General features: G+C 62.6%; 37 protein-coding genes (1 of these 37 running past the window's edge). 17 read left to right on the plus strand and 20 right to left on the minus strand.

All coding sequences use genetic code 11. From position 1 onward, the window contains the following. Positions 1-128: the 5' portion of a formimidoylglutamate deiminase gene (locus EGJ09_RS09165; RefSeq protein WP_125923657.1), read on the minus strand. Its footprint begins 1,237 nt before the window's first position; only the first 128 of its 1,365 coding nucleotides appear in the window; it begins with the start codon at positions 126-128; its stop codon lies off the left edge, out of view. 143 nt (positions 129-271) lie between these two features. Here EGJ09_RS09165 and hutC point away from each other — a divergent pair, with 143 nt between their 5' ends. The 7 genes from hutC (at position 272) to hutG (ending at position 8,584) form a co-directional block, all read left to right on the plus strand. Beyond that, on the plus strand, positions 272-982 hold the full coding sequence (gene hutC, locus EGJ09_RS09170) for a histidine utilization repressor (RefSeq protein ID WP_174141112.1): 711 nt from the start codon (positions 272-274) through the stop codon (positions 980-982). Next, a complete protein-coding gene (locus EGJ09_RS09175) occupies positions 979-1,551 on the plus strand; it encodes a HutD family protein (protein ID WP_046784999.1) in 573 nt (190 codons plus the stop codon). The genes hutC and EGJ09_RS09175 overlap by 4 nt, the downstream gene beginning before the upstream one ends. Positions 1,552-1,804: 253 nt before the next feature. Then, positions 1,805-3,478 (plus strand): urocanate hydratase, encoded by a 1,674-nt coding sequence (hutU, locus tag EGJ09_RS09180; protein ID WP_046785000.1) that lies wholly within the window; start codon positions 1,805-1,807, stop codon positions 3,476-3,478. Positions 3,479-3,547: 69 nt separating this feature from the next. Continuing rightward, entirely contained in the window at positions 3,548-5,080 is a 1,533-nt protein-coding gene (gene hutH, locus EGJ09_RS09185; protein WP_125923658.1) for a histidine ammonia-lyase, read from the plus strand. Between the two features lie 65 nt (positions 5,081-5,145). After that, complete coding sequence (locus tag EGJ09_RS09190; RefSeq protein WP_115273400.1) at positions 5,146-6,549, plus strand: amino acid permease; 1,404 nt, start codon at positions 5,146-5,148, stop codon at positions 6,547-6,549. Between the two features lie 15 nt (positions 6,550-6,564). Beyond that, on the plus strand, positions 6,565-7,770 hold the full coding sequence (gene hutI / locus EGJ09_RS09195; protein WP_125923659.1) for an imidazolonepropionase: 1,206 nt from the start codon (positions 6,565-6,567) through the stop codon (positions 7,768-7,770). A 10-nt stretch (positions 7,771-7,780) separates the two neighbouring features. Beyond that, positions 7,781-8,584: an N-formylglutamate deformylase gene (gene hutG / locus EGJ09_RS09200; RefSeq protein ID WP_125923666.1), complete on the plus strand. Its 804-nt coding sequence runs from the start codon at positions 7,781-7,783 to the stop codon at positions 8,582-8,584. 54 nt (positions 8,585-8,638) lie between these two features. Here hutG and EGJ09_RS09205 read toward each other — a convergent pair whose 3' ends face one another. Continuing rightward, positions 8,639-14,170 (minus strand): dermonecrotic toxin domain-containing protein, encoded by a 5,532-nt coding sequence (locus EGJ09_RS09205; RefSeq protein WP_256658420.1) that lies wholly within the window; start codon positions 14,168-14,170, stop codon positions 8,639-8,641. Between the two features lie 203 nt (positions 14,171-14,373). Between EGJ09_RS09205 and pip the strand changes: the two genes are divergently transcribed. From pip to EGJ09_RS09240, 7 genes are all read left to right on the plus strand, one after another. Then, the gene (pip, locus tag EGJ09_RS09210; RefSeq protein ID WP_012312379.1) at positions 14,374-15,345 is read left to right on the plus strand and encodes a prolyl aminopeptidase; all 972 of its coding nucleotides are present in this window, start codon (positions 14,374-14,376) and stop codon (positions 15,343-15,345) included. Then, positions 15,342-15,779: a D-aminoacyl-tRNA deacylase gene (dtd, locus tag EGJ09_RS09215; protein WP_012312380.1), complete on the plus strand. Its 438-nt coding sequence runs from the start codon at positions 15,342-15,344 to the stop codon at positions 15,777-15,779. The genes pip and dtd overlap by 4 nt, the downstream gene beginning before the upstream one ends. Before the next feature lie 322 nt (positions 15,780-16,101). Then, entirely contained in the window at positions 16,102-17,799 is a 1,698-nt protein-coding gene (locus tag EGJ09_RS09220; protein WP_125923661.1) for a glucan biosynthesis protein G, read from the plus strand. Further along, the gene (gene mdoH, locus EGJ09_RS09225) at positions 17,792-20,365 is read left to right on the plus strand and encodes a glucans biosynthesis glucosyltransferase MdoH (RefSeq protein WP_046785006.1); all 2,574 of its coding nucleotides are present in this window, start codon (positions 17,792-17,794) and stop codon (positions 20,363-20,365) included. Before EGJ09_RS09220 ends, mdoH begins: the two co-directional genes overlap by 8 nt. Positions 20,366-20,584: 219 nt before the next feature. Continuing rightward, positions 20,585-21,382 (plus strand): transporter substrate-binding domain-containing protein, encoded by a 798-nt coding sequence (locus EGJ09_RS09230; RefSeq protein WP_046785173.1) that lies wholly within the window; start codon positions 20,585-20,587, stop codon positions 21,380-21,382. A 111-nt stretch (positions 21,383-21,493) separates the two neighbouring features. Next, positions 21,494-22,456: an amino acid ABC transporter permease gene (locus tag EGJ09_RS09235; protein WP_012312384.1), complete on the plus strand. Its 963-nt coding sequence runs from the start codon at positions 21,494-21,496 to the stop codon at positions 22,454-22,456. Beyond that, on the plus strand, positions 22,449-23,183 hold the full coding sequence (locus EGJ09_RS09240; protein WP_012312385.1) for an amino acid ABC transporter ATP-binding protein: 735 nt from the start codon (positions 22,449-22,451) through the stop codon (positions 23,181-23,183). Before EGJ09_RS09235 ends, EGJ09_RS09240 begins: the two co-directional genes overlap by 8 nt. Before the next feature lie 74 nt (positions 23,184-23,257). Here the strand turns inward: EGJ09_RS09240 and EGJ09_RS09245 are convergent, their stop codons facing one another. From EGJ09_RS09245 to ubiE, 11 genes are all read right to left on the minus strand, one after another. After that, the gene (locus tag EGJ09_RS09245; protein ID WP_125923662.1) at positions 23,258-25,201 is read right to left on the minus strand and encodes a methyl-accepting chemotaxis protein; all 1,944 of its coding nucleotides are present in this window, start codon (positions 25,199-25,201) and stop codon (positions 23,258-23,260) included. Positions 25,202-25,383: 182 nt separating this feature from the next. Further along, entirely contained in the window at positions 25,384-27,300 is a 1,917-nt protein-coding gene (locus EGJ09_RS09250; RefSeq protein ID WP_119688151.1) for a methyl-accepting chemotaxis protein, read from the minus strand. A gap of 100 nt (positions 27,301-27,400) precedes the next feature. Continuing rightward, entirely contained in the window at positions 27,401-28,108 is a 708-nt protein-coding gene (locus EGJ09_RS09255; RefSeq protein ID WP_115273408.1) for a 16S rRNA (uracil(1498)-N(3))-methyltransferase, read from the minus strand. Further along, the gene (tatC, locus tag EGJ09_RS09260; RefSeq protein ID WP_012312389.1) at positions 28,105-28,896 is read right to left on the minus strand and encodes a twin-arginine translocase subunit TatC; all 792 of its coding nucleotides are present in this window, start codon (positions 28,894-28,896) and stop codon (positions 28,105-28,107) included. The genes EGJ09_RS09255 and tatC overlap by 4 nt, the downstream gene beginning before the upstream one ends. Beyond that, positions 28,893-29,267: a Sec-independent protein translocase protein TatB gene (gene tatB, locus EGJ09_RS09265; protein ID WP_115273409.1), complete on the minus strand. Its 375-nt coding sequence runs from the start codon at positions 29,265-29,267 to the stop codon at positions 28,893-28,895. Before tatB ends, tatC begins: the two co-directional genes overlap by 4 nt. Before the next feature lie 3 nt (positions 29,268-29,270). Then, positions 29,271-29,543 (minus strand): twin-arginine translocase TatA/TatE family subunit, encoded by a 273-nt coding sequence (locus EGJ09_RS09270; protein WP_012312391.1) that lies wholly within the window; start codon positions 29,541-29,543, stop codon positions 29,271-29,273. Positions 29,544-29,568: 25 nt separating this feature from the next. Continuing rightward, a complete protein-coding gene (locus tag EGJ09_RS09275) occupies positions 29,569-29,904 on the minus strand; it encodes a phosphoribosyl-ATP diphosphatase (RefSeq protein WP_046785010.1) in 336 nt (111 codons plus the stop codon). Between the two features lies 1 nt (position 29,905). Continuing rightward, positions 29,906-30,298, minus strand: coding sequence for a phosphoribosyl-AMP cyclohydrolase (gene hisI / locus EGJ09_RS09280; protein ID WP_046785011.1), 393 nt, complete (start codon positions 30,296-30,298; stop codon positions 29,906-29,908). 73 nt (positions 30,299-30,371) lie between these two features. Further along, the gene (gene ubiB / locus EGJ09_RS09285) at positions 30,372-31,991 is read right to left on the minus strand and encodes a ubiquinone biosynthesis regulatory protein kinase UbiB (RefSeq protein WP_115273412.1); all 1,620 of its coding nucleotides are present in this window, start codon (positions 31,989-31,991) and stop codon (positions 30,372-30,374) included. Then, the gene (locus tag EGJ09_RS09290; RefSeq protein WP_046785013.1) at positions 31,988-32,611 is read right to left on the minus strand and encodes an SCP2 domain-containing protein; all 624 of its coding nucleotides are present in this window, start codon (positions 32,609-32,611) and stop codon (positions 31,988-31,990) included. The genes ubiB and EGJ09_RS09290 overlap by 4 nt, the downstream gene beginning before the upstream one ends. Beyond that, entirely contained in the window at positions 32,611-33,381 is a 771-nt protein-coding gene (gene ubiE, locus EGJ09_RS09295; protein ID WP_012312396.1) for a bifunctional demethylmenaquinone methyltransferase/2-methoxy-6-polyprenyl-1,4-benzoquinol methylase UbiE, read from the minus strand. Before ubiE ends, EGJ09_RS09290 begins: the two co-directional genes overlap by 1 nt. A 124-nt stretch (positions 33,382-33,505) precedes the next feature. Here ubiE and EGJ09_RS09300 point away from each other — a divergent pair, with 124 nt between their 5' ends. The 3 genes from EGJ09_RS09300 to EGJ09_RS09310 all read left to right on the plus strand — a co-directional run bounded on the left by EGJ09_RS09300 (position 33,506) and on the right by EGJ09_RS09310 (position 35,087). After that, on the plus strand, positions 33,506-33,781 hold the full coding sequence (locus EGJ09_RS09300) for a polyhydroxyalkanoic acid system family protein (protein WP_046785014.1): 276 nt from the start codon (positions 33,506-33,508) through the stop codon (positions 33,779-33,781). A 111-nt stretch (positions 33,782-33,892) separates the two neighbouring features. Then, a complete protein-coding gene (locus EGJ09_RS09305) occupies positions 33,893-34,312 on the plus strand; it encodes a phasin family protein (protein ID WP_046785015.1) in 420 nt (139 codons plus the stop codon). Between the two features lie 10 nt (positions 34,313-34,322). Further along, positions 34,323-35,087 (plus strand): phasin family protein, encoded by a 765-nt coding sequence (locus EGJ09_RS09310; protein ID WP_125923663.1) that lies wholly within the window; start codon positions 34,323-34,325, stop codon positions 35,085-35,087. 121 nt (positions 35,088-35,208) lie between these two features. On the opposite strand, the gene EGJ09_RS09315 is transcribed toward EGJ09_RS09310, so the two are convergent. The 7 genes from EGJ09_RS09315 to hslV form a co-directional block, all read right to left on the minus strand. Beyond that, positions 35,209-35,823 carry a TetR/AcrR family transcriptional regulator gene (locus EGJ09_RS09315; RefSeq protein ID WP_115273414.1) on the minus strand — a complete coding sequence of 205 codons (615 nt, stop codon included), beginning with the start codon at positions 35,821-35,823 and terminating at the stop codon, positions 35,209-35,211. A 13-nt stretch (positions 35,824-35,836) separates the two neighbouring features. Next, positions 35,837-37,519, minus strand: coding sequence for a class II poly(R)-hydroxyalkanoic acid synthase (phaC, locus tag EGJ09_RS09320; protein ID WP_125923664.1), 1,683 nt, complete (start codon positions 37,517-37,519; stop codon positions 35,837-35,839). 54 nt (positions 37,520-37,573) lie between these two features. Continuing rightward, positions 37,574-38,425, minus strand: a complete 852-nt coding sequence (gene phaZ, locus EGJ09_RS09325; RefSeq protein ID WP_046785019.1) for a poly(3-hydroxyalkanoate) depolymerase — start codon at positions 38,423-38,425, stop codon at positions 37,574-37,576. Between the two features lie 63 nt (positions 38,426-38,488). Next, on the minus strand, positions 38,489-40,168 hold the full coding sequence (gene phaC / locus EGJ09_RS09330; RefSeq protein ID WP_046785020.1) for a class II poly(R)-hydroxyalkanoic acid synthase: 1,680 nt from the start codon (positions 40,166-40,168) through the stop codon (positions 38,489-38,491). A gap of 352 nt (positions 40,169-40,520) precedes the next feature. Further along, entirely contained in the window at positions 40,521-40,898 is a 378-nt protein-coding gene (locus EGJ09_RS09335; protein WP_046785021.1) for a gamma-butyrobetaine hydroxylase-like domain-containing protein, read from the minus strand. Between the two features lie 176 nt (positions 40,899-41,074). After that, positions 41,075-42,418, minus strand: a complete 1,344-nt coding sequence (gene hslU / locus EGJ09_RS09340) for an ATP-dependent protease ATPase subunit HslU (RefSeq protein ID WP_046785022.1) — start codon at positions 42,416-42,418, stop codon at positions 41,075-41,077. A gap of 76 nt (positions 42,419-42,494) precedes the next feature. Beyond that, entirely contained in the window at positions 42,495-43,025 is a 531-nt protein-coding gene (gene hslV / locus EGJ09_RS09345; protein ID WP_012312406.1) for an ATP-dependent protease subunit HslV, read from the minus strand. Positions 43,026-43,174: the final 149 nt, after the last annotated feature.

The raw sequence follows: 43,174 nt of genomic DNA on the forward strand, positions 1-43,174 counted from the left end.
CGTTCGGCGCCGTCGGCCGAAGCGCCGGACTCGATGTGGGTCATTGTGCCATCGCTGGCGACCTCGATTCGGACATCGCTGGCCCAACCATCGGGCAGCAGGGCGCATTCGGCGAAGTAGGCGGACATCTGTGAAATCCTGTTATGGCTGACTTGTATATACATATACAGTTGTTTGCCTGCCGGGTAAACTGCGGCAAGCTACCGCCCATTCAATCGCACAAGGATCCAACGCCGTGCCGACACCTCCTGTCTCCGCGCTGGTTGCCCAGATGGGCGAGGGCCCGGCGCCGCTGTACGCGCGGGTCAAACAGATGATCATCCAGCAGATCGACAACGGCAGCTGGCCGCCCCATCACCGGGTCCCTTCGGAGAGCGAACTGGTCAGCCAGCTGGGATTCAGCCGCATGACCATCAACCGCGCCCTGCGTGAGCTCACTGCCGAAGGCCTGCTGGTGCGCATGCAGGGGGTAGGGACATTCGTGGCCGAACCCAAGAGCCGCTCGGCGTTGTTCGAAGTCAACAACATCGCCGACGAGATTGCCGCGCGTGGCCACCAGCATAGCTGCCAGGTGATCACCCTTGCTGAAGAAGCGGCCGGTTCCGAGCGCGCTTTGGCACTGGACATGCGCGAAGGCCAGCGGGTGTTCCATTCGCTTATCGTGCATTACGAAAACGGCATCCCGGTGCAAATCGAGGACCGCTACGTCAACGCGGCGATCGCGCCCGACTACCTCAAGCAGGATTTCACTCGGCAGACGCCTTACGCCTACTTGTCCCAGGTCGCACCGCTGACCGAGGGTGAGCACGTGGTCGAGGCGATCCTGGCCGAGCCCCACGAGTGCCAACTGCTGCAGATCGAGCGGGGCGAGCCTTGCCTGCTGATTCGCCGCCGTACCTGGTCCGGTCGCCAGCCGGTGACGGCCGCGCGGTTGATCCACCCCGGCTCCCGTCATCGCCTGGAAGGACGTTTCAGCAAATGAACCCGTTGCAGTTGTTGCGTGCGCAGGACTACCCGCGGATGCCGTGGAAGAACGGCGGCGGCTTCACCGAGGAAATCACCCGCGACAGTGGCGAGGGCCTGGAGGGGTTCGGCTGGCGCCTGTCGATTGCGGATATCGAAGCGTCTGGTGGTTTCTCGATGTTTGCGGGCTACCAGCGGATCATCACGGTCTTGCAGGGGGATGGCATGCGCCTGCTGGTCGACGGGCAGGCCAGCCGGCCGCTGTTACCGTTCGACGCCTTCGCTTTCGCTGGCGAGAGCCAGGTCAGTTGCAAGCTGCTGGGTGAGAGGATTCGTGATTTCAACCTGATCTACTCGCCGCAGCGCTATCGCGCGCGCTTGCAGTGGTTCGATGGTACCAGCCGGTTGTTCAGTTCGGCGTCGACTGTGCTGCTGTTTTCGGGCAGTAACCAGGTTGAGGTGCAGTTGGCCGGGCATGGTTTGGAGCGGTTGGGCTTGTATGACTGCCTGCGGCTCGAGGGGAACGACACGCTGCTGGAGTTGCAGGTTCAGGGGCGGTTCTGCCTGATCGAGCTGATTCCAACCTGAGCTGGCTGAGGCTGCTGTGCAGCCCTTTCGCGACACAAGGCCGCTCCGGAAACCGCGCCCGTCTGGGCAAACGCGATCTGTGTAGGAGCGGCCTTGTGTCGCGAAAGGGCCGCGCAGCGGCCCCGGTTTTCTCCAGGCTGTTCAAAAGCGCTCCCACTATTTTGGTTGTCCATGCTTGTACATACAAGTAAAGGTGTGTTTGTATATCCAACACGACACACCTGCCCGCGGACGACCGCAGAGGACCCTTCCCGTGACCGACAACAATAAATACCGTGACGTTGAAATCCGTGCCCCACGTGGCAACACGCTGACCGCCAAAAGCTGGCTGACCGAAGCGCCACTGCGCATGCTGATGAACAACCTCGACCCGCAGGTCGCAGAAAACCCCAAGGAACTGGTGGTTTACGGTGGTATCGGTCGCGCCGCCCGCAACTGGGCCTGCTACGACAAGATCGTCGAAACCCTGACCCGCCTGGAAGATGACGAAACCCTGCTGGTGCAGTCGGGCAAACCGGTCGGGGTATTCAAAACCCACAGCAACGCTCCACGCGTTCTGATCGCCAACTCCAACCTGGTGCCGCACTGGGCCAACTGGGAACACTTCAACGAACTGGACGCCAAGGGCCTGGCCATGTACGGCCAGATGACCGCCGGCAGCTGGATCTACATCGGCAGCCAAGGCATCGTCCAAGGCACCTATGAAACCTTCGTCGAGGCCGGCCGCCAGCACTACGGTGGCAGCCTCAAAGGCAAGTGGGTACTGACTGCAGGCCTTGGCGGCATGGGCGGCGCCCAGCCCCTGGCCGCGACCTTGGCCGGCGCCTGCTCGCTGAACATCGAATGCCAGCAGAGCCGTATCGATTTCCGCCTCCAAACCCGCTACGTCGACGAGCAGGCCAAAGACCTCGATGACGCCCTGGCGCGCATCGCCAAGTACACCGCCGAAGGCAAGGCCATCTCCATTGCCCTGCATGGCAACGCCGCAGAAGTCCTGCCGGAGCTGGTCAAGCGTGGCGTGCGCCCGGACATGGTCACCGACCAGACCAGCGCCCACGACCCGCTCAACGGCTACCTGCCGGCCGGCTGGACCTGGGAGCAGTACCGTGACCGCGCGCAGACCGAGCCGGCTGCCGTGGTCAAGGCTGCCAAGCAGTCCATGGCCGTGCACGTACAAGCCATGCTCGACTTCCAGAAGCAGGGCATTCCGACCTTCGACTACGGTAACAACATCCGCCAGATGGCCAAGGAAGAGGGCGTAGCCAACGCGTTCGATTTCCCAGGCTTCGTACCGGCATACATCCGCCCGCTGTTCTGCCGCGGTGTGGGGCCGTTCCGCTGGGCTGCGCTGTCCGGCGAAGCCGAGGATATCTACAAGACCGATGCCAAGGTCAAGGAACTGATCCCCGACGACGCCCACTTGCACCGCTGGCTGGACATGGCCCGTGAGCGCATCAGCTTCCAGGGCCTGCCAGCGCGCATCTGCTGGGTTGGCCTGGGCCTTCGCGCCAAGCTGGGCCTGGCCTTCAACGAAATGGTACGCAGCGGCGAGCTGTCGGCGCCGATCGTCATCGGCCGTGACCACCTGGACTCAGGCTCCGTATCGAGCCCCAACCGTGAAACCGAATCGATGCGTGACGGTTCTGACGCCGTCTCCGACTGGCCGTTGCTCAACGCCCTGCTCAACACTGCCAGCGGCGCTACCTGGGTTTCGCTGCATCACGGTGGTGGGGTAGGCATGGGCTTCTCGCAGCACTCGGGCATGGTCATCGTCTGCGATGGTACCGATGAAGCCGCCGCACGCATCGCCCGCGTGCTGACCAACGACCCGGGCACCGGTGTCATGCGCCACGCCGACGCCGGCTACGACATCGCCGTGGACTGCGCCAAGGAACAAGGCCTCGACCTGCCAATGATCACAGGCTGATCGCTGCACTTTGACCGATACTGAACAACAAGAAAGGGCCTGCGGGCCCTGACAGAATGGAGTAGCGAAGTGACCGAACTGACCCTCAAGCCTGGCACCCTGACCCTGGCCCAGCTGCGCGCAATCCACGCCGCACCCGTGCGCCTGCGCCTGGACGCCAGCGCTGATCAGCCGATCAACGACAGCGTCGCCTGCGTCGAACAGATCCTTGCCGAAGACCGCACGGCCTACGGTATCAACACCGGCTTCGGCCTGCTGGCTTCGACCCGTATTGCCAGCCATGACCTGGAAAACCTGCAGCGCTCGCTGGTGCTGTCCCACGCCGCCGGTATCGGAGCGCCGCTGGACGACGACCTGGTGCGGCTGATCATGGTGCTCAAGATCAACAGCCTCAGCCGTGGTTTCTCCGGCATCCGGCGCAAAGTGATCGATGCGCTGATCGCCTTGGTCAACGCCGAAGTCTATCCGCATATACCGCTTAAAGGCTCTGTCGGCGCCTCCGGCGACCTGGCACCGCTGGCGCACATGTCGCTGGTGCTGCTCGGCGAAGGCAAGGCACGGTACAAGGGCCAGTGGCTGTCGGCCACTGAAGCCCTGGCCGTCGCTGGCCTGGAGCCACTGACCCTGGCCGCCAAAGAGGGCCTGGCGCTGCTCAATGGCACCCAGGCGTCCTCGGCTTACGCCTTGCGCGGCCTGTTCTACGCCGAAGACCTGTACGCCGCCGCCATCGCCTGCGGTGGTCTGACCGTGGAAGCGGCACTGGGCTCGCGTTCGCCATTCGATGCACGGGTGCATGCCGTGCGTGGCCAGCGGGGCCAGATCGATACCGCCGCCTGTTTCCGCGACCTGCTGGGTGATACCAGCGAGATTTCCCAATCGCACAAGAACTGCGACAAGGTTCAGGACCCGTACTCGCTGCGTTGCCAGCCGCAGGTCATGGGCGCCTGCCTCACCCAGTTGCGCCAGGCCGCCGAAGTGCTCGGCATCGAGGCCAACGCGGTGTCGGACAACCCGCTGGTGTTCGCTGCCGAGGGCGATGTGATCTCGGGTGGCAACTTCCACGCAGAGCCTGTAGCCATGGCCGCTGACAACCTGGCCCTGGCCATCGCCGAAATCGGTTCGCTGAGCGAGCGCCGCATTTCGCTGATGATGGATAAGCACATGTCGCAGCTGCCGCCGTTCCTGGTGGAAAACGGTGGGGTCAACTCCGGCTTCATGATCGCTCAGGTCACGGCTGCGGCCCTGGCCAGCGAGAACAAGGCCCTGTCGCACCCCCACAGCGTCGACAGCCTGCCCACCTCGGCCAACCAGGAAGACCACGTGTCGATGGCCCCAGCTGCGGGCAAGCGCCTGTGGGAAATGGCCGAGAACACCCGCGGCGTGCTGGCCATCGAATGGCTGGGCGCCTGCCAGGGGCTGGATCTGCGCAAGGGGCTCAAGACCTCGGCCAAGCTGGAGCAGGCGCGCCAGGCGCTGCGCAGCGAAGTGCCGCACTACGACCGTGACCGTTTCTTTGCGCCGGATATCGAAAAGGCCGTCGAGCTGTTGGCCAAGGGCAGCCTGACCGGCCTGCTGCCGGCAGGCGTTCTGCCCAGCCTGTGATGCCTTTGGGGCCGCCATGCGGCCCATTCGATCTCACGACCACAAAAACAAGATCAGGACGTGACATGCAACAAGCTCAAGGTCTCAAGCGTGGGCTATCGGCCCGCCACATCCGTTTCATGGCGCTCGGTTCCGCAATCGGTACCGGGCTTTTCTACGGTTCGGCCTCTGCCATCCAGATGGCCGGGCCGGCCGTGCTGCTGGCCTACCTGATTGGCGGCGCAGCCGTGTTCATGGTCATGCGCGCCCTCGGCGAGATGGCCGTGCACAACCCGGTCGCCGGCTCCTTCGGCCATTACGCCACCACCTACCTCGGCCCCATGGCCGGCTTCATCCTCGGTTGGACCTACGCCTTCGAAATGGTCATCGTCGCCATCGCCGATGTCACCGCCTTTGGTATCTACATGGGCTTCTGGTTTCCTGAAGTGGCCCGCTGGATCTGGGTGCTGGGCATCGTCTTCCTGATCGGTGGCCTGAACCTGTGCAACGTCAAGGTGTTCGGCGAGATGGAGTTCTGGCTGTCGCTGCTCAAGGTCGGTGCCATCGTCGCGATGATCCTTGCCGGCCTTGGCATCATGGCTTTCGGCTTAAGCCAGGTTGGCACCGGGCATGCGGTCGGTTTGAGTAACCTGGTCGAGCACGGCGGCTTCATGCCCAATGGCGTCGGCGGCTTGATCGCGTCCTTCGCGGTGGTCATGTTCGCCTTCGGCGGCATCGAAATCATCGGCGTCACTGCCGGTGAGGCCAAGGACCCGCAACGGGTCATCCCCAGGGCCATCAATGCCGTGCCGTTGCGTATCCTGCTGTTCTACGTACTGACCCTGTTCGTGCTGATGTGCCTTTACCCGTGGCCGCAGATCGGCAGCGAAGGTAGCCCCTTCGTGCAGATATTCAGCAACCTGGGCATCGGATCGGCGGCGGCAGTGCTCAACGTCGTGGTGATTTCCGCTGCGGTTTCTGCCATCAACAGTGACATCTTCGGCGCGGGTCGCATGATGTACGGCCTGGCCCAGCAAGGCCATGCGCCACGCGGCTTCAGCCAGCTGTCCAGGCACGGAGTGCCGTGGATGACCGTGGTGGTGATGGGGGCTGCGCTGTTGATTGGCGTGGTGCTCAACTACCTGATCCCCGAGAACGTGTTTCTGCTGATCGCGTCCATCGCCACGTTCGCCACCGTGTGGGTGTGGTTGATGATCCTGGTTACCCAGGTTGCCATGCGCCGCAGCATGAGCCGCGAGGAAGCGGCTCGGCTCAAGTTCCCGGTACCGTTCTGGCCCTACGGCCCGGCCATGGCCATTGCGTTCATGGTGTTCATCTTTGGCGTGCTCGGTTACTTCCCCGATACACAGGCAGCGTTGCTTGTCGGTGTGATCTGGGTGGTGTTCCTGGTTGCGTCCTACCTGTTGTGGTGCAAGCCGCGAGCAGGGCAGGGCGAGGTGGCCCAGGCAGCGGCCGAGCTGCATCGCTAGTTCAGGAGATTGCATATGAGAACCCTCTGGCAGCACTGCCATGTGGCAACCCTGGTGGACGGCCGTTACTCGATCATCGAGGACGCAGCGATCGTTACCAGCGGCGGCGTGATCGAATGGCTCGGCCCACGTAGCGAAATGCGGCCGGTCGAGGCGCAACGTACGGTTGACCTGGGCAATGCCTGGGTCACCCCCGGGCTGATCGACTGCCACACCCACGCCGTGTTCGGTGGCAACCGCAGTGGCGAGTTCGAGCAGCGCTTGCAGGGTGTGAGTTATGCCCAAATCGCTGCGCAAGGCGGGGGCATCGCCAGTACCGTGCGGGCCACCCGCGCGGCCAGCGAGGATGAGCTGTTCGCCAGTGCCCGCCAGCGGGTACAGGCGCTGATGCGCGATGGTGTAACCACAATCGAAATCAAGTCCGGCTACGGCCTGGACCTGGCCAACGAGCGCAAGATGCTCCGTGTGGCCAGGCGCCTGGCCGACGAATTGCCGGTTGCTGTGCGCGCTACCTGCCTGGCCGCCCACGCCTTGCCGCCGGAATATGCCGGTCGCGCCGACGACTACATTGCGCATATCTGCGACCAGATGCTGCCTGCACTCGCCGCCGAGGGGTTGGTGGACGCTGTGGACGCGTTTTGCGAGCACCTGGCGTTTTCCCCGGCGCAGGTCGAGCGGGTGTTCATCAAGGCCCGCGAACTGGGCCTGCCGGTCAAGCTGCACGCCGAGCAGCTCTCGTCGCTGCACGGCTCCAGCCTGGCAGCGCGCTACCAGGCGCTGTCGGCCGACCACCTGGAATTCATGACCGAGGAAGACGCCGTGGCCATGGCCGAGGCCGGCACTGTCGCCGTGCTGCTGCCCGGCGCGTTCTACTTCCTGCGCGAAACCCAACTGCCTCCAATGGACGCCTTGCGCCGCCACGGCGTGAGGATTGCCCTTGCCAGCGACCTCAATCCTGGCACATCGCCAGGTCTGTCGCTGCGGCTGATGCTGAACATGGGGTGCACGCTGTTTCGCATGACGCCGGAAGAAGCCCTGGCTGGCGTTACCATCCATGCCGCCACGGCGCTGGGCATGGGCGACACCCATGGTTCGCTGGAGGTCGGCAAGGTGGCGGACTTTGTCGCCTGGCAGATCGAGCGCCCCGCCGACCTGGCCTATTGGCTGGGCGGCGACCTGCCCAAGCGCGTGGTGCGCAAAGGCCATGAAATATCCCACTGAGCGAGGCGAGATGGACAAGGTACTGAGCTTCCACCAGGGCCGTTTGCCCCTGCTGATCAGCATGCCCCATGCGGGGCTCAAGCTGACCCCGGCCGTGCGCGACGGCCTGGTCGACGAGGCGCGCAGCCTGCCGGACACCGACTGGCATATCCCGCGCCTCTACGATTTCGCCCATGAGCTGGGGGCCAGTGTGGTGGCGGCAGAGTATTCGCGCTTCGTCATCGACCTTAACCGGCCGGATGACGACACGCCTTTGTACGCAGGTGCAACCACGGGCCTGTATCCGTCGGTGTTGTTCGAAGGGCAGCCGCTGTTCAAGGAAGGCTGCGAGCCTTCTGCCAATGAGCGTAAGGTTTATCTCGAGCGAATCTGGCGGCCGTATCACCAGCTCATCGAGCACGAGCTGGCACGCTTGCGCAGCGAGTTCGGCTACGCACTGCTATGGGATGCCCACTCGATCCGCTCTTTCATCCCCCACCTGTTCGAAGGCAGCTTGCCAGACTTCAATCTGGGCACCTTCAATGGTGCCAGTTGTGCTCCGGCACTGGCCGAACGGTTGCAAAGCGCATGCGCACAAGCGCAAGGCTATAGCCATGTGCTCAATGGCCGCTTCAAGGGCGGGCACATCACCCGGCATTATGGCGACCCTGGCGGACATATCCATGCTGTGCAACTGGAGCTGGCGCAAAGTACCTACATGGAAGAGAGCATACCGTTCGATTATCGCGAAGATTTGGCACAACCGACGCAAGCCGTCCTGCACCAGCTTTTGACGGCCATGTTGGCGTGGGGGCGGGAGCACTATGCACAGTGACTGGCGAAGGCCTGGCCGGTTGGGAAGGCCCTCGCAGTTCGTTTCAGGGTGTGATCATTCGTGCCGGCCCTGCATACGGGTCAGTTCCTGAAGCAGCTCCAGCTCTTGATGGTCTTTGTCGTTTTGCAGGTTTTGCTGCAATACCAGCTCCTCCGTCAGCGGCAGGTCGAGCGCAGCCAGTTCGAGCACGTGCTCGCCAAAGCGTTGCTCTATCTCGGCAAACTGGCCGGGATATTCAGCGCGCAATCGGCGGGTCCAGTCATCGTTTGCCAGCATGTACTGGATGAACGCATCACTGTTTTCCTTTTGCCTGACGCGTTCCAGAACACTGGAAATCTCGCCCGGTGCCAGCATGGCCGCGCCGCGAAAACGCATACTGTCAGCAATCGGCAGGTCCAGCTCCCGGGCCAGCTCCCGGCGGTAAGCCAGGCGTACCGAGACAAGGTCACCCTGGCCTGTCCGGCTGTTGGCCAGCAGTTCCAGCTGACCGATCCGGTACAGTTGAAGCAGGCGCCGATAAAAGGCCGGCAAGGAATCGCCCGCGTCAGTGAGGATGCGGTTCGACATCAGGTAAAGCTCGATATTGTTGAACTCCTGCAGCGCGCCATCGTGGCAGGTCTGTGAGCCGGTCACCGGGTCGGGCAGGGCCGCCGCGGCGATGCTGCTCATGGTTGGCAGCTCATGCTCATGGGTTGCCGCTATCACCAGCATCATGCGCACGCGCTCGCAGAATGCGGCTTGCGAGGTAGGGTCGAGGTAGGGCGCCGCATTGCGCAAGCGGCCAGCGAGGGCCAGCAGGTTATGGCCCCCTTCGAGGGTCTGCAGCCTTTGCCAGCAGTCGCTCAGTGCTTCGTTCTGCGCTTCGTTGCCAAGCGCCCAATCCTCCAGCCTTGGTGAGTCGTCGCCAGCGAAGGGCACTGGGAAGTGAGGATGATCGAGCAGTGAACCCTCATCAGAAGATTCAAGCAGGACAAGGTTATCGGGGATGTCGAGGGCGAAGGAGAGGCTGTGCTGACTGTCAGAGAACGTGCGCACTCGTTGGATCGTATCCTCTGACAGAGGGTTGTCGAACATCGAAATCGACGAGATCGGCATCGGGTTGTGGATGTTTTCCAGAATATGGTCGGGCAGCTCCGAGATATGGTTGGAACTCAAATCCAACAATTCCAATGGCAGCAGGGCATCGCACCAGGCTGGCCAGGCGTGCAGGTTCATGTTGGTCAGGCTCAGTGATGTCAGGTTCGACGAGAGGTTTGCTGGTATCCGGGTAATGGCACCGACCTGGTTACCCGACAGATCCAGCGACGAAAGTTGCGGCAAACGGCTGAAGGTTTCGATCATGGCCTGGTCGATCTCCAGGCCCATGCTGCGAAATTCCAGATGCGCGAGCCGCTGCAACCGTGCCAGGGCCGATGGCAGCGATGGCATTGGCGCTAAGTGCGCTTCGAGGGTCAGCCGGGTGATATTGGGGAAGCGGCCCAGCAATTCGTCGAGCTGAGCGGTTGAGCCGCTGACGCGCGTCAGCGTCAAGGCGGTTACGCGCTCACCGAAGAAGCCCGGCAGCCGTCTCGGGAAGTGCTCAAGCGCCACATCTTCAAGCTGCAGCCTAAGGTATTGCAGGCCCTGCTCCTGCCTGGACCAGAACTCGGTGATCGCCACTTCGATGCGTTGCCTGTCTTCAAGCACCGCTTGGGTCAGCGGGGCATTGGAGCTTGAGGCTTGCGCCCAGCCCTCGATCGCCTCGCGCAGTTGTTGGCGCTCATTCTGGATCCGCTCGAGTCGTTGGGTCAGTTCAGGCGGGTGATCCACATTGACCTGCACATTCATCCGGCTCTCGCTCAGTAGCAGGCGCTGCAGATGGCTTTCATTGATGTCGTTACCCTCCAGCGAAATACTCGATGGACGTTGGATCGCTTCTGCTTCGTTGAACAGGAACGAGGGCAGCGACCGGAGGTTGTTGTTACGCAGCGAGAGGTGAGCAATTCGCTCCAGGGCGTCGCTGCCCAGCCCGATAGGCCATTGATGCAGTTGCATGGTGTTCAGGCCGAGGTAGTCCAGAGAAAGCTCATGGAAGCTGGGGCTTTCGCGCTGGGCGAAGCGATTGCCGCTCAGGTCCAGGTGCCTGAGCTGAGGCATCTGGGCCAGTTGGCTCAAGTCATTGGAGGTGAGTGCGACGTTCTGGTTGATGAACCTCAGTGCTCGCAACCCAGGCAAGTGTTCGGTGATCGTAGGGATGCTGAAAATGAAAGAGGACGGTGTAGCGGTGGGGTCGTAGGCTCGGCTGATCTCCAAAGATTCAAGTTGCGGCACCTGCCTGAGCAGGCGTTGCAGCAGGCGTTCGTTCTGCGCCCAACCGGCGAGGGTGCCTGATGGCAGGTCGTAAATCCGCAACCTGCGAATGTTTGAGGTGAAGAACGCCGGCAGCGTCATGGGGATATCGGCCAGGGGCACGTGCTCCAGGCTCAACTCGTTGGTGTGGCTGTCACCCTCGATCAATGCCGTGTCGTACCAGTGCTGCATGATTGCTTGCCGCAGGGCGCTGTATTGCTGCGCTGCCTGATCGGACTCTGACGAAATGCCCTCGTTCCAGTCGTCCAGCCGGCTTTGCATCTCCAGGCGTTGATCCACCAGTTGCTCCAGCCGTCCAAGCACTTGCTGCGGGTTGCGTCCATTGCGGGCGATGATCATCAGAATCTGATCCGCCGATCTGGGTGTGTGTTCGGTGAGCCCTGTTGCGTTGACGGCATCAAGCAAGATATGGCGGCTGATACCTGGCGCTGTCGGCAGGCCACCACTCAAGGGATACCCAATGCGCCCGTCGGCGAGCCGCATGGGGGAGCGGTAACCTGGCCGCACAGGTCGCATGCCCAGCACCTGCCTGAGTGAGGCACGTGACAACAGTGGGCCTTCCTGCAACCGCAGGCGCAAGTTAGCCCCTTTTACAATGCCCAGTTGGGCCATTGCCTGGGGCAGCGCTGAATATAGAGCCGTACACAGATCGCCATGTACGGTGACCGGGGTTTGCTCCCCTGCCTCGGCGTGGACGATATACCCTGCCTCAGCGCTGGTAATGACCCTGAAATGCCGTGCATCCGTTGGCCCCACGTTTTCGCGATGAGCAGGCCAGAAACGGTGCTGGCGAAGCTCGAGCCTGATCTCACTTGGCCAGCCAGGCAGCTGTTCGAGTGAGTGCATGATCAGCCGATCGGTGTCGCCGTTACGAACGCTGCTCAGGAATAACCCTTCATAGGCCCGGGCGAGGCGTACCTGCTGCTGGAAGACGCGTATCTCTTCATTCAGGCGCATAGGCAGCTTGCCCGTGCCGAGTGCCGCAAGTTCGGCGCTGGCGGCGTTGCGTAACAACTCATCGGTGATTGCTGCGGGCAGGTTCGGATATACCCGCTGAGTGACTGCCGCGCCGGTAGCCTGGCTTGCTGGCAGGCGCGCGTAGGCACGTTCGAGCTCAGCGGGCCATTGGCTCCTGTCAGGCAACTGGCGGACGGCCTGGTCCAGCCTGAATCGGGCCAAGGTGTCTTCAAGCAGGGCAGGCAGCCTCAGGTTCTCGGTCAGGGCATGGCGCAGAACGTCTTCATGTACGTCGCAGACACGCAGTATCTGCAAGGCTGTTTCTTCTGAGAATTGCCGGCCCGCAAGGCCCATGCGTTGCACCAGGGTGGTTATTGGCCATTGCAGAGGGTGCTCCAGCGGCAACAACCAGGCGCCGGCGCCGTTATGGCGAAGCGCTGGCTCATGTGCCACAGGCCTGGACGGGTGCACGAGGCGGTACTCGCCAGTTTGCGCGGCTGGCCTGACGATGTACTGGTTACCCTGCAGGACAAGCCAGCGCTTGCCTTGATAGTGAAGCAGGCCGTGTTCATCGGGCTCCAGGTTTACGGGCAGCACCTGGGGGCTGCGGTACGGCGTCAGGTCGGGCTTCCACAGGCGAGCCTCGCCATCGGGCAATTCGACATTTTCCAGCTCTTCGATAAAGGAGGGTGTTTCCACGGGAATACGTTCCACCTCCTGTTCCACTGCCGGTGCACCTCCAGCACCTTCCCCTTGGTTCTTCAATGCCTTGGCTGCGGCAGAGAGCGCCACCATGAGCGCCACGTTCTCGACAACATCGACCAGATACCCGTAGGCCGTCTCGCGTTCGTCGTTGTTCCACGCTTCGATTCCTTCATAGACTTCACAGGCCAGCTGCGTCAGGCATATAGCCATCATGACCTCGCCCAGGCCCGGCACGAAAAAGCCTGCGATGTTCAAGCCCGTCAGTACCCTGCCGGCAATCAACTGTCGGTGGGCGAAGGCGGCACGTCGGTCGACGATCTCTGTCGGTACAGCGTGGAAAAGCACATCTTTTTCGTGGCGCTCGGCTTTCTGGAAGGCCATGACACCCTGAAATGCATGACGGAACGGCTGGGCGAGCGGGTACAGCGTTGCATGCGGATCCGGCACCCGCTCATGCAGGCCGCGCACACTCCAGCCGATGGGGGTCAGGCGGTTCTTGAGGCGGGCGGTCACCGAGGCCTTGTCGCGGTCGGCAACATGCCTGTCCAGGTAAGCGATGTTCGCCCGTAGCCGACTGCTCAGATCGGCCTGCAAGGCTTTCAGGGAGGGGAATTCCTTGAGCGGTGCCTCGCTGTCATCAGGTATGTAGAGCGCCACGGTGTCTTGAGCCGATGTCCGCAAGGTGATGAGCGCAACACCGGTGAGTTCGGTTTCCCAGAGTGTGAGCAGGCTGAAGGCTACCGCTGGTCTTGCCGATTCGGCTGGCAGTTGGTCGAGGGGGGTGGCAAGGGCGGTGGTGTACAGCACCTCGCTTATGTCGCCCTTGAGGCGGGCGAAATGCAGGGATTGCCTAAATGCCGAGACCTCGGCGCGGCCCAAGGCTTGATACACGTTCAGCGCAGCTTCATCGGCGCTCAGCTGTGCTGTGGCTTCGGGATAGTAGATGGCGTGAACCTTGTCGTGGTATTTGCGGCCCAGGTCCAGCTCACGGCACAGCTCGGCAAACGCCTCGGCTGTGATGTCCAGGGTGTTGGTGATGGGCACCGTGCCCATGAAACGTCGGTGATCGAGGATGACGGATTTCTTCAGTGGCCCGCCATCGGCATCCATCCCACCCTCGACTGCGGCTGCAGCATCGAAGTTGTGCAGGGCGCAGTGCAGCAGCGAGCGGGTGGCGCGGTCGATGGCCTGACGGCTGTCGATGGCATTGACCATGTCGATAAGGCGTGCATCCATCAGGTAGCAGTTGTCCACATCGACAGTCAGGCCAAACCGCTCGGTGATTGCGTCTGTCAGTTGCTGCCTGGCGTAGCTCTGCAGGTCGGGAAGTGCTTCAAACAGCCTGCGCACCTGTGCCGCGTGGTCGCGGTGGCGCGCATGCTCGTCACGCCAGGCTTTGGCGATGTCCGGCATTTGCAGGATTGCCGTGGCCAGCCAGGCGGGGGCCTGCTTCCAGTTGCGCATTGGGCGCAGGGTGTCAGGGGAAGCTGTTTTCAGCCAGGCAGGGATTTTTTGCTCGATGGTGGCGTATGGGGTATCTGGCGAGGTGTGGGGCTTGCCGGTTGGGCTAGGCATGGTGAGGTCCATTGCGGGAAACGGGGCAAAGGACTATGGAGAGTGGCCAAGCGTCGGTGGGGTAGATAAATCTGGCGTGGTGTCAGCGCAGCGGCAGAGGCATGGCAGGCTTGTGCGGGAGAGATGTCTTCTGACACATGCTCAAAGCGCAATTCAGGTTTATGATGCCCAACGGCAGACTAAATCCTCACACGGAGTGCGCAATGCAGACCCTCTACCCGCAGATCAAACCCTACGCCCGGCACGATCTGGCCGTGGAAGCGCCGCATGTGCTGTATGTCGATGAAAGCGGCTCGCCTGAAGGTCTGCCGGTGGTGTTCATTCACGGTGGCCCGGGCGCGGGTTGCGATGCCCAGAGCCGTTGCTATTTCGACCCCAACCTGTACCGCATCATCACGTTCGATCAGCGCGGTTGCGGCCGTTCCACCCCGCACGCAAGCCTGGAGAACAACACCACCTGGCACCTGGTCGAGGATCTGGAGCGCATTCGCGAGCACCTGGGCATCGACAAGTGGGTGCTATTCGGCGGCTCCTGGGGCTCGACCCTGGCCCTGGCTTATGCCCAGACCCACCCCGAGCGGGTTCACGGCCTGATCCTGCGCGGCATCTTCCTGTGCCGCCCGCAAGAGATCGAGTGGTTCTATCAGGAGGGCGCCAGCCGCCTGTTCCCCGATTACTGGCAGGACTACATCGCGCCGATTCCGCCGGATGAGCGTAATGACCTGGTCAAGGCATTCCACAAGCGCCTGACCGGCAACGATCAGATCGCCCAGATGCATGCCGCCAAGGCCTGGTCCACCTGGGAGGGCCGCACTGCCACCCTGCGCCCCAATCCGCTAGTGATCGACCGCTTCTCCGAGCCGCAGCGGGCCTTGTCCATCGCCCGCATCGAATGCCACTACTTCATGAACAACGCGTTCCTTGCACCCGACCAGTTGATCCGCGACATGCCCAAGATCGCCCACCTGCCGGCCGTGATCGTGCATGGCCGCTATGATGTGATCTGCCCGCTGGATAACGCCTGGGCGTTGCACCAGGCATGGCCCAACAGTGAGCTGAAGGTGATCCGCGACGCGGGCCATGCGGCGTCCGAGCCTGGGATCACCGATGCGCTGGTACGGGCAGCCGATCAGATGGCCCGTCGCCTGCTCGATTTGCCGCTGGAAGAAGCATGAAGGGGCTGCTGCAGCGTGTACGCGGCGCGCGGGTAGAGGTGGCGGGTGAAATTGTCGGCGCCATCGACCAAGGCTTGTTGGTGCTGGTGGCGGTAGAGCCTGAAGATACCCGTGAACAGGCCGATAAGCTGTTGCACAAGTTGCTCAACTACCGCGTTTTCAGCGATGAGCAGGGCAAGATGAACCTATCCCTCAAGGATGTGGGCGGCGGTTTGCTGCTGGTGTCCCAGTTCACCTTGGCTGCGGACACCCGCAGTGGCATGCGTCCGAGCTTTTCGACGGCTGCGCCGCCAGCGCTCGGTGCCGAACTGTTCGACTATCTTTTGCAGCAAGCCCAGGGCCAGCATGCAGATGTGGCAAGCGGCCGATTCGGTGCTGACATGCAGGTGCACCTGGTCAATGATGGCCCTGTGACTTTTCTGTTACAAATATGAAGGAAAAAACGGCCTTGGTTGCGCGAAACAAGGTGTTTTGTACGATAAATAGTTGATCCAGCCTGATGCGTTGTAACGCATCCTGCTGGATAATCGCGCGCTGTTAGGGCCTGCGTTCGCAGGTTCGTTTTACTCTGACTCGAGCATTGTCTGGAACCGTTTGGGGAATCATTACGCCCTCACGGGGTCCGAACAGTGCTCGCCAACCCGGCATTTGTCGCTGGCCGTTGGTTTCATGATCTGTTTTCGGCGAGGGTTGCTCGTGATTGTTAGTCCCCATAAAGCATCTAGAATCCCCGGCAATCGGCTGCGCAAGGCCCTGATGGCCAGTGCCGCACTGGTCGGCCTGATGAGCGCGGGCCAGCTGTGGGCATTCAATCTTGACGATGTTGCAGCCAAGGCAAAGGATCTCGCCGGCCAGAAGTACGAAGCACCGAAAAGCAATCTGCCGGCAGTCTTCCGCGACATGAAGTTCGCCGACTACCAGAAGATTCGCTTCCTGCAGGAAAAGGCCGAGTGGGCCAAGGACAAGACGCCGTTCAAGCTGTCCTTCTACCACCAGGGCATGCACTTCGACACGCCGGTGAAAATCAACGAAGTCACCGCCACCACCGTCGAGGAAATCAAGTACGACCCGAGCCGTTTCGAGTTCGGCGACGTGCCCCACGACCCGGATACCACCAAGAACCTGGGCTACGCCGGTTTCCGCGTGCTTTACCCGATCAACAAGGCCGACAAGCAGGATGAAATCATGACCCTGCTGGGGGCCAGTTATTTCCGTGTGGTCGGCAAAGGGCATGTGTACGGCCTGTCGGCCCGTGGCCTGGCCATCGACACCGCGCTGCCGTCGGGCGAAGAGTTCCCGCGGTTCACCGAATTCTGGGTCGAGAAACCCAAGCCGGCCGACAAGCACCTGGTGATCTACGCCTTGCTGGATTCGCCGCGCTCAACCGGTGCCTACAAGCTGATCCTGCGCCCGGGCAACGATACCGTGGTCGATGTGCAGTCCCGCGTGTTCCTGCGTGACCACGTCAGCCGTCTGGGCATCGCGCCGCTGACCAGCATGTACCTGTTCGGCCCTAACCAGCCCTCCAAGGTCATGAACTATCGCCCGGCCCTGCATGACTCCGAAGGCCTGTCGATCCACGCCGGTAACGGCGAGTGGCTGTGGCGCCCGCTGAACAACCCCAAACACCTGTCGGTGAGCAACTTCAGCGTCGAGAACCCGCGCGGTTTCGGCCTGATGCAGCGTCATCGCGATTTCAAGGATTACGAAGACCTCGACGACAACTACCAGAAGCGTCCGAGCGCCTGGATCGAGCCTAAGGGCGACTGGGGCAAAGGCACCGTCGATCTGGTCGAGATCCCGACTGCCGACGAAACCAACGACAATATCGTTGCCTTCTGGAGCCCGGAAACCCTGCCGGAGCCGGGCAAGCCGTTCGAGTACGACTACCGCATGCACTGGACCATCGACGAGTCGCGTTTCCAGGCCCAGGAGCTGGGTTCGGTTACCCAGACCATGCGTTCCACCGGTGACGTCAAGCAGTCCAACCTGATCCGTCAACCAGACGGTAGCGTAGCGTTCCTGGTCGACTTCGCCGGCCCGGCCTTGGCAGCCCTGCCGGAAGACGCCGCTGTACGCAGCCAGATCAGCGTCGGCGACAACGCAGAAGTGGTCGAGAACAATCTGCGCTATAACCCAGAGACCAAGGGCTGGCGCCTGACTTTGCGGTTGAAGATCAAGGAAGCCAAGAAGGCTACCGAGATGCGGGCCGCACTGGTCAGCGATGTTCCGGTCGAAGCGGCCAAGCCTGCCGAAGAAACCAAGCACGACAAGACCGCAGCCAAGCATGGCAAGGCTGAAAAAGCCGCCAAGGCCGAGCAACCTGCCAAGGCCGAACAACCTGCCAAGGCCGAACAACCTGCCGCCGATGCGGCATCCACCAACGGGACCCCGGCCACCACCGAAAAAGTGCTGACCGAGACCTGGAGCTATCAGTTGCCTGCCGATGAGTAACTCAAGCGCAAGGCCGGAATCGCTTGGCGAGTACCTGGCCCACCTCCCACTGAGCGATGAGCAGCGCGCGGAACTCGCCAGTTGCACCTCGTTCAGTGAGTTGCACCAACGCCTGGCGGGCAATGCGACCGCCACCACCACTGAGGCCGTGCAGGCCTCGGTGGGCCCGCGCCTGACTGTAGGCAGCGCGGCCGAACTGGAAGATGCCCAGATGCTTGGCGTCGACGGCAGCGGCCGGCTTTGCCTGAAGATCGCACCGCCGATCAAGCGTACCCGGGTCGTGCCCGAGCCATGGCGCACCAATGTGCTGATCCGCATGTGGCGGCGCATGACCGGCCGCCCCAACGCGCCGCAGCCGCCAAAGCGCGAGTTGCCGCTGGCGCGCTGGCGCACGGTCGGCTCGATTCGCCGCTATATCCTGCTGACCCTCATGATCGGCCAGACGCTCGTCGCCGGCTGGTACATGAAGGGCATCCTGCCTTACCAGGGCTGGTCGTTCGTCGACCTCGACGAAGTGGTCAACCAGCCACTGTGGGACACCGTAGTGCAGGTCTGGCCGTATGCGTTGCAGACGTCCATCCTGATCCTCTTCGGCATCCTCTTCTGCTGGGTGTCGGCGGGCTTCTGGACGGCGCTGATGGGCTTCCTCGAGCTGCTCACCGGCCGCGACAAATACCGTATCTCCGGCAGCAGTGCCGGCAGCGAGCCGATCGCTCCTGAAGCACGTACCGCGCTGGTGATGCCTATTTGCAACGAAGACGTGCCGCGCGTGTTCGCAGGGCTGCGGGCGACCTTCGAGTCGGTCGCCGCCAGCGGCAACCTCGACCGTTTCGATTTCTTCGTGCTCAGCGATACCAACGACACTGACATTGCCGTGGCCGAGCAACAGGCCTGGCTGGACGTGTGCCGCGAGACCAAAGGCTTCGGCCGCATCTTCTACCGCCGCCGCCGCCGCCGCGTGAAGCGCAAGAGCGGCAACCTCGACGACTTCTGCCGTCGCTGGGGTGGCGAATACAAGTACATGGTCGTGCTCGACGCCGACAGCGTCATGAGTGGCGAGTGCCTGAGCAGCCTGGTACGCCTGATGGAGGCCAATCCGGACGCTGGCATCATCCAGACCGCGCCCAAAGCGTCGGGTATGGACACGCTGTATGCGCGCATGCAGCAGTTCGCCACCCGCGTGTACGGCCCGCTGTTCACCGCCGGCCTGCACTTCTGGCAACTGGGCGAGTCGCACTACTGGGGCCACAACGCGATCATCCGCATGAAGCCTTTCATCGAGCACTGCGCCCTGGCGCCGTTGCCTGGCAAGGGCGCTTTCGCCGGCGCGATCCTTTCCCACGACTTCGTCGAAGCGGCGCTGATGCGCCGTGCCGGCTGGGGCGTGTGGATTGCCTATGACCTGCCGGGCAGCTATGAAGAGCTGCCGCCGAACCTGCTCGACGAGCTCAAGCGCGACCGCCGCTGGTGCCACGGCAACCTGATGAACTTCCGCCTGTTCCTGGTCAAGGGCATGCACCCGGTGCACCGTGCGGTGTTCCTCACGGGCGTGATGTCTTACCTGTCGGCGCCGCTGTGGTTCTTCTTCCTGGTGCTGTCGACCGCGCTGCTGGCAACCAACACGCTGATGGAGCCGCAATACTTCATCGAGCCGTACCAGCTCTACCCGCTGTGGCCGCAGTGGCACCCGGAGAAGGCCGTCGCGCTGTTCTCCACCACCATCGTGCTGCTGTTCTTGCCCAAGCTGCTCAGTATCATCCTGATCTGGGCCAAGGGCGCGGTCGAGTTCGGCGGGCGGTTCAAGGTCACCTTGTCGATGCTGATGGAGATGCTGTTCTCCATGCTGCTGGCGCCAGTGCGGATGATCTTCCACACCCGCTTCGTGCTGGCCGCATTCCTCGGCTGGGCTGCGACCTGGAACTCGCCGCAGCGTGACGACGACTCCACCCCGTGGAGCGAGGCGGTACGTCGCCACGGCCCGCAAACCCTGTTGGGTATTGCCTGGGCGGCGCTGGTGGCGTGGCTGAACCCGAGCTTCCTGTGGTGGCTGGCGCCGATCGTTGGTTCGCTGGTGCTGTCGATCCCCGTTTCGGTGATCTCCAGCCGCACACGCCTGGGCCTGGCGGCCAAGGACGAGAAGCTGTTCCTGATCCCTGAGGAGTACGCAACGCCCCAGGAGCTGCTCGCCACCGACCAGTACACCCACGAGAACCGCTGGCACGCCCTGCACGACGGCTTTGTCCGCGCTGTGGTCGACCCTCGGCAGAACGCCTTGGCCTGTGCCATGGCCACTGCCCGTCATGGCCAGGCAGCACCGATCGAGGCGATGCGCGCCGAGCGCCTTGCCAAGGCGATCGAGGTCGGGCCCAAGGGGCTGGACCTGGGTACTCGCCTTGCCTTGCTGAGCGACCCGGTCGCCTTGGCGCGCCTGCATGCACAGGTATGGGCCGAGCACAATGCCGCCTGGATCGACGTGTGGCGTGCATCGATCAACAACGACCCACATTCGCCGTTGTTGCCGTTGCACCCGGCGGACGAGGCGCAACCTAGCCTGGTTGGCGCCTGATCTACCCTAGGGGCCGCTATGCGGCCCTTTCGCCGGCTTGCCGGCGACAGGGTTTTCCAATCTTTCTCATCCCCTCGGATTTTGGCCAACAAAGTCCCCCCCGGCTCTAGGTCCCAGGGCCGCCATGCGTTAGCATCCCTCTCCGATAAGCCACGCCGGCCGGTACGGCCGTGCCAACAATAAGATTCGCTACTTTTCTTGCTAGGGGACTTGGTGATGATGAAGAAATACCTTTCGCGGCTGCTGGTCGGCGTCACGGCGCTGGTCGCGGTGGCCTCGGCCCAGGCCGGTGCCATCGACGACGCGGTCAAGCGCGGTACCTTGCGGGTGGGCATGGACCCGACCTACATGCCGTTCCAGATGACCAACAAGCGCGGCGAAATCATCGGCTTCGAAGTCGATATTCTCAAAGCCATGGCCAAATCCATGGGCGTCAAGCTGGAGACCGTTTCCACCGCCTATGACGGCATCATCCCGGCCCTGCTGACCGACAAGTTCGACATGATCGGCAGCGGCATGACCCTGACCCAGGAACGCAACCTGCGCCTGAACTTCAGCGAACCGTTCATCGTGGTTGGCCAGACCCTGCTGATCCGCAAGGATCTGGCTGGCGAGATCAAGTCGTACAAAGACCTGAACAACGAGAAGTACCGCATCACCTCCAAGCTCGGTACCACCGGCGAGATGGTCGCCAAGAAGCTGATCGCCAAGGCCACGTACCATGGCTACGACAATGAGCAGGAAGCGGTGATGGACGTGGTCAACGGCAAGGCTGATGCCTTTGTCTACGATGCGCCGTACAACGTGGTGGCGGTCGACAAGGCCGGTGCCGGCAAGCTGCTGTTCCTCGACGAGCCCTTCACCTACGAGCCGCTGGCATTCGGCTTGAAGAAGGGCGATTACGACAGCATCAACTTCATCAACAACTTCCTGCACCAGATCAAGCATGACGGGACCTACGATCGTATCCACGACAAGTGGTTCAAGAACAAGGACTGGCTGAAGGAAATGGAATAAGAAGTAGCTTCAAGCCGCAAGCTGCAAGCTGCAAGAGGAGGTGGGCCAATACGCGGGCTGCTTTTCCTTGCAGCTTGTGGCTTGCGGCTTGCCGCTTTCTGGAGTAACCCCGTGATCAAACACAAGAAAGCCCAATGGCCCTGGCATGCGCTGACGGCGCTGGTCCTGGTGGGCCTGGCGATCAGCCTGTACCTGGCCACCTCGATGATTTCCTACGAGTGGCGCTGGAACCGCGTACCACAATACTTTGCCTACAAGGCCGAGGACGTGCAGCGTGCCAGCGATTACGGCACGGTGCAGGACATCGTCGTCTCCGGCGATAACGCCCGCGTTACGCTCAAGGATGAGAACGGCGGTGAGCAGGTGCTCGATGTGGCCAAGGACAGCCTGCAACTGAGCCGCGGTGACGATGTGGCCGAAGGTGATCAGGTCGGCGTCACCCGTCACTGGGCTGCTGGCCCACTGGCCTGGGGCCTGTGGACCACATTGTGGATCTCGGTAGTGTCCGGGGCGCTGGGCCTGGTGATCGGCCTGTTTGCCGGGTTGTGCCGGTTGTCGAACAACCCGACCCTGCGCGACCTGTCGACCGTCTATGTCGAACTGGTGCGCGGCACGCCGCTGCTGGTGCAGATATTCATCTTCTACTTCTTCATCGGTACCGTGCTCAACCTGTCCCGTGAGTTCGCCGGGGTGGCAGCGCTGGCGCTGTTCACCGGTGCTTACGTGGCCGAGATCGTGCGGGCGGGCGTGCAGTCGATCGCCAAGGGGCAGAATGAGGCGGCCCGCTCGCTCGGGCTTAACGCCAGCCAGTCGATGCGCCACGTGATCCTGCCGCAGGCGTTCAAACGCGTACTGCCTCCGCTGGCCGGGCAGTTCATCAGCCTGGTCAAGGACACCTCGCTGGTCTCGGTGATCGCCATCACCGAACTGACCAAGAGCGGCCGTGAGGCCATCACCACTTCGTTCTCGACATTCGAGATCTGGTTCTGCGTGGCAGGCCTGTACCTGCTGATCAACCTGCCGCTGTCGCATCTGGCCAGCCGGCTCGAGCGGAGGCTTGCGCAAAGTGATTGAAGTCCGTGACCTTTTGAAAGTGTTCGACACCCGAGGCCAGGTAGTGCGTGCGGTGGACAACGTCACCACCCAGGTGGCCAAGGGTGAAGTGGTCGTGGTGCTTGGCCCGTCGGGGTCCGGCAAGTCGACCTTCCTGCGCTGCCTCAACGGCCTGGAGCATTTCGACGAGGGCCATGTGGCCATCAACGGGCTGCGGTTGGAAGATCCGAAAACCGACATCAACGCCTACCGCCGCGAAGTCGGCATGGTGTTCCAGCATTTCAACCTGTTCCCGCACATGACGGTGCTGGAAAACCTGTGCCTGGCGCAGAAGGTCGTGCGCAAGCGTGGCAAGGCAGAGCGTGAGGCCAAGGCGCGGGCGTTGCTGGAAAAGGTGGGTATCTCGGAGAAGGCCAATGAGTACCCCTCGCGGCTTTCCGGTGGTCAGCAGCAACGGGTGGCGATTGCCCGTGCGCTGGCGATGGAGCCCAAGGTGATGCTGTTCGACGAGCCGACCTCCGCGCTCGACCCGGAAATGGTCGGTGAAGTGCTGGACGTGATGAAGACACTGGCCCAGGAAGGCATGACCATGGTCTGCGTGACCCATGAAATGGGTTTTGCCCGCGAAGTGGCCGACCGCGTGCTGTTCTTCGATCACGGCAAGCTGCTGGAGGATTCGGCGCCTGCGGCGTTCTTTGCCTCGCCGAAGGATCCGCGGGCGCAAGCGTTCCTGCGCCAAGTGCTCTGAAAGCAGCTGCAAGCTAAAGCCGGGCGGTGATGGGCGGCCCATAGCGTTCGCCTTTAGCTTGTGGCTTGAAGCTTTCAGAGGCTGAAACGCCCGACCATACCTCGCAGCTGCTGGCCCAGCTGCTCCAGCTCGCCGCTTGAAGCTGCCGTTTGTTCACTGGCCGCACTGGTCTGGTCTGACGCATCGCGCACGCTGATCACACTGCGGTTTATCTGTTCGGCCACCACACTCTGTTGCTCGCTGGCCGTGGCAATCTGCTGGTTCATGCCCTGGATGCTCGACACCGTATCGGTGATCTGGCTCAAGGCATCCCCGGCCTTGCGGCTCAGCTCGACACTTTGTTCGGTCAGGCGCTTGCTGTTGTCGAGCAGGCTGGTCACCTCGTCGGTGCCGTTGTGCAAGCTTTCGATCAATTGCTCGATCTCCTCCGTGGACTGCTGTGTACGCTGCGCCAAGCCGCGCACTTCGTCAGCCACCACGGCAAAACCACGGCCGGCCTCACCTGCTCGGGCAGCCTCGATGGCAGCGTTGAGCGCCAACAGGTTGGTTTGCTCGGAGACCGACTTGATCACATCGAGAATGCTGCCAATGCGCTGGCTTTCGCCCGCCAGATGCTGCATAGCTGCCAGGCAGTCGTCCATTTGCCTGGCCAGTTGCTCGATACGGCCAATGGCTTCAGTCACCACCTCATCGCCCTGCTGGGCCTGCTGGTCGGCGTTGGTTGCCGCCAATGAAGCTTGTTCGGCGTTTTGCGCGACTTCCTGGACCGTGGCGCTCATCTGGTTCATGGCAGTGGCGACCTGATCGGTTTCCTCACGTTGCTGGCTGATGCGCAGCTTGGTGTCCTCGCTGCTGGCAGCCAGTTGTGTGGCGGCCTGAGACAAATGGCCAACACCTTGATCGATACCGCCGATCAGCTTGCGCAGGCCCAGGGTCATTTCCTGCATGCTGGCCTGCAGCTGGCCCATTTCGTCACGACGACCCACAGGCTCCACCTGGCTCAGGTCACCCCGGGCGATGCGCGCTGCCACCGCCAGGGTCTGGCGTAGCGGCTGGGTGATCTGCAAGGTGATCAGCCAGCCGGCTGCTACGCCCACCAGCAAGGCCAGTACCGCAACGCTGGTCAACAGCGAGCGGGCGGCCAGTGCTTCGCTGTCGCGCTGCTCGACCTTCCTTTCACCCAACTCCAGGCTCACAGCACGCAGTTCGTTGCCCATCTGCTCCATTTCGCTTTGCAACTGCTCGACAATCAGGGCGGCGCTTCGATACTGACCGAGGGTGGCTCGGTACTTGCCCAGCTCGACGCCAGGCTGCTCCATCACTGCCCGCGGCAGGCCCAAGGGGGCAAGAGCCTTGATCAGTTGTTCGAGGCTTTTGTCGGCGGCGTCCAGTGCAACCTCGCCGACCTTGGCGTAGTCCTCTAGCGGTGAGAAAGTGTAGGCCGGCACGAGGCTTTGCTGATTGGCCCCGTCTACGTGGCGGCTGAGGGTGTCCATCAGCCCCAGTAGGCCACCTTGTTGGGTATCGGCGGGCATTTTCAGCAATGCCTGAGTCTCGAGCTCATCAATGACGGCGTTGAGTTTTTGTTCCTGCGCCTGCATGGCCTCGCGCAGGGCACGTCGGCTTTCGACGGTACGCTGCAAGCTGGCAAAGTTGTCGTTCAGCCGCTGCAGCAGTTGCAGCTTCTGGGTGAGTATCTGGCGTGACTCGTCGACACTACTGCGTTGTTGCAGTGTCGTCAGCATGCCGTCGAGCTGTTGCAGGATGCTGCTTATCTGCGCCTTGCTGGCATCATCGGCCAGCACCCTATAGGTAATGCGCTCGGCACGCAGATCCTTGACCAGATCATTGATCCGGCCAATTTCGCTGAGCTGTTCCGAGCGGGTAATGGCGCCGTCCAGAGCGCGCCAGCCACTGACCGCGGTGGCCAAGGTTAGCAGCAGCACTACGGCGAAACCCAAGGCGAGCTTGGCGCCGACACTGATGTTGCCAATCCTGCGGTTGAGGTAGCTGAACATGGCAAGTCTCCATCCAGTTGAGTGGGTAAGCCACGCTGGCGCTTTGCCGGCATGGCACTCCTGCCCATCGGCGGATGGCTTGTAGGACTTGACCTGAAAATAAGGTAGGAAACTTCAGTAGCGCATGTGGGAATTAGTACCAGCCCTGTCGGCAGCTCGTTTGCGACAGGGCTGGCGTGGGCTTAAAGCCTGAAACGGCCAACCAGGTTCTGCAGGTGTGTGCCCAGCCGCGCAAGCTCGACACTGGAGCTGGCCGTCTCCTCACTCGCCGCCGAAGTCTGGTCGGAGATATCCCGCACATTGATCACGCTGCGGTTGATCTCCTCGGCGGTCGCACTCTGCTGTTCGGCGGCCGTGGCGATCTGCTGGTTCATCGCCTGGATCGACGACACGGTTCGGGTGATGGTCTCCAGCGAAGTGCCGGCGCGGCGGGTCAGCTCGACGCTGCTGTCGGTGAGCTGGCGGCTGGCGTCCATCACGCTGGCCACTCGCTGCGTTCCGCTTTGCAAACCGGCAATCAGCTCTTCGATCTCTTCGGTGGACTGCTGGGTACGCTGCGCCAGGCTGCGCACTTCGTCGGCGACCACGGCAAAGCCACGGCCGGCCTCACCGGCCCGCGCCGCTTCGATGGCCGCATTGAGGGCCAGCAGGTTGGTTTGCTGGGCCACCGACTTGATCACATCCAGCACGCTGCCGATCTTGTCGCTTTCGGCCTTGAGCTGGTTCATCGCCTCGCTGGAGTTGACCACTTCACCGGCCAGGCGCTCGATTTGCGCCACCGCTTCGCTGACAACCCGATCACCTTCACGCGCCTGCTGATCCGCCATTAGGGCCGCCTCCGAGGCTTGCTCAGCATTGCGTGCCACTTCATGCACGGTGGCCGCCATTTCGTTCATGGCAGTGGCCACCTGGTCGGTTTCGACCTTTTGGTTGTTGACCCCGGCGCTGGTCTGCTCGGTTACCGCCGAAAGCTCTTCGGCGGCGCTGGCTATCTGCGTGACACCGTCACCGATACCACCGATCAGTTCGCGCAGGCCTTGGGTCATGCGCTGCATGCTGGCCTGCAACTGCCCCAGCTCGTCGCGGCGGGTTGCCAGAAGGTCCTGGCGCAGGTCGCCGTTGGCCACGCGCTCGGCGGCGGCCAGTGTCTGGCGCAGCGGGACGATGATCTGCCGAGTGATGGCCCAGGCCGCGAGCAGGCCCAGTACCAACGCCAGTGCCGTGGCAGAGGCAAGCAAGGTTTTTGCCTTGCGCGAGCCTGCATCGCGGACTTCGGTCTGTGAAACCGTCATCTTCTGGCTGTTATCCATCAGCACGGTGCCTTGATCAGTCATCACCTGCAGGGCCTGATCACTGGCCGATTGCGCGCTACCGAACTGGTTGACCGCATCGCGGTAAGCGGCGAGGGCCGACATCGAGTCATCGAGGCTGGCGGCATATTCGGCGGGCAGCTTGGCCGGTAGCGCCTTGAGGTTGGTCATGGCCTGGTCGATGGCGTTGAGCGCAGTCTGCTGGTAGTTCGCTTCGCCACTGTAGGTGTAGCCGCGCACCTGGAAGCGTGCTTGCTGTAGCAGGGCACTGACCTCTACCGTGCTCTGGTAGGGCGTGATATCGCCGGCTTGCAGCAGGCGCTCCTGCACCCTGCTGATAAGCTCGGCTGCCTTGTCGGCACTGTCACCCAGTGCGCTTCGGCTGGCTTCGCGTCGTTGCCCGGCCTGCTTGAGGTCGGCGAAAGCTTGCTGATATTTGCGCACCGCCTCCTGCTGTTGCTGCAGGCGCTGATGATCGACGGGTTGCTCGATCTGGCCGAGCATGAGGCTGATCTGGCGGTCGAGGCCAGCGAGGGCTTTTTCCAGTTCGCCGATCGCCGCTTCGTTGCGATCGCGCTGGTAATGCTGACGCGCGATGCGCAGTTCCTGGGTGCCCTGGCTGATGACCGAGATATTGCCCAGCTTGTCACCACGGTCGATGATGCTGTTCATGCCTTGCCAGCCAGTGAAGGTGATGGCCAAAGTCAGTAACAGTACCAGGCCAAAGCCCAGCCCCAGTTTGCGATTGACGCTCACATTTCCCAGCGTTTCGGTAACCCATCGGAACATGTTCGACTCCCCGGTAAACTTGGCAGCACGGATTATTGTTGTGTTGCCTAGGCATCGGCCTGCGCCGGGGAAACTTGATGGGAAAATCCTGACCCGTTTGTCAGAAAATCCTTGAAAGCAAGGCTGTTACGGCGGTTTCCACACGCAGGATGCGGTCACCCAACTGCACTGGCGCGAGCCCTGCTTTGCCCAGCAGCTCGACTTCGTAGGGGATCCAGCCGCCCTCGGGGCCAATGGCCAGTGTCACCGGGCCTTCGACGGCGCGCGGGCACGCGGGGTAGGGGCCGGGGTGGCCAACCAGGCCCAGGGTGCCGTCGGCGATGGCAGGCAGGCGGTCTTCGACGAACGGTTTGAAGCGTTTTTCGATGACCACCTCGGGCAGCACCGTGTCGCGGGCCTGTTCCAGGCCCAGTATCAGGTTGTCGCGGATGCTCTCGGGGTTGAGGAACGGCGTCTGCCAGAAGCTTTTTTCGACCTTGTAGCTGTTGACCAGGATCAACCGCTGTACGCCCAGTGTGGCGACGGTCTGGAACAGCCTGCGCAGCATTTTTGGCCGCGGCACGGCCAGCACCAGGGTCAGCGGCAGCTTGGCCGGCGGCGGCTGGTCGAAGCCGACTTCAAGCTCGGCTTCGTGCTGTGCCAGACGTACCACGGTGGCGGTGCCCATCAGGCCATTGATGCGGCCCACGCGCAGGCTGTCGCCCACCACCACGCGGTGAATCTCCTGCATATGGGTGAAGCGCCGATCGGCAAGGACGACGCGGTCGGCCGACACGAAGTCGGCCTCTTCAAGAAGCAACAGGTTCACGGCTGGGTCGCTGGTGGCTGGTCGTTGGGGTCGTTTGCCGTGTCATCTTCGGCGTGGCTGCGCTTGCGGATCAGGCTGCCACACAGCACGCCGATCTCGAACAGCAGCCACATGGGCACGGCGAGCAAGGTCTGCGAGAAGATGTCGGGCGGGGTCAGGATCATGCCGACCACGAAGCAGCCGATGATCACGTAGGGGCGGATTTTCTTCAGGTATTGCACGTCGACCACGCCGATCCACACCAGCAGCACCACCGCTACCGGGATCTCGAAGGCAACACCGAAGGCGAAGAACAGCGTCATGACGAAGTCCAGATAACTGGAAATGTCGGTCATCATCGACACGCCTTCCGGCGTGGCGCTGGCGAAGAAGCCGAAGATCAGCGGGAACACCAGGAAGTAGGCGAAGGCCATGCCGGCATAGAACAGGAAGATGCTCGACACCAGCAGCGGAATGGCGATGCGCTTTTCGTGGCGATACAGGCCAGGCGCGATAAAACCCCAGATCTGCTGCAGGATGAACGGGATCGCCAGGAACAGCGAAACGATCATGGTCAGCTTGAACGGCGTCAGGAACGGCGAGGCCACGTCGGTGGCGATCATCGTGGCGTTGGCCGGCAGGTGTTCGCGCAGTGGCGCCGAGACCAGGGTGTAGATCTGCTGGGCGAAGGAGAACAGCCCGGCAAAAATCAGGAAGATGGCAGCCACGCAGCGCAGCAGGCGGGTGCGCAGTTCGGTCAGGTGCGAGACCAGCGGCATGGGCTGGTCGTCTTGCGGTTTTTCGCTCATGGGGCTCGCGGCGGTTGAGGCTGTTCGGGCTGCTCAGGCGCAGGCGCCGGCGCTACCGGTGCCGATGTTGGCGTGGCGGCGGGCTGCTCGGTGGCCACAGCGGCGGGTGGCTGGGCAGGCGGCGTCAGCGGGTTGAGGATGCGCTTGGCTTCCTGTTCCATTTGCAGGATGTGCTCGTTGTGCAACTGTCGGCGGATGTCATCGGCACCGATTTCGCGCTCGACTTCCATCTTGATCGAATTGAAGCTGCGCTTGAGCCGGCCGATCCACAGCCCTGCAGTGCGCGCGGCGCCGGGCAGGCGCTCGGGGCCGAGCACCAGCAGCGCGACGAGGCCGACGAGCAGTAACTCGCTGAAACTCATGCCGAACATGGTTCAGTCTTTCCGCTGCGGCTCTTGGACCGGTTGCGCCTGGCCCTCGATGGTGTGGCCCTGTGGCTGTTGTGCGGTGTTCTGCACCGGCGGTACCGGCTGGGCGGGCGGTGGGGTCTGCTCGGCGGGTTTGCTTTCTTCTTCGTTCATGGCTTTGCGGAAGCCCTTGATCGATTCGCCAAGGTCACTGCCGAAGTTCTTCAGCTTCTTGGTGCCGAACACCAGGACGACGACGACCAGCAGGACGATCCAGTGTTTCCAGTCAAAAATACCCATGGTGCTCTCCTAGAATGCTATTTGGTCAGGCCGAGGGCTCGCGAGCGGCCTTTTCATCGTGCCCGGACAGGCCGAAGCGGCGTTCCAGTTCATCGAGCACGGCTTGTGGGTGCTGGCCCAGTGCACTGAGCATGACCAGGCTATGAAACCACAGGTCGGCGGTTTCATAGATGACATCACTGCAATCCTTGCTGACCTCTGCGTCCTTGGCAGCGATGATGGTCTCGACGGACTCTTCGCCGAGCTTTTCGAGGATCTTGTTCAGGCCCTTGTGGTACAGGCTGGCCACGTAGGAGCTGTCGGGGGCCGCGTGCTTGCGTTCTTCGAGCACTTCGGCCAGGCGGTTGAGGGTGTCGCTCATGTCAGTGTCCTGCGTTGTAGATGGCATGCGGGTCTTTCAACACCGGATCGACGGTTTTCCACTGGCCGTCTTCGAAGACGCGGTAGAAGCAGCTTTCACGGCCGGTATGGCAGGCGATATGGCCCAGTTGCTCGACCATCAGGATGATCACGTCGGCATCACAGTCCAGGCGCATTTCGTGCAGCTTCTGCACATGCCCCGATTCCTCGCCCTTGCGCCACAGCTTGCCACGCGAGCGCGACCAGTAGATGGCGCGTTGCTCGGCGGCAGTGAGGGCCAGCGATTCGCGGTTCATCCAGGCCATCATCAGCACGCGTCCGGTCTTGTGGTCCTGGGCGATCGCCGGTACCAGGCCGTCGCTGTTCCACTTGATCTCGTCCAGCCACTCTTTCATCGTCGACTCCAAAACCGGGCCCGCTCCTGTACCGGGCCCTTTGCGCTAGTGTGCCAGCCAGCAGCGCGGCTGGCTATTGGCGCACGATCAGGTAAAGGCCTGCGGCCAGCATCAGCCAAGCCGGCCAGGCGGCCGGGGCGGCGAGGCTGGCGGCCTCGGCGGCGCCGGCGGCCAGCACCGCACCGCCACCCAGCAGGCCGGCACCGAGCAGGCGCAGTGCCCAGCGGTCGCCCTGGCGGCGCCGCTCCGGCAGTTGCGGGTCGTGCAGGTGCGGCTGGGAAAGACGTTCGAGCAGGTCGCGGGTCATGCCGGCCAGGTGCGGCAGCTGTTCGGCCTGGCTGTACAGGTTGCCGAACATGGCCTTGGGGCTGTAGCGCTCGCGCATCCAGCGTTCCAGGAACGGTTTGGCGGTACTCCACAGGTCAAGGTCGGGGTACAGCTGGCGGCCCAGGCCCTCGATGTTGAGCAGGGTCTTCTGCAGCAGCACCAACTGCGGCTGGACTTCCATGTTGAAGCGCCGGGCAGTCTGGAACAGGCGCATCAGCACTTGGCCGAAGGAAATGTCCTTGAGCGGTTTTTCGAAGATCGGCTCGCACACGGTACGGATGGCCGCTTCGAATTCATTGACCTTGGTGTGCGCCGGTACCCACCCCGAGTCGATGTGCAGCTCGGCGACACGGCGGTAGTCGCGCTTGAAGAAGGCGATCAGGTTGCGTGCCAGGTAGTCCTGGTCTTCGGCGGTGAGGCTGCCGACGATGCCGCAGTCGATGGCGATGTATTGCGGGCTCCACGGCTTGACCGTGCTGACGAAGATATTGCCGGGGTGCATGTCGGCATGGAAGAAACTGTGGCGGAACACCTGGGTGAAAAACACCTCCACACCGCGCTCGGCCAGCAGTTTCATGTCGGTGCGCTGGTCGGCCAGGGTGGCCATGTCGGTCACCGGCACGCCGTAGATGCGCTCCATCACCAGCACCTTGGGGCGGCACAGGTCCCAGTAGACCTGGGGCACGTACATCAGCTCCGAGCCTTCGAAGTTGCGCCGCAGCTGGCTGGCGTTGGCCGCCTCGCGGAGCAGGTCGAGTTCGTCGTAGATGGTTTTTTCGTAGTCGCCGACGATTTCCACCGGGTGCAGGCGGCGGGCATCGGCCGAAGCCCGCTCGGCGCCTTTTGCGATCAGGAACAGCCAGGCAAGGTCCTGGGCGATCACTGGCTTGAGGCCCGGGCGTACTACCTTGACCACCACTTCCTCGCCGGTCTTCAGGCGCGCGGCATGCACCTGGGCCACCGAGGCCGAGGCCAGCGGCTCGACGTCGAAGCGGCTGAACACTTCCCCCACCTTGGCGCCAAGCTGGCTTTCGATCAGCGCCACGGCCTGTTTCGGGTCGAACGGCGGTACGCGGTCCTGCAGCAGCATCAGCTCGTCGGCGATGTCGGTGGGCAGCAGGTCGCGGCGGGTGGACAGCAACTGGCCGAATTTGATGAAGATCGGCCCCAGGTCCTGAAGCGCCAGGCGCAGGCGGGCTCCCCGGCTGAGTTCGGAGGGTGTGCGAGGCAACCAGCGCCATGGCATCAGCAGGCGCAGGCTGCGCAGCCACCACGGCAGCGGCAGGTCGAAGAGCAGGTCATCGAGGCGGTAGCGGATCACCACGCGCTGGATGCGAAAGAGACGACGGACGGCGAGCAGCTTCATGCGTTATCGCTGGTATCAAGGGATCGGGAGAGGCGCTGCAGGCGCGCCTCGAGGCGTTCTAAATCGACCTTCAGGGTATCGAGCTCGCTGAAGGCGGCTTCGGCTTCGCGCTTGCCTACCAGGGTGCGCGACTCTTCGGCCAGGTACTCGGACAGGTTCTGGCTGAAGCGTGCCAGGCCTTGGCGGGTCCAGCGTGCACGCAGGCGCACGTGGCCGGCGAGCAGCGAGGTGGCGACCGGGCCGAGCCAGCGTTGCAGTTCGTGTTCCCAGTCCAGCTCCAGGTCTTGCAGCACACCGAACAGGTCGAGCAGCACGGCACTGTCGCCATGCAGCTCGACCTGAGGGCTATGCAGCACGGCCGTCTTGTCCTTGGCCACGGCCAGTTGCAGCAGGCTACCGGCTGGCGCGCGCAGGCTGCAGTCGACCTCGCCTTGCCAGTGGGCGGCAAGCATCAGGCCCTCTTCATCGGGCAGGATGAACACTTGCAGGGCCGGCTGGCGACAATCGATTTCGATGACCTTGCCTTCCAGCGCGCCCAGCCGCGGCAATGCCGTGCTGTCCATGCGCAGGACGCGGTTCAGGCCATGTTCGACGCTGGCGAGCAGCCCTGCCAGCAACATCAGGGCTTGATTCCCCGGTGCACGGCGACGATGCCGCTGGTCATGTTGTGGTAGGTGACCCGGTCGAAACCGGCATCGACCATCATGGCCTTGAGGGTTTCCTGGTCGGGGTGCATACGGATCGATTCGGCGAGGTAGCGGTAGCTCTCGGAGTCATTGGTGATCAGCTTGCCGGCCAGGGGCATGAAGGCGAACGAGTAGGCGTCGTAGGCCTTGGACATCAGCTTGTTGGTCGGCTTGGAGAACTCCAGGATCAACAGGCGTCCGCCCGGCTTGAGCACGCGCAGCATCGAGCGGATGGCTTCGTCCTTGTGGGTGACGTTGCGCAGGCCGAAGGCGATGGTCACACAGTCGAAGTGGTTGTCCGGGAATGGCAGTTTCTCGGCGTCGGCCTGGACGAATTCGATGTTGCCGGCAACACCACGATCGAGCAGGCGGTCGCGGCCGACCTTGAGCATCGAGTCGTTGATGTCGGCGAGCACCACTTGGCCGGTAGGGCCGACCAGGCGCGAGAACTTGGCTGCCAGATCACCCGTGCCGCCGGCGATGTCCAGCACCCGATTGCCGCTACGCACACCCGACAGCTCGATGGTGAAGCGCTTCCACAGGCGGTGCATGCCGCCGGAAAGCACGTCGTTCATCAGGTCGTACTTGGCAGCCACCGAGTGGAACACTTCGGCGACTTTCTTCGCCTTCTGGCTCTCGGGCACATCCTGGTAACCGAAATGGGTGGTGGGTTCGGCGTGTTCGCCTTTGCGCTGGTCGTTCATATCGCTTCACCGGAAAAAATTATCGCCATTCTAGGGCGAACGGGCGCATTTGTCTTGGCGGGGTGTACCGTGCGGCAGGGGCGGGCATAATGCCGATTATGTCTTCATATCCAGGAACACCCGCATGACCCAGATCAGCGTCGAACGCAAACACTCCCTCGGTCGCGAGGCCGCCCGTGCCAAAGCCCAAGCGCTGGTGGACAAACTGAGCCAGGAATACGACCTCAAGGCCACCTGGAACGGTGACCGTGTGGACGTCGCCCGCAGCGGCGCCAACGGCAGCGTACATATTGGCGAGGACAGCATCCGTGTCGAATTGAAGCTGGGCATGATGCTGTCGATGATGAGCGGCACCATCAAGAGTGAGATCGAGCGGGCGCTGGACAAGGCTCTGGTCTGAAAGCTGCAGCTGCTCTTAGGGTGAAGATTCTAATTTCACTCATTACCTTATGCTCAAGCCCAGCCTCCATGGGCGGTTTCTCCCTCCACTCATGAGCATGAGGTATAGAGCATGGCCAAAGTGAATGTGAAGAAAAAGGATGACGCCCAAAGCACGCTGGGCGAGGTGCGCGGCTACGCGCGCAAGATCTGGCTGGCAGGCATCGGCGCTTACGCCCGTGTTGGCCAGGAGGGTTCGGACTACTTTCAGGAACTGGTAAAAGCCGGTGAAGGGGTCGAGAAACGTGGCAAGAAGCGCATCGACAAAGAACTCGATGCCGCCAACACCCAGATCGACGAAGCGAGCGAAGAAGTCAGCCGCGTACGTGGCAAGGTCGAAGTTCAACTCGACAAGATCGAGAAGGCTTTCGACGCGCGGGTCGGTCGCGCCTTGAATCGCCTCGGCATTCCGTCTAAACATGACGTTGAGGCGTTGTCCATCAAGCTTGAACAGCTGCATGAGCTGCTTGAGCGCGTCGCGCACAAACCATAAGGAGAGCAGGATGGCTGGCAAGAAGAATTCCGACAAAGACGGCAGCTCCTGGGTCGGCGGGGTCGAGAAGTACTCCCGCAAGATCTGGCTGGCAGGGCTGGGTATCTATTCGAAGATCGACCAGGACGGCCCGAAGCTGTTCGACTCGCTGGTGAAAGATGGCGAGAAGGCCGAAAAGCAGGCGAAGAAAACCGCCGAGGATGTCGCCGATAACGCCAAGGCCTCGACCACTTCGCGTGTGTCCGGCGTGAAAGATCGCGCACTGGGCAAGTGGAGCGAGCTCGAAGAAGCCTTCGACAAACGCCTGAATAGCGCCATTTCGCGCCTCGGTGTGCCAAGCCGGAACGAGATCAAGGCCCTGCACCAGCAGGTCGATAGCCTGACCAAGCAGATCGAGAAGCTGACCGGCGCCTCGGTCACACCGGTCTCCTCGCGCGCTGCTGCAGCCAAACCGGCAGCCAGCAAGACTGCGGCCAAACCGCTGGCCAAGGCAGCAGCGAAGCCTGCGGCGAAAACCGCGGCGGCAAAACCTGCGGCCAAGACTGCTGCGGCCAAGCCAGTAGCGAAGCCTGCAGCCAAGCCGGTTGCCGCCAAGCCTGCAGCCAAACCCGCTGCAGCGAAGAAGCCTGCCGTGAAAAAAGCGCCGGCCAAACCCGCCGCCGCCAAACCGGCAGCCCCAGCGGCCAGCGCCACACCGGCCGCTACCGCAGCGCCGTCGCCAAGCGCGGCACCGGCAAGCAGCACGCCGTCGGCACCGGTGAGCGCTGAAGCCTGACACCGGGTTGCCCTCATCGCCGGCAAGCCGGCCCACACCTACCCTGCTGGCATTGAAACCAGCGGGGTACCTGTGGGCCGGCTTGCCGGCGATGGGGCCAGCTGAGCACCTTGTAAGCTATCTATCCCTCCAGATACCGCACCGCCAACTGCTCCGCCGCCTCCCGCGCAGGCGCCTGCAGATGCGGCGCCACCAGCATCATCACCTGGTACACCACGATCCCTACATCCCCCTCGCGCCCCAGTACCCGCTGGTAATCCAGCGAAAACATGAGCGTCAGGGTGATCTGCTCCACCAGTTGCCCCAGTGCCTGCGTCTCACTGACCACCTGGCCCTGGCCCTTGAGGCTGGCCAGCAATGCCGCCAGTGTGCGCTTGAGCGCATTGATCAGGCTGCGCATGCCCCGCGCCAGCTTGGGCAGGCGACCGGTCAGGTTCGACAGGTCCTGGAACAGGAAGCGGTACTGGGCCATGCGTTCGACAATCAGGTGCAGAAACAGCCAGTAGTCCTCGGCATCCAGGCGCACTTCCAGCGGTGGGTCCAGCAGCGGCACAAGCGCTTCTTCGAAGCGCTCGAACAGGCCGATTATCAAAGGCTCCTTGCCGTGGAAGTGGTAGTACAGGTTGCCAGGGCTGATCCCTAGCTCGTTGGCAATCTCAAGGGTCGAAACGTTGGGCTCGCCCTGCTGGTTGAACAGCTGCAGGGCGCATTCGAGAATACGGTCGCGGGTCTTCATCCAGTCGTTGTGCTCATCGGGTCAGGACATAGGTGCCTGGCGCGGGGCCCAGCGGTGGGTAGGTTGCGTTGCCCAGCTCCACCCGCGGCGCCTTGAGCGGGCCGGAACGTGGGCTTATCCACTCCAGCCACAGGGGCCACCAGCTGCCGTCGTTGCGCTTGGCATCGTGGAACCAGGCCCGCGGGTCGCTCGATAGCCTGGGGTTGTCCAGGTAGTAGGCCTTGGGATTGCCGGGCGGGTTGATGATGCTCTGGATGTGCCCGCTGTTGGCCAGCACGAACCGTCGCTCGCCGCCCAGCAGCAGGGCCGAACGGTACACGGCATCCCATGGGGTGATGTGGTCATTGCTGCCGGCCACGGTAAAGCTGTCGAGGTTGACCTGCTTGAGGTCGATGGGGGTGCCGCAGACTTCCAGCCCGGCGGGGTGGGTGAGCGGGTTGAGCTTGAAGAAGTCCAGCAGCTCGCCATGCAGGGCAGCGGGCAGTCGCGTGCTGTCGGCGTTCCAGTAGAGAATGTCGAAAGCAGGGGGTGTTTTGCCCAGCAGATAATTGTTGACCCAGTAGTTCCAGATCAGGTCGTTGGGCCGCATCCAGGCGAAGATCCGCGCCACTTCGCTGCCGTCCAGTACCCCGCGCTGGTAAGAGCGGCGCTTGGCCGCTTCGATGGTCTGCTCGTCGGCGAACAGGCTGGCGGGGCTGTCGAACTTGCTGTCGAGCAAGCTGACCAGGTAGGTGGCGCTGCGCACCCGGCGCAGTTGGTGCTTGGCTTGCAGGTGGCCCTGCAGCGCGGCCATGGTCAGGCCGCCGGCGCAGGCCCCCATCAGGTTGGGGTCGCGGTTGCCGCTGATGCTGCGGCAGGCGTTGAGCGCCTCTTCAAGTGCCTCAACGTAGCTGGACAGGCCCCATTCGCGGTGGCGCGGGTCGGGGTTGCGCCAGCTGACCATGAACACCTGCAAACCGTTCTTGAGCATGTACTGGACGAAGCTGTTGTTCGCCTGCATGTCGAAGATATAGAACTTGTTGATCTGGGGCGGCACCACCAGCAAGGGCCGAGCGTGCTGTTTTTCACTCATCGGCTTGTACTGGATCAGCTCCAGCATCTCGTTGCGAAACACCACAGCGCCCGGGGTGGCGGCCAGGTTGCCGCCCACTTCGAAGGCGCGCTCGTCCACCTGGCGCGGCAGGCCGTCGTTGTGGCGCAGGTCATCGAGCAGGTGGGCCACGCCGCGCACCAGGCTCTGTCCGCCGGTATTGAGCAGTTCCTTGACCGCCAACGGATTGAGCAACGAGTTGCTCGGTGCCAGGGCGTCGTTGATCTGGTTGAACAAGAAATGCGCGCGGGCCCGGTCATCGTCGTCCAGGTGGCTTTCATCGATCCACAGGCGGGTCTGCTTCTGCCAGGCCAGATAGGCCTGCAGGCCACGGCGGTAAAACGGGTTCTGGCTCCATGTAGGATCGCTGAAGCGCGCGTCCCGCGGGCTTGGCGAATAGGGTGTGTCGCCGAGCATCACGCGCCCCAGCTGGCCGCTCAGGGCGAGCAGGTGGCGTGCGGTATGCAACGGGTTGAGCAAGCCATGGCGGCCAACATTGCGCAGCGTGGAAATCAGGTCACGGCCGCGCAGGCCGACGATCGCGTTCTGTGCGTTCATGCTCATGGCAGGGAGCGTTGTCGTTCCTTTGGCCGGTTTGTCTTTCATGGCAGCACTCCTTCGTCAGGCCACGGTCGGGACAGAACAACAGCAAACAGCACCCTAGCCGCCGGAGGCCGGGCGGGGGTGCATGACCGCGCGCTGACGTTCTTGCTCGAGGAACTTCATGATGATCGGGGCGACGGCTTCGGCCCGGGTGATCAGGAACAAATGACCGTCGTCGATAATATGTAGCTGGGCATTGGGAATTCGCCAGGCCAGCAAGCGCATGTTGATCAGTGGGATCAGCGGATCGTCGTCGCCGGCCAGCACCAGGGTGGGCTGCTGGATCTTGTGCAGCCAGTGGATGCTGGTCCAGCCCAGCCCGGCGAACAACTGCCAGTAGTAGCCCAGCTTGCCGCCGGAGCGCACCTTGGAGGCATGGTGCATGGCAAGGTCAGGGTTGCGGCGAAAGGCGCCGCCATAGATCAGCGGAGCGATGCGGATCACATGTGAGGGCTGGATGTAACGCCGAGGGCTGGCCATGTTCCACAGTACTTTCGGCTTGCCCGGCACCATCACTGCACCGGCGGCGGTAGCGGCCAGCACCAATTTCTTGCAGCGTTCCGGATAGTCATGGGCGAACTGCTGGGCCAGGGCGCCACCCCAGGACACCCCGATCACGTTGACCTGGCCGTAGTCCAGGTAGTCGAGCATGCGTGCGGTCAGCTTGGCCAGGCCGGGGAAGCGATAGGGGTGGCGGGGGGTGGAGGAGCCACCCACGCCTGGCACGTCGAAGGCAATGACTTCGAGGTCCGGGTCCAGCGCTTCGATGAACGGGAACACCAGCTCCAGGTTGGCGCCGATACCATTGAAGATCAGCAGCGGCGTCAGGTGCGGCTTGCCTGGGCGCACGGCAGTGCGGATGGACTGGTCGTCCAGCTCGACGGTCCGGAATATGTAGTGTGACGACATGCGCATGACTCTGTGGTGAATGAAGCGCCGTGGCCTGCCGGTGGGCAGCCACGGCGTTACAACTCAACGTTCGTGAACGTAAGTTCCCGGTGCGGCTTCACCTGCGGCATAGGCACGGTTGCCCAGGCGGGCCGGCGCCTTTTTCAGGTCGCCGGCGCGCTCGCTCAGCCATGCCTGCCAATACAGCCACCAGGAGTCGGCATGCTTGTCTGCGTTCTCTTGCCAGGCCAATGCGTCGCCGGGGCGGTCCGCGCCGGTCAGGAAACGCGCCTTGGGGTTGCCCGGCGGGTTGAGGATGCTCTGGATGTGGCCGCTGTTGGACAGGACAAACTCGATCTTGCCGCCAAACAGGTGCGCCGAGCGGTAGCACGACTGCCACGGGGTAATATGGTCGGCGGTGCCGGCCACACTGAAGATGTCGCACTTGACCTTTTTCAGGTCGATGGCGGTCCCGCACACTTCCAGTGCATCGGCGCGGGTCAACGGGTTGTTCTTGAACATCTCGATCAGGTCGCCGTGGAAGGCCGCCGGCAGGCGCGTGGTGTCGTTGTTCCAGAACAGGATGTCGAATACGGGCGGCTCGTTGCCGAGCAGGTAATTGTTGACCCAGTAGTTCCAGATCAGGTCGTTGGGGCGCATCCAGGCGAACACTTTGGCCATGTCGCTGCCTTCGAGCACGCCGGCCTGGTAGGAGTGGCGCTTGGCGGACTCCAGAGTCTGCTCGTCGACGAACAATGCCACCTGGGTATCCAGGGTGGTGTCCAGCACGCTGACCAGCAGGGTCAGCGCATTCACCTTCTTCTCGCCCAGCGCGGCGTAGTGGCCAACCAGTGCGGTGCAGGTGATGCCGCCGGAGCAGGCACCGAGCATGTTCAGGTCCTTGCTGCCGGTAATCGCCAGGACCGCGTCGACCGCTTCCTTGAGTGCGTCGATGTAGGTCGACAGGCCCCACTCCCGCTGGGCTTTGGTCGGGTTGCGCCAACTGATGATGAAGGTCTGCTGATGCGAGCGCAGGCAGAAGCGCGCCAAGCTTTTCTCAGGGCTCAGGTCGAAGACGTAGAACTTGTTGATCTGTGGCGGCACCACCAGCAAAGGGCGGGCGTGCACCTGCTCGGTGATGGGGCTGTACTGGATCAGCTCCAGCACGTCATTGCGGTACACCACGGCGCCTTCGCTGGTACCGAGGTTCTTGCCCACTTCAAAGGCGTCCATGTTGACCTGGCTGGGCATGCCACCGTTGTTGACCACGTCCTTGGCCAGGTTGGACAGGCCGTCGAGCAGGCTCTTGCCGCCGGTTTCGAAGAAGCGTTTGACCGCCGCCGGGTTGGACAGGGTATTGGTCGGCGCCATGGCTTCGGTCATCAGGTTGATGACGAATTGCCCACGGCTGATGTCCTGGGGCGACAGGTCGCTGTTGCCGATCCAGTCCTGCAGCTCCTTGCGCCAGGCCAGATAGGTTTGCAGGTAGCGGCGGTACAGCGGGTTCTTGCTCCAGGCCGGGTCCTGGAAGCGACGGTCGTCGCCCTCGGGGGCCAGGCTGGACTTGCCCAGCAGCACGTTTTTCAGCTCCAGGCCGAAATGTGCCACGTGTTTGGCGCTGTGCAGCGGCTGGCGCACGGCCTGGCGCAGCACGGTACGCGCAGAGCTCAGCAGGTCCTTGCGGCGGATGCCGATGACCGGGTTCAGGCCCAGGGTGTTGTCCGAGGCTTGCCGCTGCAACTCATCGTTGTTCTTGTTACTCATCTACGACGCTCCGTTGTCCTGAGACGAGTACCGGTTTGCTGTGGCGCATGCACAGTCGACAGCCCGGTACTGCTACTCGGGTGACCAGTGATAAGGAACAGCGGTGCTGCGGGCCGGATGCAATCGGCGATGAGCTGCGGGGGAATCTGCGTGTGAAGACAGCCTGCTTTCGCTCGCGACCTCTACATACCGGCCATGCCCTGACTGCCTTTAAAGCAATGCAGGGAACTTGCCAGCTCCATTGGTTACCCGACTTTCATGTAATGCGCAAGACAGCCCTTGAATGAGCTGTCTGTAGGGCATTCAAGCAGATGAGATTAGAAAATGCGCTCTAAAGCGTGGAAGGCTTGAGCTAGAGCATCAGTTTGACCACTGTTTCGGCAGGATCGCGGGATTTGCCGGCCTTGTGCAACTCATCGAGGTACTCGGCCCAGAGTTGTTCCTGACGCAGGCACAGCTGCTCCAGGTATTCCCAGGTGAACAGCCCGCTGTCATGGCCGTCGTCGAAGGTCAGTTTCAGTGCATATTGGCCAGCGGGCTCAAGGCCGCTGAGGCCGACATTGATCTTGCCGAATTGCAGGATGGGGTTGCCGTGGCCCTGGACCTCGGCGGAGGGGGAGTGCACGCGCAGGAATTCGGCGGGCAGGTGATAGGCCTCGTCGGGGCCGTAGGTGAGGCTGAGTGTCCTGGAGGCTTTGTGCAGGTTGATGGCGGTTGGCATGCGGGCCATGGTCTGAATCTCTTCTGAGCGACAAGCTTCAAGCTTCAAGCTTCAAGCTTCAAGCTTCAAGCTTCAAGCTTCAAGCTGCAAGAAGTGATATTAGAGCCACCATGGAAAGATCATGTGAGCAGCAGTGCTGCAAGCGACGCCAAACAGCTTGTCGCTTGCAGCTTGCAGCTCGCCGCTTAAAGGATGTAGCGCGACAGGTCTTCGTTCTGGGCCAGCTCACCCAGATGGCCGTTCACGTACGCTGCGTCGATCTGGATCGGTGCTTCATCATGTGCACTGGCCAGGTCGCCTGCACTGAACGACACCTCTTCGAGCAGGCGCTCGAGCAGGGTGTGCAGGCGGCGGGCACCGATGTTCTCGGTCTTCTCGTTGACCTGGAAGGCGATCTCGGCCAGGCGCTTGATACCGTCTGCCTTGAACTCGATGTTCAGGCCTTCGGTCTTGAGCAGCTCGCGGTACTGCTCGGTCAGCGAAGCGTGCGGCTCTTGCAGGATGCGCTCGAAGTCTTCCGGGGTCAGCGCCTTGAGCTCCACGCGGATCGGCAGGCGGCCTTGCAGTTCAGGGACCAGGTCGCTCGGCTTGCTCAGGTGGAACGCGCCGGAGGCGATGAACAGGATGTGGTCGGTCTTGACCATGCCCAGCTTGGTGTTGACGGTGCAGCCTTCGATCAGTGGCAGCAGGTCGCGCTGCACGCCTTCACGGGACACATCAGCGCCGCCGACGTTGCCACGCTTGGCCACCTTGTCGATTTCGTCGATGAATACGATGCCGTGCTGTTCGACCGCTTCCAGGGCCTTTGCCTTCAAGTCATCATCGTTGACCAGGCGGCTCGCTTCTTCGTCGCGAACCATCTTCAGCGCTTCTTTGACCTTGAGCTTGCGCGCCTTGCGCTTGCCCTTGCCCATGTTGGCGAACAGGCTCTGCAGCTGGTTGGTCATCTCTTCCATGCCGGGCGGCGCGGCGATTTCGACGCCGACGGCGTCGGCCACCTCGATTTCGATTTCCTTGTCGTCCAGTTGGCCTTCACGCAGGCGCTTGCGGAACAGCTGGCGGGTATTGGAGTCGCTGCTGGTCTGCGCGGCTTCCTCGCTGAAGCTGGTGACCCGGGCCTGCGGCAGCAGGGCGTCGAGAATACGGTCTTCGGCGGCATCTTCGGCGCGGTGGCGCACGCGGATGATCTCTTGCTCGCGCAGCATCTTCATCGCGGCGTCGGCCAGGTCGCGGATGATCGACTCGACATCGCGGCCAACGTAGCCCACCTCGGTGAACTTGGTCGCTTCGACCTTGAGGAATGGTGCGTTGGCCAGCTTGGCCAGGCGGCGGGCAATTTCGGTCTTGCCGACGCCGGTGGGGCCGATCATCAGAATGTTTTTAGGCGTCACCTCGGCGCGCAGCTCGGCTGGCAGCTGCATCCGCCGCCAGCGGTTGCGCAGGGCGATGGCCACGGCGCGCTTGGCGTCGTCCTGGCCGATGATGTGGCGGTTGAGTTCGTGGACGATCTCGCGGGGGGTCATGGACATGATGAAAATGGTCCTCGAGCAGAATGAGTCAGCGTGGAAAAGCCCCGTCACCGGGACGGGGCGCCAGAACAGCTGATCACTCGGCCAGGTCCTGCTCCTCGATGGTCAGGTTGTGGTTGGTGAACACGCAGATGTCACCGGCGATGTTCAGTGCGGTTTCGGCGATTTCGCGGGCCGAGAGGTCAGTCTTGTTCAGCAGGGCGCGGGCCGCGGCCTGGGCGTAGGCGCCGCCGGAGCCCATGGCGATCAGGCCGTCTTCTGGCTCGACCACGTCACCGTTGCCGGTGATGATCAGCGATGCGTCCTTGTTGGCCACGGCCAGCATGGCCTCCAGGCGGCTCAGGGAGCGGTCGGTACGCCATTCTTTGGCCAGCTCGACGGCGGCCCGCACCAAATGGCCGGAGTGTTTCTGCAGTTGAGCTTCGAAGCGCTCGAACAGGGTGAACGCGTCGGCGGTGGCGCCGGCGAAACCGGCGATGACCTCACCGTTGTACAGGCGACGTACCTTTTTGGCGTTGCCTTTCATGACGGTGTTGCCGAGAGATACCTGGCCGTCGCCGCCCATGACGACTTTGCCGTGACGGCGGACAGAAACGATGGTGGTCAAGGGGAGAGTCTCCACGCAGCGGGGCAAAATTGCCTGATGCAGACTCATATGGGGGTGGGGGGAAGGATTTCAACCGAGGGGGATGAATGGTTGCTATCAGCCTGTGCGGGGCGCGGTCGCTGTAGGAGCGGCCTTGTGTCGCGAAAGGG

The sequence above is a fragment of the Pseudomonas sp. p106 genome, assembly GCF_003936645.1.
GTDB lineage: Bacteria > Pseudomonadota > Gammaproteobacteria > Pseudomonadales > Pseudomonadaceae > Aquipseudomonas > Aquipseudomonas putida_E.

Coding starts and splice junctions, on each gene's coding strand:
- EGJ09_RS09270 (WP_012312391.1), bottom strand. CDS start 29,543: ATGGGTATTTTTGACTGGAAACACTGGATCGTCCTGCTGGTCGTCGTC.
- EGJ09_RS09290 (WP_046785013.1), bottom strand. CDS start 32,611: ATGTTGCTGGCAGGGCTGCTCGCCAGCGTCGAACATGGCCTGAACCGC.
- ubiB (WP_115273412.1), bottom strand. CDS start 31,991: ATGAAGCTGCTCGCCGTCCGTCGTCTCTTTCGCATCCAGCGCGTGGTG.
- phaC (WP_125923664.1), bottom strand. CDS start 37,519: ATGAAAGACAAACCGGCCAAAGGAACGACAACGCTCCCTGCCATGAGC.
- EGJ09_RS09175 (WP_046784999.1), top strand. CDS start 979: ATGAACCCGTTGCAGTTGTTGCGTGCGCAGGACTACCCGCGGATGCCG.
- EGJ09_RS09310 (WP_125923663.1), top strand. CDS start 34,323: ATGGCTGGCAAGAAGAATTCCGACAAAGACGGCAGCTCCTGGGTCGGC.
- tatC (WP_012312389.1), bottom strand. CDS start 28,896: ATGAGCGAAAAACCGCAAGACGACCAGCCCATGCCGCTGGTCTCGCAC.
- tatB (WP_115273409.1), bottom strand. CDS start 29,267: ATGTTCGGCATGAGTTTCAGCGAGTTACTGCTCGTCGGCCTCGTCGCG.
- hutI (WP_125923659.1), top strand. CDS start 6,565: ATGAGAACCCTCTGGCAGCACTGCCATGTGGCAACCCTGGTGGACGGC.
- phaZ (WP_046785019.1), bottom strand. CDS start 38,425: ATGTCGTCACACTACATATTCCGGACCGTCGAGCTGGACGACCAGTCC.
- EGJ09_RS09300 (WP_046785014.1), top strand. CDS start 33,506: ATGACCCAGATCAGCGTCGAACGCAAACACTCCCTCGGTCGCGAGGCC.
- hslU (WP_046785022.1), bottom strand. CDS start 42,418: ATGTCCATGACCCCCCGCGAGATCGTCCACGAACTCAACCGCCACATC.
- pip (WP_012312379.1), top strand. CDS start 14,374: ATGCAGACCCTCTACCCGCAGATCAAACCCTACGCCCGGCACGATCTG.
- ubiE (WP_012312396.1), bottom strand. CDS start 33,381: ATGAACGACCAGCGCAAAGGCGAACACGCCGAACCCACCACCCATTTC.
- EGJ09_RS09275 (WP_046785010.1), bottom strand. CDS start 29,904: ATGAGCGACACCCTCAACCGCCTGGCCGAAGTGCTCGAAGAACGCAAG.
- hutC (WP_174141112.1), top strand. CDS start 272: ATGGGCGAGGGCCCGGCGCCGCTGTACGCGCGGGTCAAACAGATGATC.
- EGJ09_RS09220 (WP_125923661.1), top strand. CDS start 16,102: ATGGCCAGTGCCGCACTGGTCGGCCTGATGAGCGCGGGCCAGCTGTGG.
- EGJ09_RS09245 (WP_125923662.1), bottom strand. CDS start 25,201: ATGTTCAGCTACCTCAACCGCAGGATTGGCAACATCAGTGTCGGCGCC.
- EGJ09_RS09230 (WP_046785173.1), top strand. CDS start 20,585: ATGAAGAAATACCTTTCGCGGCTGCTGGTCGGCGTCACGGCGCTGGTC.
- EGJ09_RS09315 (WP_115273414.1), bottom strand. CDS start 35,823: ATGAAGACCCGCGACCGTATTCTCGAATGCGCCCTGCAGCTGTTCAAC.
- mdoH (WP_046785006.1), top strand. CDS start 17,792: ATGAGTAACTCAAGCGCAAGGCCGGAATCGCTTGGCGAGTACCTGGCC.
- EGJ09_RS09190 (WP_115273400.1), top strand. CDS start 5,146: ATGCAACAAGCTCAAGGTCTCAAGCGTGGGCTATCGGCCCGCCACATC.
- EGJ09_RS09305 (WP_046785015.1), top strand. CDS start 33,893: ATGGCCAAAGTGAATGTGAAGAAAAAGGATGACGCCCAAAGCACGCTG.
- EGJ09_RS09335 (WP_046785021.1), bottom strand. CDS start 40,898: ATGGCCCGCATGCCAACCGCCATCAACCTGCACAAAGCCTCCAGGACA.
- phaC (WP_046785020.1), bottom strand. CDS start 40,168: ATGAGTAACAAGAACAACGATGAGTTGCAGCGGCAAGCCTCGGACAAC.
- EGJ09_RS09250 (WP_119688151.1), bottom strand. CDS start 27,300: ATGTTCCGATGGGTTACCGAAACGCTGGGAAATGTGAGCGTCAATCGC.
- hutG (WP_125923666.1), top strand. CDS start 7,781: ATGGACAAGGTACTGAGCTTCCACCAGGGCCGTTTGCCCCTGCTGATC.
- EGJ09_RS09205 (WP_256658420.1), bottom strand. CDS start 14,170: ATGCCTAGCCCAACCGGCAAGCCCCACACCTCGCCAGATACCCCATAC.
- dtd (WP_012312380.1), top strand. CDS start 15,342: ATGAAGGGGCTGCTGCAGCGTGTACGCGGCGCGCGGGTAGAGGTGGCG.
- hisI (WP_046785011.1), bottom strand. CDS start 30,298: ATGAAAGAGTGGCTGGACGAGATCAAGTGGAACAGCGACGGCCTGGTA.